The organism is Halalkalibacter hemicellulosilyticusJCM 9152 (assembly GCF_000513115.1).
Classification (GTDB): Bacteria; Bacillota; Bacilli; order Bacillales; family Bacillaceae_D; genus Halalkalibacter; species Halalkalibacter hemicellulosilyticus.
In genome coordinates, this window is the sequence record NZ_BAUU01000008.1 from 57672 (window position 1) to 115342 (window position 57671).

Below are 57671 nucleotides of genomic sequence, written 5' to 3' on the forward strand. Positions count from 1 at the left end.
GATTGGCAACAGGCGAAGAAAGACTCAGAGCGTGCTTATCAACAAAAGCATCAGTCGCAGTCTCAAACGAATAAATCAAAAGCAAGCTATGCGCAAAGTAAAACACATAAAATTATTTTATCCTTTACATATGCAATTACAGTGCCATTTCTCGGTCTAATTATCGGCAGTATGTTTAGTGAGATTGGTGCAACAATCGGTTGGTTTATTGGAGGGTTAATTGGCTTTACAGGTTTAATTTCTGTTTGGAAACGTTCAAAATGAGATAAAGGAGTTGATGTAGTAAATGAAAATATTTGCGAATATCATTATTATCGTTGGACTTGCTCTCGTCATTTATAGTGGCTATAACATTTATGATAATCATGCGAAGCAAAATGAATCGATTGCCCAAGCAAATGAACTTATAACGAAAACACAGTCTGATAGTGAAGGAGATAAGCCCAATTCAGCTGAAGATATGGATATTGATCAAGGGGATGTGATTGGAATTTTATATATCCCACGATTCGATAAGGAACTTCCGATTGTTTCAGGTACAGATGAGGATGAACTTGACCGAGGAGTAGGTCACTATACAACAACCGTTCTTCCAGGGCAAGGAGACCAAATCCTCCTTTCTGGTCACCGTGATACGGTTTTTCGCGGATTTGGTGATTTAGAAATGGGCGATGAGTTCATTGTGAAGATGCCATATGGTGAATTTACGTATGTGATGTATGAGGATGAAATCGTTGATGCGGATGATCGAACAGTGATTCGTTCAACAGCACCTGATGAAATTTTAACATTATCGACTTGCTATCCATTTAGCTTTGTAGGATCGGCACCAGATCGATATATCGTTTATGCTAAACCGGTTGAAGCGGAATAAACCAATTCGTAACCTAGCTAGTAGACTTAATGAGTCTGTAGCTAGGTTTTTTGTATGCTATACATAATCTATCATCCTTATGGGTAAATTGAAAAGGACTTTTAAAGGAGGTAGATTATGGTGAATGAAGAAAATGTTATCGGAAATGAACGTGAAGATGAGTTAACGAATCGCCAAGGTCATCCAGTCACAAATAACCAGCATGTTCGAACAGTTGGAAATCGTGGGCCGACAACGTTAGAAAATTATGATTTTCTTGAGAAGATTAGTCATTTCGATCGTGAGAGAATTCCTGAGCGAGTTGTTCATGCAAGAGGTGCGGGTGCTCACGGTTATTTTGAAGCATATGGTACTTTTGGTGAAGAGCCGATTTCAAATTATACGAGAGCTAAGCTGTTCCAAGAAAAGGGTAAACGGACACCGGTATTTGTTCGTTTCTCTACTGTAATTCATGGTGGGCATTCTCCGGAAACGCTACGTGACCCTCGTGGATTTGCGACAAAATTTTATACAGAGGATGGTAATTGGGATTTAGTCGGGAATAATTTGAAGATTTTCTTTATTCGTGATCCCCTTAAATTTCCTGATCTAGTTCATGCCTTTAAGCCTGATCCAGTTACAAATGTACAGGATATTGAGCGGATTTTCGACTTTGTCAGTCATTCACCTGAAGCGACACATATGGTGACATTTCTCTTTTCTCCTTGGGGCATTCCGGCTAATTATCGTATGATGCAAGGATCAGGTGTGAATACATATAAATGGGTGAACAGCGAGGGAGAAGGATTTTTAGTGAAATATCATTGGGAACCTAAGCAAGGTATTCGTAATTTAACCCAGGAAGAGGCGGAGGTACTCCAAGCGAAAAACTTCAATCATGCTACATTAGACTTGTATGATTCAATTGAAAATGGTGATTATCCTGAATGGGAGCTGTTTGTGCAAGTGCTACCTGATGGTGAGAACCCTCAGCTTGATTACGATCCACTTGACCCAACAAAGTTGTGGTATAAGGAGGATGTCCCTTGGCAACCAGTAGGAAGAATGGTGTTAGATCGTAACCCAGAGGATTATTATAATGAAGTAGAGCAAGTTGCATTTGGAACAGGCGTACTTGTAGATGGTCTAGACTTTTCTGATGACAAGCTTTTACAAGGGAGAACGTTTTCATACTCTGACACTCAACGGTATCGTGTAGGTGCGAATTATTTACAGCTACCAATCAATGCCCCGAAGAAGCGTGTGGCGACGAATCAACGCGGTGGCCAAATGGAATACCATGTTGATCGCGGAGAACATCAGAACCCTCATGTGAACTATGAGCCGTCTACGTTAGGAGGCTTAGATGAAGCGGAAAATCCAGGTGTTGAACATACGCCATATGTTGAAGGGAACGTAAAGCGAGAGTCGATTGATCGGACAAATGATTTTGCTCAGGCTGGTGAAACGTATCGACGATTTACCGATTTTGAAAGAGATGAATTAATAAAAAATTTAGTCAATAATTTATCGACCTGTGATGAACGAATTCAGCAGCAAATGATTGAAAACTTTACGAAAGCAGATCCTGAGTATGGACGTCGAGTAAAGGAAGGGATTGCTCAAATGAATAATGATATGAATTCGAGTGGTCCAATTGGAACGACGAAAACAGATGAAGCCGTTCAGCAAGCTGAAGAGATGAGTCATCCATCTGATCCGTATTAAAACAATGGCAGCAATCACTTCTTAATGAGTTCACTTTTTTGTGGACCCTGAAAAAGGTTGGTTTTTACCTTTTTCGGGGTCTATCCTTGTGGTGATTATCACATTAACAAGCTATATGTGTTAGAATAGCATATAATATGATATAAAGGATTGACCTTAAGGAGGAAGCTCAATGACATTCGAACATGTATACGATCAATATGAGCGTCCATTACAGGATTTACGAATCTCGATCATTGATAAATGCAACTTTCGTTGTTCTTATTGTATGCCTGCCGAAATTTTTGGAGATGACTATGCCTTTCTACCAGAAGACAAGTTACTATCTTTTTCAGAGATTGAAAGAGTCGTCCGATTATTTACGAAGCTAGGAGTGAAAAAGCTACGTCTAACAGGTGGAGAACCTTTAATGAGGAAGGATGCACACTTACTCATTCGCCGCTTAGCAGCAATAGAGGGAATAGAGGATATTGCTTTAACGACAAATGGAGTATTTCTTGTTAAGGAAGCGAAAAGGCTAAAGGAAGCTGGGTTGCAACGAGTGAATGTAAGTTTAGATGCGATAACGGAACCAATTTTCCAAAAGATGAATGGAAGAAATGTCAAACCGAAGGCTGTATTAAGGGGGATTGATGCAGCAGTTAAGGCAGGTTTAGATGTGAAAGTTAATATGGTCGTTAAAAAGGGTGTCAATGATTGTGAAGTACTAAACATGGCTTCCTACTTTAAGGATCAACATATTACGCTTCGTTTCATTGAGTTTATGGATGTCGGTCAGACTAATGGCTGGAACTTTGCTGAGGTAGTCACGAAACAGGAATTAATGGAACAAGTATCGATTTTAGGTGAATTAGAGCCTGTAGATAAGGACTATTTAGGGGAGGTTGCCTCAAAATATCGTTACAAAGGGACGAATGTGGAAGTAGGCTTTATTTCTTCCGTGAGTGATACATTTTGTGGAAATTGTACAAGAGCGAGAATCTCAGCAGATGGGAAATTGTATACGTGTCTATTTGCGGAGGAGGGGCATTCATTAGTAGAATCACTTCGCTCTAATGCTACTGATCAAGAGATTTTGACAACTGTGCAAGGGATTTGGAATAAGCGATTCGACCGTTATTCTGAACTAAGAACAGAGGAATCAATGAAAAAGCGTAAGAAAATTGAAATGTCTTATATAGGTGGATGAATGGAAAAAGGAGTGGAAAGTCAAAACGCATATTTAGTTGTCTCATAGTAAGCACGAAATGATTCCAAAAAGACAACGAAAAACCGCTCTCCCTCCTGCGATTCTTTTCTACAAAGATGCCGTCTTTTTCCTACGTCCATTATAAAAAATTTCAGATCACCATTCATCATGAATTCTTTCCAGATGAATGGTGATTTTCATTTGACTAGCAATGGCTTCATTCGTTGTTCGCCTGATACGAGACACCGACTCGTATTAGAGAGTAAAATTTCGATCATTTAATCATACGTTCTGGATGTGAATATACATTAAATGATTTCTCACGTATAAATCCGATGGTTGTCATATTTAAATCTCTCGCTAGCTCAATCGCCAGTGTTGTCGGTGCGGATTTTGATAAGAGGATGCTAATCCGCATTTTGGCAGCTTTTAATAGAATTTCAGATGAAATTCTGCCGCTGAAAATGAGAACTCGGTTCGTAAGAGATTGCTGTTGAATGAGCGCATGACCATAGAGCTTATCAAGTGCATTGTGTCGGCCGATATCACTTCTTTGCAAAAATATGTGATCAGGTGTCGCTAAAGCTGCATTATGGACACCACCTGTTTTCTGGAAAATGTCACTCTGCTGCTGAAGTGCTTCCATTAATGCTATACATTGATTCGGTGTAATGCGTAGTGTGGACATCGCTGTCTTGGCCGTCTTCATATCGTTTTGAAAGTAAAATTGGCGACTCTTCCCACAGCATGAGCCAAATACTCGTTTCGTTGATTGCGTCACGTTTCTTTTTTTGTTTTCTAATGTGACATAGGCAGCGCTTTATAGTCGTCAATATGCACGGATTCTATTTCCTTCCTAGCAATGATGACGCCTTCCGAAGCTAAAAAACCGATAATTAATTCTTCCAAATAGGTTGGACTACACATTAACGTAGCGAATTCTTCTTGATTGATATAAATGGTTAAAGGAGTTTCCTCGACAATCGCATCAGTAGTCGATTTAAAAGCTCCATGCTGATATTTGATAACGGCATGTTGATGATTAAAATCATTATTCAACGTAGTAACCCTCACTTTTATAATGAAAATGCATACAAGGCTCATACGTTATTTTATAATGAATATAGTAGTTTGTGAAAGAGAGAGTTTGTAACGAGAAAAAGAGGAGTTGCTCTTAATGGGAAAAACAAAACATACAGGACCAATGAAACTAAATAAAAAACCTCAGCCTTCGTTATGGGCGGGAATGACTCCGATGGGGATTGGAAAGGTGAAGCCGAAGCATATTCGCGATACGATGAAGGTTGCTTGGGAGAATCGCGATAATGCCCGTTATGCTTATCGTATTTTAACAGAGGGTGTATGTGATGGTTGCGCTCTTGGTGTTTCGGGACTCTATGATCAGACGTTAAAAGGCCCTCACCTTTGTACGACGCGGTTGAATGTGCTGAGATTAAATACAGCACCAGCTATTGATGATAAATGGTTTGAGGATGTAGAGCAATTACGTAAGATGGATAGTACGCAATTGAGAAAATTAGGGCGTATTCCATATCCGCTTTCACGTAAGCCAGGGGAGAAGAGGTTTACAAGATTAACATGGGATGAAGCATTGAATCGCATTGCAGCCAAAATGCAGGCAATTGACCCGAAACAGCTGGCATTTTACTTAACGGCACGTGGTATTACAAATGAAGTCTATTATACTGCGGCGAAGGTTGCTAGATTTCTTGGAACGAACAATATTGATAATGCTTCAAGAATTTGTCATTCACCAAGTAAAACCGCTTTAAAGCGTTCATTAGGAATTGGAGCAGCTAGCTGCTCGTATAAAGATTGGATCGGGACGGATGTCCTTATATTCTGGGGGAGCGTCGCTGCAAATAATCAACCAGTTTCAACGAAATATATGTATGCTGCAAAGAAAGCAGGAACGAAAATCATTATGATTAACCCTTATCGTGAGCCGTCAATGGAGAAATATTGGATTCCATCGATTGCGGAAAGTGCGTTATTTGGAACGAAAATCGTTGATGATGTGTATCAGGTAAATATTGGTGGCGATATTGCGTTTATAAATGGTGTCATGAAGCATTGGTTTGAAATGGAGGAACAAGAAAAGGGATCAGCGATCGATCATTCGTTTGTTAAGCAGCATACGAAAGGGGTTGAACAAGTAGAAGTCCATGTCGGTGCACTCACTTGGGCCGAAATCGAACGTTCATCAGGTCTTTCCAGAGAGCGAATCGAAGAGTTTGCTCAACTATTAGCCAACTCGAAGTCAGGAGTATTTATTTGGAGTATGGGGCTGACACAGCATCGCTTTGCGACCGATAATATATCCCAAGTTGCTAATTTGGCAATGTTACGTGGCTTTTTAGGGAGAGAGCATTGTGGTGTTATGCCAATTCGTGGTCATAGTGGTGTCCAAGGCTCTGGTGAAATGGGGGCTGACCCATTCGTTTTATCAGGTGGTGATTTTGAACCGAGAAATAGGGAGAGAATGGAGAAGCTTTGGGGATTTCCAATTATGGATTGGCAAGGAGATACGGTCGGTCAATCTTTAGAAAATGCTCATTTACATGAAGAACATGAACGTAAGCTGAAGCTGTTTTATACGAGTGGTGGAAATTTTCTTGAAACGATGCCAGATCCGGATTTTATGCAACAAACATTAGAAAAGATAGAGCTACGCGTTCATCAAGATATTATTTTGAATACATCGACATTAGTTGATGCAAAAGAAGAAGTCATTATTTTACCAGCAATGACACGATATGAGCAGCCAGGTGGTGGCACGTCAACTAGTACGGAGCGAATGGTCTATTTTAGCCCAGAGATAAAAGGCCCTCGAATAGAGGAAGCTCGATCAGAGTGGGAAATTTATATTGATTTAGCCGGACGCGTGAAGCCAGATAAAAAAGAATGGATTCAGTTTAAAACCGTGGCTGACATACGTGCCGAGATTGCACAAGCGAATCCAAACTATGATGGAATTCAACACCTAACTGAAAAAGGCGATTTGTTTCAGTGGGGAGGAGCATGGCTCTGTGAGGATGGTGTTTGTCCGACTGAAGATGGGAAGGGGCAGCTTTTTGCCATTGATTTACCGGAAAACCGCCGAACAGAAGGTCAGTTCTTCGTAACAACTCGTCGAGGGAAGCAATTTAACTCGATGATTTATAGTGAGGTTGATCCCTTTAATGATGGAGATCGCTACGATATATTCATAAATGAAGAGGATGCTCGCAAGCTGTCAATTGATGAAGGCGTGTCAGTTATCGCATATAATCAATATGGACAGCTTCAAGGTAGAGCGAAATTTGAAGACGTAGCAAATGGAAATATTGCTGTCTATTGGCCTGAAGGAAATAGCCTTCTTCCAAAAGGGGTATATGAGAGTCATGCGAAGATTCCAGAATATAATTCAACGGTTATTGTTGAAAGGGCGGATGTGTTTCATGCAAAAAAAGATCAGAAATACGTTGAAAATCGAATTGCTGATTTAGAAATGTCAGCTGATTAAATGCTTAAGGTTTTTCCACACTTATCCAAGGGTATAGTATAATGGAGTAGATAACAGAAAGAGAGGATGATTAATCATGTTGGATGACCAATTGACAAAAGCTTTAAATGATCAAATGAATTATGAATTTTATTCAGCACATGCTTATATGGCAATGGCTGCTTATTGCTCAAGTGAAAGCCTTGATGGGTTTGCAAATTTTTTCTTAGTACAAGCTGAGGAAGAACGTTTCCATGCCATGAAGTTTTATAATTTTATTAATGCATTAGGAGAACGAGCAACGATTCAATCATTACCAGAACCTAAAAATACGTTTTCGTCTGTAAAAGATGCATTTGAACATGCCTTAGCACAAGAAAAGGATGTCACAAAAAAGATTTATCATCTTTCTGATTTGGCATTAGATCGAAGAGAGCATGCGACAATCTCCTTTTTAAAATGGTTTATTGAGGAGCAAGTAGAAGAAGAGGATATGTTCGATAGTATTATTCAGAAGCTTAAGCGAATTGATAATGATAGTAATGCCTTCTTCATGTTAGATGATGAATTTTCGAAGCGGTCGTTTAGTCCTGAGGATCAATAAGAAAGCTTTGCGACGATAAAAGCCTGTCGATTGTCTCGCTATTGTGAGACTCTGCCGACGGGTTTTTTAGAGGATAAGCATTTATAATATTCGAGGAAGAAAAGGGAACATGATAGAGGGGTTGGCAGACTCAAAGAAGAGCGTTGGCTTCGCTATTTACGCGTTTTGATGAAAGTACTCCACTTCCATCTTGTCCCGTAACGAATCCACACATCGCAATTAAGAAAAGACGAAAGAGCGTAAAAAAGCCATTGAGTAATCACTCTCAATGGCTTTGGGCTTGATTAGACTGATTTGCCAAGGAATGCTTGAAGCATCCAAGCGTGTTTCTCAAGACTTGAATGAATGGCAAGAAGCATATCTCCTGTTGTCTCATCATCCGCTTCTTCAGAGATAGCCATCCCCTCTCGTAGTTCACCGATCATCGTTGTGAAGTCCTGAGATACCGACTGAACCATATCTTCAGCAGTCTCTGTTGATGTTGCTTCTTCAATGGAGGATTCCGCTAAATATTCTTTCATTGTCGCAATCGGCTCTCCGCCTATAGCTAATAGTCGTTCAGCTAATTCATCGATATGAGTCGCAGATTCATTGTACAGCTCTTCAAACTTATCATGTAGGGTAAAGAACTGGTGCCCTTTTACGTACCAATGGTAATTGTGTAGTTTAACGAATAAAACGCTCCAATTGGCAATTTGCCTATTCAATACATCATGCAATTTCGCTTCCATCTTATAACCACTCCTACTGTTTAAATGTTCATTTGCTATATATTACTATTACCCATATTTGACTAAGCCTAAACATTAATTATAAAAATTAGTTAAGTATACGTACAGTTTAAGAGTGGCTTACCAGAGGCCACTGGAAAAGTAAAAATTAACTTTTTCAGTGCCTTTGATTTGATTAGCAATGGCGTCACTCGTTGCTCGCCTGATACGAAAAACCCACTCGTATCAGGCTTTTCAAAATAGGCAACGGTTACGCACATTGCTTAAAGGACACCGGAAAAGTTAAAAACCAAACTTTTTCAGTGCCTTTGCTTACCAACTTTTCTTTGTTCCATCTACATGGTGAATAAGGTGAGAGCTTTCACCTCCATGAATATGTGTAAACATTTTTGCAGCAGCCTGTATAAGCTGCTGAGCTTCAGCCATATCCATTGACGGTCGAAGATAAAAAATATGTAAAGCATCGGTCGTATGTTCAGTTACCTTTGTCCGATCAGAGTCAACAACTGGTCCTCCAAACGGACCAATGGTGTCAGCACTAATTAATTTTCCTTTGAGTTGATTTTCTCGTCCGTTAATTCCAAGATATGCTTCTCCACTTTGGCCGAGTCGTATGCTAAGATTGGTGTCAATTGTAGTAAGGTCATAAATCCCAATCGGAATTTCATATTGCAAGGAGAAAAATGTATTTAAATCGACGGCTGAGTGAATAAATGGAAGTGTGCTCCCTTTTTTTATGCGACGAAGAAGTGCTTCATTCGATGGACGATAGCGATTAGGGTCGATATGAAGGGATTTAAACGTTCTTCTCCATTCAGCGATGCCAGCAACTTCGGTTACAGGTTTCGTTGCTAATTCGACTTGTATCGTTTCTTGAAAAAAACGTAATCGCCCTTTTAACATTTGAGGAGACTCTTGAATTTCGATATGATGATATTGAATAATCCCTATTTTAAAGTTTGGTACAATTGACTGAAGAGATGGATCGATGTTAGTATGGATCATTTCATGTCCTCCTTCAATAATAGATTATAAGCTTATGTACGAGCTTTTTTAAAGCTATAAAATCACGTGACGGATTTGACTGTTCTCTAAAGGAAAGCCGATATGTGTTTGTTCTATTGTAGCATAAATGTAAAAAAGTAAGAGAAAGGTGGGTAGACCGTGACACTCGCCCAACTAAAAGATGAAATCATTGCATATAGTAAATCAATAGGTATTGATAAAATTGGCTTCGCTTCTGCAGATCCGTTTTTGCAATTAAAGGATCGTTTACTGACACAGAAGCAATTAGGCTATCAGTCTGGCTTTGAAGAACCAGATATTGATAAGCGCGTGACACCTGAGCGGCTCTTGCCTCATGCAAAAACGATTATTTCCATTGCGTTGGCGTATCCCTCAAAAATGAAAAACCCACCTAAGAATACGAGGGAAGAACGCCGAGGAATTTTTTGTCGGGCATCATGGGGAAAAGATTACCATCACATTCTTCGAGAACGATTGCAGAAACTAGAGCAATTTATTAGAGAAAGAGCTCCTGAAGCTAGGACTGTTTCCATGGTTGATACGGGAGAATTATCTGACCGGGCTGTGGCAGAGCGTGCTGGTATTGGTTGGAGTGGGAAGAACTGTGCAATCATTACACCAGAATTCGGCAGCTATGTGTACTTAGGTGATTTAATTACAACATTGTCTATAGAGCCAGATGTTCCTTTAACAGACCAATGTGGATCGTGTACAAAATGTATAGACGCATGTCCGACTGGCGCGCTTGTACAAGGTGGTCAATTGAATTCACAGAAATGCATTGCGTATTTGACGCAAACAAAAGATTTCTTGACTGATCAATACCGAAAAAAATTAGGGAATCGATTATATGGATGTGATACGTGTCAGCAAGTTTGTCCAGTGAATAAAGGAAAAGATGCTCATATTCATTCTGAGATGGAGCCAGACCCTGAAATAGCAAAGCCAAAGCTCATTCCACTATTGACAATGAGTAATCGAAGCTTTAAGGAGAAATTTGGTCATGTGTCTGGGTCATGGCGAGGAAAGAAACCTATTCAGCGTAATGCAATTATTGCATTAGCTCATTTTAAAGACGAAAGGTCGTTACCGGTATTGACGGATTTAGTTAAAAATGATCCTCGTCCTGTTATTCGCGGAACGGCTGCTTGGGCAATCGGAGTTATTGGGAGTTATCAGGAGAAAAAGCTTTTAACTGAGTTGAAAAAGTCCGAATGCGAGGAAAAAGTACTAGAAGAGATAGAAAAAGGCCTTAATATCATTGAAAATAAGAGTTTCTAATCATGCATTTTAGCAATGATTAAGATAATATTAGGTAAAGATGGACAATAGGAAGGAAGGGTTAATACATGTCAAGTCTATTCACGCATTATGTTGATGAGTTGGATAGCCCGCTAGGACCACTGACAATCGTAGCAACAGAAAAAGGTCTCTGTCATTTGTATTTTGGAGAAATGTCGACATGTCAAGCTAGTTTAAAGGCATGGCTGAAAAAACAAAGTCGTTGTGGAGATATCGTTCATTGTTCTGAAACTCTTCGTCCGTATTGTGCACAATTAGAAGAATACTTTGCTGGTGAAAGAGATCACTTTGATGTTCCACTTGATTTATGTGGTACACCATTTCAGAAAAAGGTTTGGAGTGCATTAACTCAAATTAGATATGGAGAAACGGTTTCTTATAAGGAAATTGCCGAAAGAATAGGAGCGCCTAGAGCTGTGCGCGCAATTGGTGGTGCTAACAATCAAAATCCTATACCAATCGTTATACCTTGTCATCGAGTCATTGGCAGTAATGGGAATATGGTTGGATATGGTGGAGGGTTAGACAAAAAGGAACGATTGCTATCTTTAGAAGGAGCAATCCAAAAGATATCCTCTTAATCAGAGAATATGAAGCTTAAAAGTAAGACTAGAAGTCGCAGAGGTATTGGCCTTTGTGGCTTCATTTTGTTTCTATTCAATAAGGAGTATTCATTCTACAGTTGTTCTGATTAATGGATTTTGATTTTCACGCATAGTGTAAAAGGAAAGGGGTGTAATCAGATGGATGAAAGGGTTATATTGAAATTGCATCAGCGTATTAAGGATCGGAGTCATGCATATGTTTCAAATAGTGAGAATACGGATCAACAAGTTGAAAGTGTACTAAGTATGCAGCGACAACGTGGAGCGACTATTGTCCGTACTCTTATTGAAGGTGATGTGCTTCGTTCTACTCAACTAGATGATCAGCGAATTGTTGATTATGTTCAACATGAAGAATTTCTTATTAAATTGAATGATGAATTTTATGTAGAAGAAAGAGAGTGTGTGAGGAGGGCCACATTTTTAGGGGAAACTTGTCAATCGGATCACCCAATTGGTTTGGAAGGGGATTTATCGGATAAAGGTGAGATAGCGCAAGTTGAATTTAGTCATGAAGAAAGTGGAGAGAATACTCAAAGGTCTACTTATGATCGGCGAAAAGCAGTGCAGTATGCCGAAAGATGGTGGAATGATTACAATCCTCAATATGAGAAATTTGAAAATAATTGCACAAACTTTATTTCACAATGCTTACGAGCAGGTGGTGCTGAAATGAGAGGCTTTTCAAATCGTTCCAAGGGGTGGTGGTATAATGGACGTACTTGGAGCTACAGCTGGTCGGTAGCAAATGCGATGCGTTGGTATTTAAGCGGGGCGAAATCAGGGCTTAGAGGGGAAGAACGAGCACGTGCTGAGCTGTTAGAGCCAGGGGATGTCATTTGCTATGATTTTAATGGGAATGGAAGCTGGCAGCATACAACGATCGTTGTAGCAAAAGATGCTAATGGAGAACCGCTCGTCAATGCGCAAACGACCAATAGTCGAATGCGTTATTGGAAATATGAAGATTCAACAGCTTGGACACCACAAATACAATATAAGTTCTTTCATATAAAAATATGACGATCGTGGGGGTATTCTAACCGGGAATCTTGAATGGTTTGAATACCCTTTAAGTGTAGCATCATTAAAATAAAATTCGGCGGTTCAAGGCGTCTTATGATATAATAAAATTCGTTTAAGAGACCATGATATAGAAAGATTGGGGTGGAGCGCGTGGGGCTTCATATTGTATTGTATCAGCCAGAAATACCAGCAAACACTGGCAATATTGCTCGAACGTGTGCAGGAACGAACACAATGCTACACTTAATTCGTCCGCTGGGATTTTCAACGGATGATAAAATGTTAAAGCGTGCAGGCTGTGATTATTGGCCGAGCGTGACAATTCGTTACTACGATTCTTTGGACGAGCTTTTCGCTAAGTATGAAGATGGTGAGTTTTATTTTATTGAAACAGTTGGTGAGAAGAACTATAGTGAATTTGATTATTCAAATGTAGATAAGGATCACTTTTTTGTATTTGGACGTGAAACAACAGGAATTCCTGATGAAATCATTAATCAAAATGTTGAACGCTGTCTTCGGATTCCTCAGACGGATCATATCCGATCGTTAAATTTATCCAATACTGCGGCAATTGTTATCTATGAAGCCATTCGTCAACAAGGTTTTCCTCATTTAACATAGAGAAACAAAAAATCGACCAGCTCTTATATGCGAGTCTGATCGATTTTTTCATTCATTAGTTCTTGTGAGGATTATCTTCATAGCCAGCTGTAAAGATGGCAACAAAGAATACCAAACATACTCCAAGGATAAGAATAGTTCCCATAAATCATAGCCTCCTTGCGACATGATCCTTTTTATTATAAATCAACTTGACGAAGAATGAAATATTAGAAATCTAAATTCACAATCAAGACACACTTAACGAATATGAAGAAATGGAGAAACGTTCATGACCAATCGTTATATTACTAGTCATTTCCCATTAATATCAATTGTACTCTTTAGCTTAGCGTTAGCCATCTATGTTCAAGGACTTATTTTGACTGAGCTTGTAAATATGGGAGTCTATAGCGGTATGCTAGAGTTCATTTCAGAAAATGGAATTAAACTGACTTTATTATTTTTATTAATGTTATTTTTCTTTATGGTATTCTCTGCCCTGAAGCTGATAACAGATACGACTATTGAGCTATCAATGCTCTTTTTCTCAAAAGACGAAGAAGGAACAGAATTGTCAAAGGCGAGGGGAGGTTCATGGATTTATTTAATAGGAAGTGTCGTCTCATTATTTGTTGCCAACCAACTTATTTTCATTCTTGCCCTCTTTTTACTCGCTAGCTTTATTTATTTTGTTTTTCTTATTTATAAAGTAAGCGATGTTCTATCCTTTGGTGGTCTTGTCGGATTTATTTTCTTTCAGGTTTTCTTTTGGGGGGCATTTGTTATTTCGGTCGTGTACGCTTTAGTACGCTTGTATAATAGCTTTATGGCAAGTTTGCCGATTTAATCTGGCAGAGTGAAACTTGCACCTATTATAAGTAGCTACTCATACAAATTCAAAAGAGAGTTTCCGCCTTTTCCTAAAGGAGGGAACTCTCTTTCATTTCCTAAAATGCAGTATGAGCATTTGAAGATACAAGTTGCTTCAAGTGTGATAGTTATTCTTGAGGAGTTAAAGCCTGCAACGTTCTTGTTCTTTTCACTATTTTGGTCTTATTTTATACTTTCCCTCCAAATGTCTAGTTGAGGTGAACGGTTGTTGACTCTTTCTATGGATTGGTTATCATCGTTACCAATCCATACTCCTGCTGTGTATTGGTCGGTTAAACCAACAAACCATAGATTGCGGTATTCATCAGTTGTCCCTGTCTTCCCACCACGGTAGGATGCTGTCATATTGGCCTGTCTTCCAGTACCACTTGTAATGACTTCATCTAGTAGCGAGCGCATTTTTTGATTGGTTGAAGAGCTCCATACTTGTTCAGACTCTTGTTCCCAACTATATAAAATCGTACCTGCTTGATCTTTTACAGCCCGAATGCCGTATGACCGTGTAAATGCTCCATCGGTTGCAAAGGTCGTGTAGGCCTGTGTGAGCTCAAGTGGAGATACTCCATATGTTAATCCTCCTAAAGCGGCGCCTGGAACATAGTCATCTGATACGACTCTTGAAAATGAAAAAGGCTCTAAATACGTAAACGCATGTTGAATACCAATTTGGTGTAGCAGACGGACAGCTGGTGTATTATAGGAATGTTTAAATGCTGTCGATATAGGGACATGACCATATTCTTGATCTCCATAGTTTGTTGGACAATAGTCGTTAATACATATGTTCGATGCATCAATTTGAGTTGAAATAGATGCACCTGTTTCTTCAATATAAGGTCCATAGACAAGAATGGGCTTTATCGCAGAGCCTGGCTGACGGAAATCTTGATATCCGCGGTGAAAATCAAACTTGTTATAGCCTTTGCCCCCGCTTATCGCGACGATCTCATGATTATGGTGGTCGATCATTGCGACGGCAGCTTGTATATCATCTTCAGGTAAATATCGTTGTACAGCTTTTGTAATGCTGTTCTGTCTATACGGTTCGAGAGCCGTTTCGATATGAATGCCGCTTTCAAGTAGCTGTTGAACATGGTTTTGCAGCTCACGCTCAATTTCTTGACGAGTTTCATCTGATTCTGCTTGCTCTATTCTCCATGAGTACCCTTCTGATTGTGCAATAAGTTCCGTCAGTTCGTGATGAATATAAGTGACGTAATCAGGAAACTCATCAATTCGTTGTCTCTGATTTAGTGTTAGGTGCTCATTGCGTGCATGTTCGTACTCTTCCGTTGAAATATAGTGAGCCTCAAGCATTTTTTGCAAAATCCATTCTTGGCGAAGTAATGTCCGATCCATGTGCTGTAGTGGATCATAATGACTTGGATTGTTCGGGATCGCACTTAAGAAGCTGCTTCGCTAATGTTAATTGCTCGCTCGGCTTATTAAAATAAAAATAGCTAGCCGCTTCAATTCCGTATACGCCATTACTGAAATAGATTGAGTTTACATAAAGCTCAATAATTTCTTCTTTTGTAAAATGTTTTTCTAATTCGTGTGAATAGAGGATTTCCGTCATTTTACGGTTATACGTTTGTTCATGCGTTAGAAAAAGGTTACGAGCAAGCTGTTGAGTCATGGTACTCGCACCTTCTTCAATACCTTCCTGCGAACGTTAGCCAAAAGAGCTCTAACCATTGCAATTGCATCATAGCCTTTATGCTCAAAGAAGCGTTGGTCTTCTGTAGCAATAAAGGCATCGATCACTTGAACAGGTATTTCGTCATAATGTAGGTATCGTCGATTTTGATCGTTGTAAAGCTCGGAAATTAAATCTCCATGTTGGTCATACATATAACTGTTAGAAGATAAATGTATGTCCTGCAAGTCGACTTGCTCATCTATAAGCTCAGATAAGGTTTTAACCTCTTTCACTTCAGCAGTCACTTCTATTAAGACAAATGCGAATACGATACTTGATATACTAGTGAAAATCCAACCGATTGTCATCTTTAGCATTATGTGTACACTCTTTTCTTATATGATCAAAATTTCAAAAAGATTTAAGGAGTCCAATCAAGGAGATGAAGTGGGATAATGGACGGGACATCGGTTATCTCATTACATGGGTTATTTGGATCAGACAACCATAATCCGAAGTAATGGCTACACGACATATTTAAGAAAAGAATGCTACGCATTTTTTCTTAATCTTTTCATTTTATATTTTACCACCAATTTAAAGAAAAAGGGTCATAATCATAAAAGATTGCATGTTCATTTCTTTTGCTGCATATGGTTAACTAATCTTGCTCTGACCATGAGGATGGAGGTTACGCTACATGTCAATCTTACGTAAAATTGAACATTTCAGAGAAGAAGAGGAGCGTCTAAAGTGGGAAGGTACATTTGCTGATTACTTAAACCTATTGAAGGAGAAGCCGTGGATTGCTCAAACCGCTCACTCCCGCGTTTACAATATGATTAAGGATGCTGGAGTAGAGGAAGCCAACGGGAAGAAAGAATATCAATTTTTTAAAGATCAGTTGTTTGGAGTAAATGAAGCCCTTGAAAAGCTTGTTGAGGAATACTTCCATTCGGCTGCTAAACGTTTAGATGTACGCAAACGTATCTTGTTATTAATGGGGCCTGTTAGTGGAGGGAAATCGACGCTTGTAACGATGCTAAAGCGTGGATTAGAACAATATTCACGAACGGATAAAGGGGCGGTTTATGCCATTAAAGGATGTCCAATGCATGAGGATCCTCTTCACCTTATTCCGAATCACTTGCGAAATGAATTCTACGAGGAATATGGGATTAAAGTGGAAGGGAATTTATCCCCATTAAATATGATGCGTTTGGAAGAAGAATATAGTGGCCGAATTGAAGATGTAATCGTGGAACGTATCTTTTTTTCTGAAGATAAGCGGACTGGAATTGGTACTTTTAGTCCTTCAGATCCGAAATCACAGGATATTGCTGATTTAACAGGAAGTATTGACTTTTCAACGATTGCTGAATATGGATCTGAGTCTGATCCACGAGCATATCGATTTGATGGTGAATTGAATAAAGCCAATCGTGGGATGATGGAGTTTCAGGAAATGCTTAAGTGTGATGAGAAATTTCTTTGGCATTTGCTTTCTCTCACTCAGGAAGGAAACTTTAAGGCGGGGCGGTTTGCTCTCATTAGTGCAGATGAATTAATTGTCGCTCATACGAACGAATCTGAATATCGCTCATTTATTGCGAATAAGAAAAATGAAGCGTTACATTCTCGAATTATTGTTATGAAGGTTCCTTACAACTTAAAAGTATCTGAAGAGGAACGGATTTATCAAAAAATGATTCAAGAAAGTGATCTATCACATGTGCATATTGCTCCACATGCATTAAAGGTTGCGGCCATTTTTACAATTTTAACGAGATTACAGCAGCCGAAAAAACAAGGCATTGATTTGTTGAAGAAAATGAGACTTTATGATGGAGAAAATGTAGAAGGCTTTAATTCACAGGATGTTGAAGAGTTGAAGCAAGAATACCCTGATGAGGGGATGAGTGGCATTGATCCACGTTATGTTATTAATCGAATTTCATCGGCCATTATTCGTAAGCAATTAACATCGATTAATGCACTAGATGTTTTGCGTTCGATTAAAGAAGGCTTAAATGAACATGCTTCCATTACAAAAGAAGACCGTGAGCGATACATGGATTTTATAGCTGTTGCAAGAAAGGAATATGATACGATTGCCAAGAAAGAAGTACAAAAAGCATTCGTTTATTCTTATGATGAGTCTGCGAAAACGCTAATGGATAACTACTTAGACAATGTTGAAGCCTATTGTAATCAAAATAAATTACGTGATCCGTTAACAGGTGAAGAAATGACACCAGATGAGAAATTAATGCGATCCATTGAAGAACAAATTGGCATTTCGGAAAATGCAAAGAAGGCATTTCGTGAAGAAATTTTAATTCGAATTTCTGCATATGCGAGAAAAGGGAAGAAATTTGATTACAATTCTCACGAACGTTTACGAGAAGCGATCCAGAAAAAGCTCTTTGCTGACCTAAAGGATATCGTTAAAATTACGACATCAACGAAAACTCCAGATGAATCACAACTGAAGAAAATTAATGAAGTGATTGCAAGGTTAGTTGATGAGCATGGATACAATTCAGTGTCAGCTAATGAATTATTACGTTATGTAGGAAGCTTATTAAACCGTTAATATCGCATGTGTGATGCGCCTAATGTGGTGATACTCTCCGCATTAGGCGCATCATATGATAGAGCTAAATGTAACTTGCTGCTTTCGGACAAGGTAAGATTGGAAGAAATGATCGATAATGAGGTAAAATAGGTGTTATTGCTCCTTGTGATGTCGAGATAACAGTGGTAAATTAAAGGAAACGGTGTAGATGGGTCGGGATACGATGATAGAGACAACGAAAAATGAATGGATGGAATGGGTCAAGGCTATTGTAGTTGCACTTCTTTTAGCATTTTTAATCCGGACATTCCTTTTCACAAGCTATGAAGTTCAAGGGGAATCGATGGAGCCTAGTGTGTTTGATGGGGAACGATTTATTGTGAATAAGGTAGGGTATGGCTTTTCAGATCCACAACGTTTTGATCTTGTCGTTTTTCATGCGAGTGAGACAGAGGATTATATTAAACGAGTAATCGGATTACCAGGAGATCAAATATCATATACCAATGATACGTTATACATTAACGGTGAAGAAATAGAAGAGCCTTTTTTAGAAGCAATGAAAAAGGACGGGCGTGATCGATACACACGAGACTTTGCTATGGAGGAGATCGTACCAGAGGATCATGTGTTTGTTTTAGGAGATAATCGTCCTAATAGTTTAGATAGTAGAAGACTTGGGTTTATTCCGATGGATCATATAGTCGGCAAAGTTGATTTACGATTTTGGCCAATTACAGATGTTGGAATTGTCAAGTAAATGGAATGGAGGATAGGCTAATGAGGCCTGTCCTTTTTTCATGCAGTGATTTGTCAGAATTTATTAGCAACTCTTTTTCTTGTCTGCATATGATAGAGTAAGTTATTTTTGAGCCCTAATGAATTTCGATGTTAGCCAAAAAGTAACGTCGTAATGGCTCTAGACGTCATCATTGTATGCAAGGCAAAGTGATTGTGTGCATCGAAAACACGTAAGGTAGCTTAAAGCGATATAAAAAAAGGAGGGAATCACATGGCGAACAGTAATCAACGTCAATTTGTTATCTCACAAGAAAATTGGTCCTTACATCAGAAGGGTCATCAAGATCAGCGACGACACCAGGAGAAAGTACAGGAAGCAATTAAGAAAAACCTTCCTGATCTCGTGAGTGAGGAGAATATCGTCATGTCAAATGGTCGAGATGTGATTCGCATTCCAATTCGGTCATTAGATGAGTATAAGATTCGCTATAATTATGATAAAAATAAGCATGTAGGTCAAGGGAAAGGAGATAGTAAGGTTGGAGATGTAGTCGCACGCGATCCCAATGGCGACAAACAAAAAGGACCTGGAAAAGGGAAAGGTGCAGGAGATCAACCAGGAGAAGATTACTCAGAGGCAGAAGTGTCGATTATGGAATTGGAAGAATTATTATTTCGCGAGCTAGAGCTACCAAACCTTCAGCAAAAAGAGGAAAATGAAATTGTCCTTGAAGACATTAGCTTTAACGACATTCGAAAGAAAGGGTTAATGGGGAACATTGACAAAAGAAGAACAATTTTATCAGCGATTAAACGTAATGCACTGGAAGGTCGACCTGGGATTGTCCCCATTTATAATGATGATTTACGGTTTAAAACGTGGAATGAAATTGTGAAGCCTGAATCGAAGGCCGTTGTAATTGCGATGATGGATACAAGCGGCTCGATGGGACGATGGGAGAAGTATATGGCAAGAAGCTTCTTCTTTTGGATGACCCGTTTCTTGCGTACGAAATACGAAACGGTTGATATTGAATTTATTGCGCATCATACGGAAGCAAAGGTTGTATCAGAGGATGATTTCTTTAACAAAGGAGAAAGTGGTGGAACGATTTGTTCATCCGCCTACCGCAAGGCGCTAGAAATTATTAGTAACAAATATGATCCGATTCGCTATAATATTTACCCATTTCATTTTTCAGATGGCGATAATTTAACATCAGATAACGCCCGCTGCTTGAAGCTTGTTCAGCAGCTAATGGAAGTGTCGAGTATGTTTGGATATGGGGAGGTGAATCAATACAGTCGCCACTCCACGCTTATGAGTGCCTATAAGAACATCGATGATATGCGTTTTCGTCACTTTATTTTGAAGGAGAAGGGTGACGTATATCATGCAATGAAAGCCTTTTTTAAAAAAGAGGAGGAAGCATTAGCATAGGATAAATGTAGCGCCTGAAAGGGAACGTTTCGAGGACACCAAATAGTAAAAAACGATACCTTTTATTGCCCTCGAGCTTTCCCTTTTTAAGGCGCTCCTTTGTTAATCGAAATGCTAAAAGGTTGATTTGTCCTTTTTAAGAGGTCTCAAAATTCAACGGTAAAGTCAATTTTGTCACCGACATCTTCCCATTCTTCGTTATGGGGAGCGTTTATGATAATTCGAACCGTTTCGATTTCATCAGCAGTAGAATTTTCGAGAATGAAAAACTGCGAGCCTGACTTTCGGACGGCTCCAATAAATTCTCCATCGATATGATCAGAAAGCCACATATCAGATTCAAGCTGCTCTCCCGTATTTGTTGTTATCGTTGCTTGTCCAGGATAGAAGAAGATCGTGTCGTCTGATGTGTTTTCAACTTCCATATCAATTTGAATGTATTCAATTTCAGTTGTTTCCATAAAATCAGCTAGATCTCCCTGGAGTTGACCTGAGCTTGCATTGACTTGGGTGATGTCGACAATCATTGGTCCTGTCTCCTGGGACTCAATCTCATCCTGCTTGGAAATGAGTGTAAAGGTACCTCCTTCGTTTTCAACTACATCTCCTTCTTCATGATCAGATACGTCGTCCAATGCTTGCTCTTTCTCATTTTCTCCTGTTTCCTCTAGCTCTTGCTGATCTGCGTCTTCCTCAATTTGCTCTTCCTGTTGTTCAGTGCCACATGAAATGAGCAGAAGAACAGTCAGAATTGTAAGAAATAGATAGAGCCATTTTTTCTTCAAAATAACAAACCTCCATTCTTTTTTGCTGACCTTTAAGCAATGGGTGAAAGCGTTGCTTATTTTGATTCCTCGTATCAAGCGAACAACGAATGAAGCCATTGCTAGTCAAATCAAAGGTATTGAAAAAGTTGTTTTGTCCTTTTCAATGGCCGCTCATTCTCTGATTTTTTCAGTTTATTTTGTTCATCATTCAAGAAAAACATACAAGCATTTGATCAAAAGAAGTCAAAATGTGTTACTTAAACTCTAAAAATGCTGTCTATTATAAGCGTCTATTGACAAATCTCATCTTTTTATCAATATTTTCCGCCAATGTCTTTTTTATGTTGAAAAATAGCGTATAATTCTTATTAGAGAACAAATAGGACTTGGAGGAAGATGAATGGATCATACAAACTTATATCGAGATGCCTTTGAAAACGCTTCTTCTGGAAAAGCAATTATGACATTAGATGGCCAGTGGTTTAAGGTAAATAAAGCATTGAGCATAATTACGGGCTATAGCAAAGAGGAACTTGAGCATTCAGCATTTGATATTGTTTCACATCCTGATGATTTAAATAAGACGGCATCATTGTTTAACACCCCCTCCGACATTACGGATAAATTAGTTATTGATCAACGATTTGTGCATAAAGACGGGAAAGTTCTGTGGGTTTCGTTGCATATTATCATGTTAGAAATGGGACAAACCTCTTATTACCATGTCGATATTTTTGATATTAGCTTGAAATTAAAAAAGGAAAAAGAGTTAAATGAATTAAATCATATGCATCAACTTATTCTAGATTCAATTAACGAAGGTATATTTGGGCTAAACCCGGATGGTACAATTGTCTTTTGGAATCGTGCTTCTGAAAATATGCTTGGTTGTAAGCAAGAGGATATGATTGGTCGAAGAATTCAAGAAGTCATTTTGAAATTAAAAGGAGACAAAGATGTTGTTACAAGTCCATTTCTTCAGGCTGTTGAAAATGGTGGGACTCTGCAAGTAAGAGAAGATCAATTTTCTAGAAAAGATGGACAACAATTTGATGTCGAATATACGATTAATCCGATTTATGAAAATGCTCAATATAAAGGAACGGTTGTGATATTTAGAGATGTTACTGAGCTTAAGAAATCTCAAGAGTATATGCAAAATTCAGAGAAGCTGTCACTTGTAGGCAGATGGCTGCAGGAATTGCCCATGAAATTCGGAACCCACTAACTTCATTAAAAGGGTTTCTTCAGCTAATTCAATCAGGAGAATCGGCAAAGCAAATCTATTATTCAATTATGTCGGAGGAGTTTTCAAGAATTGAAATTATTTTGAATGAGCTGCTCCTGCTGGCAAAGCCACAAGTGAAGCATTTAGAAAAGCATGATCTTAATCAAATTTTGACTCAAGTTAAGAGTATATTGGAGCCTCAATGCATTATTGAAAATGTGCAAATTATAACAGACCTTACTAATGGGCCCGTATTTGTTAAGTGCGATGAAAATGAATTGAAACAAGTATTTATTAACCTAATAAAAAACGGAATTGATGCGATGCCTAACGGAGGTGAAATTACGATTCGTTCTAAAATGGAAGATGGTGATGCAATTGTTGAAGTCATCGATCAAGGGACAGGGATCTCTGAGGATAAGCTTGCGAAATTAGGACAGCCATTTTACACAACTAAAGAAAAGGGGACGGGGCTTGGTCTAATGGTAACGTATGGAATTATTGAGAACTTAGGTGGGCATGTTCAAGTTCGTAGTGAATTGAACAGTGGAACAACCTTTCAAATTACATTACCAATTCCCTCATAGTGGGATAGGAAAGATGAGAGAAGGAGAGCTTATGGGTATTTCACTTTTAAAACTCCAGCACCCGTTTAGTCAAATTGTTGTCATCATACTTGTACTATATGTAGTGATTAGCTTCATTGTTCTGAATCCTTCTCTCGGGTTAGGAGAGATAATGGAACAGGCCGTTATTGAATATGTTTTTGCTTGCACGGTGCTAGTCATTTATTTTCTGTTGTTTATTTATTGCCTAAAAAGAATTTTAAACTCACAGACTTTTCGTTCATTGCTCTACCTTTTTTTATTTTTATTGCTTATCTTAGCGTATTCATCTCATATTTTGGCCGTTTTTTTAGGAGATCCTTTGTATTTAAGTGGAACGGTGATCTCCATATTATTATTAGAGTGGATGATTTTAGTCACAGTTGTCGCTACGTTAAAGCCAGATAAAAAATATGGAGGACCTATTAGCATTGTTTTTTTTATATTTATTTCTTTTATGCTATTTCAGTCATATATGGATTATGAACGATTAGCTCTTGCATTATGTAGCTTCATGTTTTTTATCTATCTTCCACTTCTTTATTTCATGGTTAGATGGTACAAGCAGAAGAATATTAAACTTATGAATCCATTAATTATGTCACTTACTTTTATGATGTTGAGTTTTTTATTCGTTGTATTGAGCCTGTTTTTTGAAGAATTAGCCATTTCATTCGCCGGTGCGCTTAAAGTGATTGCTGTTTTATTTTTAGGCTATGTCGTTCTTTCATTTTTTAAAAGGTTAGAAGAAGAAACTGATACACGTTCAATCGATAATGAGCTAGAGCTGTTATTTGAACATTCTGGTGATGCAATTGTTGTGTACCGCAAGGATTTATCCATTGTTAGAAGCAACTATGGATTCAAACAAATGTTTGGTTATACAGATGAGGATGACTTAACTGTGGCATCGTTAATTCCAGCTGATTTAATGATTGAATATAGGGGGTTGTTACAGCAACTTGATAAAGGTGTTCCTGTTATTAACTTTCAAACAAAGCGTAAACGAAAGGATCTTGCTATTATTGATATAAGTATATCAACTTCAATGATTAAAAGAGGGGGAGAAACGTTATATGCAGCAATATTAAGGGACATTACAGAACAAAAGCAAGCAGAAGCAGAAGTGATTAAGGCACGAAAAGAGCTGCAAGAGGCAGTCGAGCTGCACAATGGAATTATATTTCGAGTTCGCAGAGAGCATGGTCGTTTTATTCATCCGTTAATTGATGGCAAGTTACTACGAATGCAAAACATTTCAACTCAGTCACTTATCGGAAAAGAATTGATTGATTTTCTACCTATTAAGTATACAACAGAATTGGAATCATATTATGAAAAGGCATGGGGTGGTAAGGAGCAAGTCTTTCAAATGAAATTTATGGACTATACATTTCTATTGAGCTTGTTCCCAAAATACGAAAGCGGTCAAGTGATTGAGATAGTCGGTACGTGCTCAGATATTACGACCGCTATTAAAACGGAAGAGCTTTTGCGAAAATCGGAGAAGCTTTCCGTTGTTGGAGAATTAGCAGCTGGATTTGCTCATGAAATTCGAAATCCATTAACGACTATAAAGGGGTTTCTTCAATTAATTCAACAAAGCTCAAAAAGCGTAAATCAAGAATATATGTCAATTATTTCAAATGAGATTGATCGTCTTGAGATGATTACAAATGAATTTATGGCCGTTTCAAAGCCTGAAGCTATCCAATATCAGAAAGAGAATGTACATGAACTTATTCTAAAAGTTAATCGTTTCTTAAAGCCACAGGCAATATTAAACAATGTTGAATTATGTGTTGAACAGGAAGTAGAGACTCCTTACATTTATGCAGATAAAAATCAAATGAGACAAGTGTTTATTAATTTATATAAAAACGCTATTGAAGCCATGACTGATGGTGGAAAAATCATTACGAATATTCGGATATCTAATGATGGAATGGTTTCCATCATTATTAAAGACCAAGGTTGTGGGATTCCAGCGCATTTAATTGATAAGTTAGGGGAACCATTTTATACGTTAAAGGAGAAAGGAACTGGACTTGGCTTGATGGTCACGAAAAAAATCATTGACAGTCACTATGGATTCATGGACATTTATAGTATGGAACAAGTTGGTACAACGGTGACAGTTACTTTACCTTTGTACAAGGAGCAACTAGATTAGAATTAGGAGGATATTATGGTACGTTTTGCAGTGATAGGGACAAATTGGATTACCGATCGTTTTATTTCAGCTGCTACTAAAGTTGAAGGATTTCAATTAACAGCTATCTATCGAGAACGAAAGAACGAGCAGAGGAATTTGCAGGCAAGCATCAAGTTCATCTTATATTTACTAGCCTAGAAGAATTAGCTCAATGTGAGGAAATAGATGCTGTCTATATCGCAAGCCCTAATGCATTTCATAAAGAGCAAGCGATTTTGATGATGAAGAATAAGAAGCACGTTCTATGTGAAAAGCCGATGGCTTCTAACAGCTCTGAGGTTAAAGAAATGATTAATGTTGCAAATGCAGAGGACGTTTTACTAATGGAGGGCTTAAAAACGACAGCATTGCCAAACTTTATAGTACTAAAAGAACATTTACACAAAATAGGAACGATCCGCCAATTTGTAACGAGCTATTGCCAATATTCGTCTCGGTATGATGCGTATAAAGCGGGGACAGTTTTAAATGCATTTAAGCCTGAATTTTCAAATGGTGCATTAATGGACATTGGTATCTATTGTGTATTTCCTACCGTGGCTATGTTCGGTCGTCCTAACAAGGTGAAGGCAATCGGGCATTTACTAAAATCAGGTGTAGATGGACAAGGTAGTTTGTTGTTACAATATGACAGTATGGAAGCGGTTATTATGTATTCAAAAATTACTGATTCAGCACTTCCGACCGAAATACAAGGTGAAGATGGTTCAATTATCATTGATAAAATTCATACGCCTGAAAAGGTTTATATTCATTATCGTGATGGTCGTGTAGAGGATATAAGTGTGTCACAAGACGAGGAAGCGATGTTCGATGAAGCACGAGTTTTTATTGAAGCGATTCAAAACGGAGAAAAGGAAGTAGCGTGTAATAAATTAGAATATTCAATCGAAACCGCTCTCATTTTAGAAGAAGCTAGAAGGCAAATAGGTGTAACATATCCTGCTGATTTGTCAGAATAAAAGGGGTGCTAGTTGATGAAGATTGGTTTATTGTTAGTTGAAGAATCACCTGCTGGAGTGCAGCAATTAATTCAAACAGTTGCATTTCAGTTCATTCAGGACCATGAGCTATTTAGTATCGAAATCAATGATCAAAGTGAAGTGAAGGTTCAACGATATCAAAAGGAACAAATTCTATTCTCTCAAGAGTTTGAAGCGCCAATGATTAGACCTTCCCATTTAAGAAATGAAGTGGATCCTGCTATATTCGATCAGTTCGATCAAGTTGTCGTGCTCGGTGAGAAATCTAATATAGGAAATGATTTATTAGAGAAGTTGACGATTTCCCACTTACATATTCCATTAATCGATGGAGACACGGGGCAAAATTTAGGCTATGATACGGCTTTGGATAGTATTGTTGATCAAATTTTAAAAGTTAAAGATACCATTAACTCAATGAAATATGATCATCCACGTATTTTTGGGATTCAGCTTCCTGAAGGGCTATCTGAGAATTTGATACAAGATGTCGTCGTTGCTGTGAATGAGCATCGAATTCAAGATATGTTAGAGCTAGAGGGAATTGCTACATTGCTTAAGCAATCAATTGCAAATGGAAAAACATACGGCTTTATTATATTTGATGAGCATTTAAACCCGAATGAAGTCGTTAAACAATTAGAACAGTACGTAGCGGTTGACTGGAAGTATGTTCAAATTGATCAATCTCTTATTCTTGGTCCATATCCAAGTGGTGCTGATCGACTCATTGCGAATAAGTTAGCGCAGAAAATCATACAGTGGTGTCTCAGTCATAAATGATTCAAAGAGCACTAGTAGAAGGAATCTAAATCCTTTTTTAATGCTCTTTAGACCTTAACAAAACGCCTTTGAGAAATGACTCTCAATGGCGTTTTTAGGTTATATAAAGGACAGTTGAAGAGTAACATAGCCAGTCAGGTTGAAACAAAAGTAAAATGTCCTACTCTAAGACGTCAACGCTGAATAAGAAAATACATCTGGATTTGTTTTGCGAGTTCATGTATTCGACAACGCCACTAATCGACTTTTTTCATTATTCATTTTTACATTTTCACAAATGGATAATGGTTTTTCTTTAATGGATATTGACAATCAATCTCAATTGTCTGTATGATAGTTCTCAGAGATAATCATTATCAATAAGATACATAATAAGCTTAGTTGAAGGCAGTATAGAAAGTGTAGGGGATCATGAAGTTACGGTATTTAGTTATTCTATTAATCTTACTTTCTGTAAGTTCTCTCTTTGTCGGCGTGCAAAGTATTTCGCCACTAGAAATATTTCATTTGACAGAGGAGCAAAAGCAAACATTATGGCTCGTTCGTATTCCGCGCTTAGTGAGTATTATTCTAGCTGGTGTTGGAATGAGTATATGTGGATTAATTATGCAGCAGTTAACAAGAAATAAGTTTGTTTCACCGACAACGGCTGGAACATTGGATTCAGCAAGGTTTGGCATCATGGTTTCTTTATTGCTTTTTACGAGTGCGAGTCCATTTGTCAAGATGCTAGTTGCTTTTTCATTCGCTCTCTTAGGAACATTTATTTTTATGAAAATATTAGATCGTATTAAGTTTAAGAATACGATTTTTATTCCATTAGTCGGTCTTATGTTTGGAAACATTATTAGTTCGATTACGACTTTTTTTGCTTACCGTTATGATTTGATTCAAAATATGTCGGCATGGCTACAAGGAAATTTCGCATTAATGATAAGAGGGCGTTATGAGCTACTATATATTAGTATTCCCGTTTTAATTATTGCTTATATATTTGCTAACAGATTTACAGTTGCAGGTATGGGAGAAGAATTCTCAACTAACCTCGGCTTAAATTATAAAAGAGTTGTGAATATTGGTTTAATTATTGTTGCTTTAGTTACGTCAGTTGTTGTTTTGACAGTTGGAATGATTCCATTTCTAGGGTTAATTATTCCTAACATTGTTTCCATTTATCGTGGTGATAATTTGAGAGATAACTTACCTTATACAGCGGCATTAGGGGCTATCTTTGTTCTTGTTTGTGACATTTTAGGGAGAATTATTATTTACCCATATGAAATTGCAATTGGCTTAACAGTTGGAGTTGTTGGTAGTGGTATATTCCTCTTCCTACTTTTAAGGAGGAGATCATATGGGCTCTAAGTTAAAGATACTCATTTTAGCTACAATTGCATTGATGTGTATTGTCCTGTACATGACGATAGGCTCTAACGGTAATTGGGAATATGTCATACCACGACGGGGAGTTAAGGTGTTATCTATTGTACTGACAGGCTCAGCAATCGCATTTTCAACGGTTATCTTTCAAACGATTACGAATAACCGAATTTTAACACCAAGTATTATTGGCTTAGACTCGTTGTATGTTCTTATTCAAACGTTTATGATTTTTACGTTTGGTTCGTTAAGCTTTGTCATGCTTAATCAGCATGTTAATTTCCTTATATCGATAAGCTGTATGGTTTTGTTTTCCTTTTTCTTATTTAAATTGCTATTTAATAAAGAGGATCGAAACATTTATTTATTGTTATTGATTGGAATTGTATTCGGAACATTTTTTTCAAGCTTTACAACATTCATGCAAGTATTAATTGATCCAAATGAGTTCCTAAATGTTCAGAATAGAATGTTTGCTAGCTTTAACAATGTGAACACAGATTTACTTGGTATTTCAATTGTTCTGATTATTTTGATTTTGCTATATGCGTATCGATTTTATAAATATTTAGATGTTCTATCATTAGGAAGGGAGCATGCGATTAACTTAGGAGTCAATTATGATCACGTCATAAAGAACTATTTAATTATTATTGCTATTTTAGTGTCAATTGCAACGGCGTTAGTTGGGCCTATTACATTCTTAGGCTTATTAGTTGTTAATGTTGCTCATGAATATATGAAAGTTCATCAACACAAGTATTTAATAACAAGTTCCATTTTAATAAGTATTATCGCTTTAATTGGAGGTCAGCTCATTGTCGAACGTGTCTTTACGTTCTCAACAACGCTAAGTGTCATCATTAATTTTATCGGTGGGGTTTACTTTTTATATTTGTTGTTAAAGGAGAGTAAAAAATGGTAGAAGTTCAAAATGTAACGAAAAGATATGCTTCGAAAAATGTGGTTGATAATGTTTCAGTGAACATTCAAAAAGGAAAAATCACATCATTTATTGGACCAAACGGCGCTGGAAAAAGTACTCTCTTATCCATTGTTAGTCGGCTGATCGCTAAGGACGAAGGACTCGTTTTAATTGATGATATGGACATTACGAAACAAAAAAGTAATGATTTAGCAAAGAAAATTTCTATTTTAAAGCAATCCAATCATATTAACATTCGTTTGAAAATTAGAGACTTAGTTTCCTTTGGACGCTTTCCTTATTCGCAAGGGAATTTAACAAAAGAGGATATTCGTTATATTGATGAAGCGATTCGATATATGGAATTAAAAGATATTCAAGATAAATATTTAGACCAATTAAGTGGTGGACAGCGTCAACGGGCTTATATAGCGATGGTAATCGCTCAAGATACTGAATATATTCTACTTGATGAGCCGTTAAATAATCTTGATATGAAGCATTCCGTTCAAATTATGAAAGTGTTACAAAACATGGTGGATGAACTCGGCAAAACGATTGTTGTCGTTCTTCATGATATTAATTTTGCTTCCTGCTATTCGGATTTCATTGTTGCGCTAAAGAACGGGCGAATTATTAAAGAAGGTCCAGCTCATGAAGTGATTGATGAGGATGCTTTACGAGAAATTTACGATATGGATATTCCGATTAACAATATTGATAACCGTAAAATTGCTGTTTATTTTTAATTATCACAGTTGACTGCTTAGCATGAGGTTTACTAGTATAAAGCAATTGCTCTTCGGTTAATCAGAACGCTGTGTAATTATATAAAAAAAGATATAGAGGTGAGTGGGGAATGAAAAAATCATTATTACTATTATTATTTAGTATGTTGCTAGCACTCATTATGGTTGCTTGCGGAGGATCTGAGGATACGTCTTCAGAACCAGAAGAAGATACAGAAGAAACGGCTCAACAAGATTCAAATGACGATGAACAAGCTGAAGAAGCTGCTGATGAGCCAAAGGAAATAACGGTCGATCATGAACTTGGTCAGACGGTTATTGAAGAGACTCCTGAAACAGTCGTTGTGTTTGACTTAGGTGTTTTAGATACACTTGATGCTTTAGGTGTAGAAATTGCAGGGGTTCCAGTAGATAGTGTGCCTGATTATTTATCTCAATATGCAGAAGATGGATATGAAAATGTAGGTTCTCTTTTTGAGCCTGATTTTGAGAAGATCTTTGACATGCAACCTGATTTAATTATTATTTCTGGTCGTGCGTCTGAAGCATATGATGAATTAGCAGACATTGCTCCTACATTATTTATGTCAACAGATCCGGATCATTATTTAGAGTCGTTTGCTTCTAATGTAACGCTTTTAGGAGATATCTTTGATAAAGAAGAATTAGCTGCACAGAAAGTTGCTGATGTTGAAGCTTCAGTAGCCGATTTAGTTGAAAAGACAAGTGATATCAGTGGATTAATTGTTTTAGCTAATGATGGTTCATTAAGTGCATTTGGTCCAGGTTCACGTTTTGGATTCCTTCATGGAGAGTTTGGTGTAGAGCCGGCAGATGAAAATATTGAAGTGTCTAATCACGGACAAAGTATTTCATTTGAATATATTGTTCAAACGAATCCAGAATATTTATTTGTTGTTGATCGCGGAGCTATTGTTGGCGGTGAATCTTCCGCACAACAAACGATCGAGAATGAAGTGACAGAAAATATAACTGCCTACCAAGAAGATAAGATTGTTTATTTAGATCCAGTATTCTGGTATATCACAACGGGTGGTATTACAGCGACTGAAGGAATGATTGCTGAGGTAGATGCAGCGATTCAATAAGTACTAGATAATGAAGAAAAAAGCGGCAAGCACCGCTTTTTTCTTTTGCACATTATAGCTTAGGAATGGGTTTCATTTTTAAAGCGTGGCCTTCTCCAGTACGTTCCTAATCTCCAAAGCCATTCAATTGGTCCTATTTTAAATCGCTTAAGCCACCATTTGCTTAGTAAGATTTGAATAAAGAAAAATACAAAGGAAATGAGGATCCCAATAAAGAAGCCAATTTTCCCAAACAGACCGATACCATACCCATAGAAGAGAGTAGTAAAGACGATTGATTGTAATAAATAGTTTGTAAGAGAGAGGCGGCCTACAAACGTTAGTGGCTTAAGCCATGTATATGCTTTCTTGTTAGTAGCAAGCAAGGCGATACTACTCGCATAAAACATCGCAACCATTGGTCCTCCAACAAATGTATGCAGTGCCTCGGTTTGAACAGTTTCATTTAAGACATAGGCAAGCTTACTAGGGAAGCCGATGCATAAAGTAATCCACCAAACACGTTTAAAGAGACGCTGATATTTCTCTGGTTGTTCTAGCCACTTTTTACGAGCAACAAAAGCCCCTAATAGAAACATTCCTAAAACGCTAAAAATAGCGGAGCCTTGTATAATGACGTCACTCATCCAACCGAAGCCAAGAGGGTCTGCTTCTTGACGGAATGTGACAACATCTGAATAACTTGCTGATGATAAGACTTCGCGTTCCTCCAATGAATATTGATATAGCTGCTCATTAAAGGTTGCCATTGATTCATCTTCTTCTGGCATTGTAATTGATAAAGCCATTAAGGATAATAGAATGATTGACCATATCAATAATCCACGTACTTTCAATTTTAAAAAGAAAAATAAAATAAACCCTGTTAGGGCATAAACAAAAAGGATATCACCATCCCAAATATAAACACCGTGTAAGTAACCGACGAGGAGTAAAATAAGCATTCTTCGCCAATAAACACGAGCAAAAGGCTGTTCGCGTGTAAGTAGACGTTCTTTCAAGAAGGCCATTCCATAACCAAATAAAAAGGAAAAAAGAGTGTAAAAGCTCGATTGCACAAATAGTAAAATGAACCCTTCTGCGATGCGATCGATTATCCCATTTGGGTAATAGTTATGGATATCGGGGATGAGAAATAATCCATATTGGAAATGCATGCTATTTGCTAGTAAAATACCAAGTAAAGCAAGCCCGCGCATCATATCGAGAGATTCGATACGGTCGTTGGTTAATAAGGGTGATGTTGTTGTTTTATCCATTGTCGTTCTCCTTTATATGTAGTCTGTCATTATTGTAAGTTATTGCTAAAGAGTTAACAAGAATAAAAGAAAGAAAAGGAGTTTTTGCATGATTAAATTGATAAAAAGTCATCGATCAATTCGGAAGTTTACAAAACAGAGTGTATCAGATGAAATGGTTACAGACATCATTGAAGCTGGGCAATGGGCTCCAACCTCCCATCATATTCAAGCATATAGTATTATCGTTGTAAAAGATTTGAACAAGAAGAAGCAGTTAGCACAATTAGCTGGGGGGCAAGCTTATGTTGAAAGCTGTCCGGTTTTCTTTGTTATTTGTGCTGATTTCTCTAGGCTATATGAATCTAGTAGGAAGCATGGACTACCTTTTGAAATAGGAGAGGCAGAGCAAATCATTGTTGGTGCTGTTGATGCTGCGTTAGTTGCAGAAAATATGCTTCTAGCAGCTAGGAGCTATCAGCTCGGTGGTGTGATGATCGGGGGTATTCGCAATGACCTTGAATCGGTATCGACATTGCTCAACCTCCCTCAATATGCATTTCCAGTTATGGGGTTATGTATTGGTTATCCAGATCAACAGCCTGAACAAAAGCCAAGACTTCCGCAAAGTGTTGTTGTTCATTATGATGAATATGATCAAACGAATAGCTCGAAGGAGATAAATGAATACGATCAAGTGATGTCACATTATTATATGTCTCGTACACAAGGGATGCGAAAGGATATGTGGACAGAGTTAATGGCTAAACATTTTTCCACTAAATCCCGTGAAGAGGTTGGAGATTTTTTGAAAAAGCAAGGATTTTTGCAAAAGTGATCATACCTTGACAGTTGAACAAGGATCAACTAATCTAATGAAAATAAACAAGACAGCAGTGTCTTTTTGAGGTTACAGTAAAGAAACGGACTTACACTATGCTGATGAATGATTGTCGTATACGCATAACGAGTGGACTACTGCAAATGCATCTTCAAAAAGGCATTTATTAATTGGAGTGAGAGAAATGAAATCTTTTCGTTATTCAAATGCTTTGGAGCGACTTCCAGAGCAATTTTTTGCCAAGCTTGTTAATAAAGTTGTTGAGGTAAAGAAGCATCATGATGATGTCATTAATTTAGGGCAAGGGAACCCGGATCAACCAACCCCAAAAGCAATAGTGGAAAGAATGCAAGTGGCTACTGAAAATCCTGTCTATCATAAATACCCTCCTTTTAAGGGTTTTCCTTTTTTAAAGGATGCCGTAAAAGAATATTATCAAAAACAGTTTGATGTTGAGTTAGATGCTGAAACAGAAATTGCTATATTGGCTGGAACTAAGACTGGCCTTGTTGAGATTAGTCAATGTTTGTTAAATGAAGGAGATGTGGCGCTTGTTCCTGATCCGGGATATCCGGATTATTGGTCAGGATTAGCATTAGTAGGGGCGAAAATGCATCCAATGCCTTTAATAGAAGAACGTGATTTTCATCCGAATTTGGAGGATATTCCACATGAGATAAAAGAACAAGCGAAGTTAATGTTCTTAAATTATCCGAATAATCCTACTGGAGCTGTTGCAACGAAAGAGCTGTTTAATGACGTTATTTCTTTTGCAAATACATATGAAACGTGTATCGTTCACGATTTTGCATATGGTGCAATTGGATATGATGGTCAAAAGCCATTAAGCTTTATGCAGATGCCCGGTGCAAAAGAAATCGGTATCGAAATGCTGACAATGTCAAAAACGTATAATATGGCTGGCTGGCGTATTGGTTTTGCAGTCGGTAATCGAAGTGTTATCCAAGCATTAGAGCTAATTCAAGATCACTATTATTGCAGTTTATTCGGAGGTATGCAAGAGGCAGCAGCTTATGCTCTAACTTCTGATCAATCTGAAGTAGAGAATTTAGTGAAAGTATATGAGAAGAGACGTCAAGTGCTAGTTGAGGCTGCACATCAAATTGGTTGGAAGGCTCAAGCACCCAAAGGCTCTTTCTTTGCGTGGTTTCCGGTTCCAAAAGGGTATACATCAGAATCTTTTGCCAATATATTATTAGAGAAAGCAAGAGTAGTTGTGGCTCCTGGTATCGGATTTGGTGAGCACGGTGAAGGGTATGTAAGGATTGGTTTATTATGTGATGAGGAGCAACTAGAAGAAGCAATGCAACGTATTGGTGAGATGAATTTATTTTCTTAATAACTAAGAGCCTGGGGCATAACTAGCTTCTAATAGTGAAAAAGGTGAATTTGAGTACACTCAATTCACCTTTTTCTATTTTAAGTGTAAATTCTTCTGCCATTAACGTAAATTAGCCTTCAAAAAAAACTGGTTCCGCATCGATTTTGCGTTTGGATTTGGTGTGGTAACAACTTAATTTTATTAGAAGTTGTCCTTATTTTATTGTAAAAAAAGCTAATTCTCATAAAGGTTGTCGCTGTGCACATTGGGTTATTTTCGCAATGGAACGAACTTATGGCGGCTACATTCCGTAAAAATATGCGGAAGCCGAAAAATAATTTCACAGGAATCTATTGTCCAAGTATTATTATTTTGTTCTTTATAAAAAACAGAGAATGTAAGAGTATAGAAGAAAAAAGAAAAGGATTTAAGGTTAAATCCTTCCTTTTTTCGAATATAAATTAGTTTTCATTTCACACATTCCATATTATACTAACAATGTAGTTCTCTAAAAAGAACAGTTGTATGAACAAGCTTTAGGAGCATATACATAGGAAGTAAGTGAATGAAACCGAATTTTCTATGTTTATCCTGGCACTATTGGTTATAATAAGGAGGAAAAGAAATGTCTAAAAAGCAGGAATTCATTGATCTAGAATGGTTAGAGCTACTTTTGGAAGCAAAACAAAATGGACTAACAGTTGAAGAAATCCAGCTCTTTTTAAAAGGTGATGAAGAAGAGGGGACGTAGTAAAGTTTTTTTATATTAGGAATTCGGTTCTATTTACAGAACGATGGGATTCTTGCTATAATGACGTTAATATGTCAGAGAGGATAAGGTATAGACATGATAGGAGAGCGAGTGAAAAAATACAGACTTGAGAAAGGTTTATCGCTATCCGAGTTAGCGGAAAGAGCAGGTGTGGCCAAATCTTACTTAAGTTCAATAGAACGCAACATACAGTCAAACCCATCAATTCAATTCTTGGAGAAGGTTTCAACCGTATTAGATGTATCAGTTGAAACGTTACTAAATGAAAGAAACGATAGTAAAGATGAGCAATTAGACGATGCATGGATCGGTCTTGTACGAGAAGCTATGGATTCTGGCGTTAGCAAAGACCAATTTCGTGAGTTTCTCGAATTTAATAAATGGCGAAAAAACAATACTGATTCATAACATTTAAAGGAGGTGTCAATCGTGACACCTCCTTTATTAATGGGGACATTGAGAAAAAATCTATTTTTGAGTGTCTTTCCTACAAGGTGCACCCGATAAATCAATTATGAGCTTCTGTACTTATTCTCTTCTGTTTGATTCATTTTTTCTATTAATGTCATAAACTCGACATCAAGTGCATCCGAAATTTTTTTTAGGACAATGATACTCGGGTTTTTTTGTAGTCCACGTTCAATATAGCTAATATATGATTTTGAAACACCTGATACGTCAGCTAATTCATTTAATGACATTCCTTTACTTTTACGAAGGTCTCTTATATTCCCCCCATTCATGTGTCTAGCTCCTTTACAGTATGATTCATTTCTAAACTTAATTGATATTTTTCTAAGTACATTTGACGGTAGGCTAGTAAATGACTATTGCTTGGATGCTTTGATTTATTTACGATATACGTGTATTCATATAGATTCGAAGATCCATAGTCTGACTGAATAATAGCTGTGATGTAGCCAAATAATTCAAGCTTTGTTTGATTGATTTGTAGACAAATTCGATAGACGACTGATTCAGTAATGGGAAATTTTAAATCGCTGGTGAAAATCAAGGAGCTACTCGAAAATGTTAATACTTGTACGTTTGATTTCTTGGATTCAATAAGTTGCTCGTTTACTTGATGAATGTCTAATTGACCGTATAACGGATCTTCATAAAAATCTGCTATGTGCATGCAATCCACCTTTCTTTTTCGTTCTCTTTAAAGAACATTTTACATCTAATGTTCGTTATAGTAAACAACATTTTAAGATTAATTCTTAATAATGAATGATATGGACTATATGATGAAAATTTTAATAAGGATAAATGTCCTACTTTTTAGTACTTTAAAACTAGATTTTGAAAAAAAATTTTTTATTGTTGACATGTTCTTTATAAAGAACTAAAATGTAACTAATCGATCATTAAGAGCGAGTTTATAAGTAAATAGTGTGAAAAAAGATTAAAGGTTTTTTTATGCACCATTTGTTCTTTATAAAGAATAAGTATTTAATAGTAGGTGATCTACTTGGAAAATGAAGGTAAAGAAATTGAATTGAAGAGAATGATTGCAGTATTAAAAAAAAGATTGTGGGTGATTGTTCTATTCACTGTAATGACAACGACAATTGGTACTTTGTATCACCATTTGGTTAAGCCAGTACCAGTTTATGAAGCATCTGCTCGCATGATTATCCATGAAGATTCTGATTTTCGAATTACATTATTAGCTGTTTTAAGAGAACCACCAGTTTTAGAAGCTGTAATAGATGAATTGCAGCTACCATATACAATCGAGTGGTTAAGTAGTCAAATAACCGCACAGAGTATTGACAATTCTCGAATTGTAAAGGTTTCGGTTGTTCATTCTGATCCAGCAAGTGCAGTTGAAATTGTTAATACATTAACAGAAGTTTATCAACGTGAAGTTGCAAACATTTTAGATTTTAACGAGATTGATTTATTATCTGAGGCCGTACTCGATGCTCAACCTCAGCCAATCAATCCCCCTAACAATAATTTGACGCGTATAGGGTTAGTAGCTGGACTCGTACTTGGTGTTGGGTTAGCATTTCTGATGGAAAGCTTAGATAACAAAGTGCGTACTGAGAAAGAAGTTGAACAATTATTAGGTGTTCCGGTATTTGGAACAGTTTCAAAGATGAATAAACGAAAATTAATGAAACGAAAGTCCAGAAGGAAAAAAGAAACATTTGTTGTGAAAGGATGAACAGAGATGGGAATTCGTAAAAAGAAACGAACAATTTTTCGCCATGCACAATCGATCATAGCTGAGGAATATGATGTGATTCGTACGAATATCGAGTTCTCTTCATATGAGCATAATACACGGTCTGTTGTCATTAGTTCTCCTCAAAAAGGAGAAGGTAAATCTGTGACTGCAGCTAATATAGCTGTTTCATTTGCAAAGCAAGGAAAAAAAATATTGTTAATCGACGGCCATATGAGAAATCCAACTGTTCATTTATTTTTTCAATTTAGAAATTGTGTGGGGTTAAGCCATATCTTAACTGGTCAACGTACAGCTGGGGAAACGACTAACCGTACAAGCATCGAGGGATTACATGTCATCACTGCTGGCGCGATTCCTTATAATACTGAAGAATTATTTAGGTCAGTAGAGATGGACCGATTTATGGAGCAGGCTTACAAGCTTTATGACTTTGTCATCGTGGATGGTCCACCAGTGCTAGAGAGCCCTGATGCAAAAATGTTAGCAATGAAATGCGATGGAGTTATTCTTGTTTTAAAAAATAATCAAACAGAAGATAGGGCTGCTATTGAAGCTAAAAATACATTGACTATAGTCAAAGCCAACATATTAGGTGCGATATTAAATGGAAAAAACTCTACAGCATCTTAATAGAACTCTGTTTTTTTCGTTCGATTGTTCTTTATTGAGAACTTCATTGTTCTCATAATAGAATTAAAATTGACATTCAACTACTTCTATATAAAAAATCATTGCTCGTTGTTTGATAGGTGATATCTCCTAACCTCTATCAATTGGAGATACTCGACCATGCTGTGGGTGAAAACCTTAGATGCTTGTCATCAGTGGTGTGGTGTGAGGGAGGGTTCAATGCCCATTACAATGTTAAAACATTCTTTTTTCAGTAATGATTTAATGGAAGTCATTAATGAAAAGAGAAGGTCAATTAAATGGAAAAGTAACCGAAAGAGGTGAATAAGTTTGAATAACAAAAAAGTGTTATTTTGTGCAACAGTCGATTATCATTTTAAAGCTTTTCATTTGCCTTATTTGAAATGGTTTCAAGACCAAGGCTGGGAAGTTCATGTTGCAGCAGAAGGTTCAATGTCATTACCGTATACGAATAAGAAGTTTTCAATACCGATTCAACGTTCACCCTTCCGTCTATCTAATTTCAGGGCGTGTAAACAGTTAAAGGACATCATTGAACAAGAACAGTACAGAATCATTCATTGCCATACTCCATTAGGTGGGGTTCTTTCTCGTATAGCTGCAAAGGGGATTCGAAAATCTGGAGCAAAAGTTCTTTATACCGCTCATGGCTTTCATTTTTTTAAAGGGGCGCCATTAGTTAACTGGTTGTACTACCCAATTGAAAGAATTTTGTCTTCACAAACGGATTGTTTAATTACGATTAATCAAGAGGACTACGAATTTGCATCGAAACACCTTACACAGGCAAGAACATTAAAGCATGTACGAGGAGTAGGTGTGAATATGAAAAAATACCGCCCTCTCGATGAAAAAGAGAAATGGTTGAGGCGTTCACATTTTCATTACACTGAAGATCAATTCTTAATGATTTATGTAGCTGAATTTAACCGAAATAAGAATCATCAGTTTTTGATTCAAGCATTTGCACATGCAAAAGATGAGCTTAGTGGAGCTCGCCTTTTGTTTGCTGGGGAAGGACCGTTGTTAGAGAAGTGTATAAAGTTAGCAGAACAGCTAAAGGTCAAGGATCGAATCGACTTTTTAGGTTTTCGAAATGATATAGATCAACTCCTTCCGATATGTGATATCGCTTTATCTGCAAGCTTACGTGAAGGGCTTCCGGTCAATATTTTAGAAGCGATGGCTTGTGGTTTGCCTATAATAGCTACAAATAACAGAGGGCATCGTGAACTTATAACTGCGAATCAAAATGGTTTTTTAATAGGTGTTTCACAAGTTAAATTGTTTGCAAAGAAACTCATTACTCTTTACGGCTCAGTGGAGTTGAGAGAACGATTTTCTGAGCACAGTTTAGAGTTTGTTCAACCCTTTTCACTTGAACACGTGCGGCGAGAAATGGATGAGGTTTATTTACATTTTATGATGGAGGATACACATGCAACCGAAAATCAGTATTATCGTGCCTATTTATAATCGTGAAAAAGAGTTAGCTCGTTGCTTACAATCATTACTGAAACAAACGTTTAAAGAGATTGAGATTATTCTTATCAATGACGGATCAACAGATGATAGCGTAGAGCTGATCCATCATTATGCTGAGAAAGATGAGCGGATTGTCGTCATTAATCAAAATAATAAGGGTGTTTCAATTGCTCGAAATCAAGGTCTATTAATGGCAAAAGGAAAATATGTAGGTTTTGTTGATTCAGACGATTGGGTAGAGCTTACGATGTATGAACGTTTATTTCAAATAGCTGAGGAAAGGGAAGCGGACGTTGTCATGTGTTCATATGTGCGAGAGTTTCTAGGTGGTTCAAAAGAGAAGCAGCTCTCTGAACAGAAAATCATTCATTTACAAGGAAAGCAAGTTCAAACTAATTTACTGAGGCGCTTAATTGGCCCTATTCGTCATGAATTAGGACAACCTGAAATGCTTGATGCATGGGGGACGGTTTGGTCAAAGCTTTATCGAAGAGATGTCCTACGCATCAGTCAAGCGACCTTTGTTAATTTAGACGAAATTGGAACGAATGAGGATACTTTATTTAATATGCAAGTTCTCACTTGCGCACAAAGCTTTGTTTTCTATAACCAACCTTTTTACCACTATTGGAGAGGAAATGATAAATCCGTTACAGCCATTCATAAATCAAATTTATTAGTAAAATGGAGATGTTTATTTCAACATATAGAACGTATCGTCAATGATAGATGTAGGCAGGAGGTCGTCTATCAATATGCGCTGCAAAATCGAATTAGTATGAGTGTATTAGGATTAGGGTTGAATGAAATTTATGCGAAGAATCGTACACATGATAAAAAAATAAAAAAAATAAAGCGTATATTACATGACGAGCAAATACAACGAGCCTTGAAAACGTTAGATTTTCGCCATTTCACATGTATATGGAAGCTCTTTTTTTTCTGTGCGAAATACAAGTTCAGCACCTTTTTTTATATTATGTTACATGGTGTGGAAATGATGAGAAAAAGAAAAGGAGGGAGGGACGAGCTTGGAGCCAATACGAGTTCTACAAGTCGTTACGATTATGAATCGCGGTGGACTTGAAACAATGCTTATGAATTACTATCGCCGAATTAATCGTGAACGTATTCAATTCGATTTTATTGTTCATCGTGAGGAAGAAGGTCATTATGATCAAGAAATTTTAGATTTAGGTGGCCGTATATATCGAATGCCATCAATACGGCCTGGTCAGTATCGTACGTATTTCACTAAGCTAGAGTCATTTTTTCATGAACATCAATATGTTATTGTACATTCACACATTAATGAAAATAGTGCATTTATTTTGAAAATAGCAAAAGAAGCAGGAGTACCTTGCCGTATTGCCCATAGTCATTTAAGTGATTTAGCCATTGATTATAAGTTTCCGTTTCGAATATATGCACGAAGGGTGTTAAAAAATCAACCTACAACGTATTTTGCCTGTTCGAAAAGAGCTGGAGAATGGCTTTTCGGTAAGGAGATAGCCACGAAGGATATAAAGGTTCTTCACAATGCTGTCGATGTAAATAAATTTGCTTATGATCCTCTAAAGAGAAAAAACAAAAGAGAGGAGCTAGGGGTTCAAGGGAAATATGTCATTGGTCATATTGGTCGTTTTAATAGACAAAAAAATCACAAATTTTTAATCGAGGTTTTTAAAAAGGTTTATCAATGCAATCAACATGCAGTACTTGTTCTTGTCGGTGACGGTTCATTAAAAAACAATATTGTTGAAAAAGTAAGGAGAGCTGGAATAGAAGAAGCTGTCTTTTTTTTAGGCGTCAGAGACGATATTCCAGATCTAATGTTGGCTTTTGACCTTTTTTTGTTCCCTTCTCTATTTGAGGGGTTACCGGTTGTGTTAATTGAAGCACAGGCAGCTGGATTGCGTTGTGTTGTTTCTGATGCGATTACAAAGCAAGTGAATGTGACGAATCGAATTGATTTCTTTCCATTATCTCGCTCTCCGTCTCAATGGAGTGAGCACTTACTTTCGGTAACAGGCGGTCATAAGGATATGAGCGAGCAATTAAGAGAGAACCAATATGATACGTATTCAATGGTTGATTGGTTAACGGGATATTATTTAGCCGAGGCCAATCGGCAGTCAGTGTAGCAATGAAGGAAGGAAGTTTATATGGATGCTATATTAACGATTTTCACTCCAACATACAATCGTGCTTATATCCTGCACGAATGTTATGAAAGCTTAAAAAGACAGACCTCACATGAGTTTGTTTGGTTGATTATTGATGATGGCTCCACTGATGGAACGGCTGAGTTAGTGAGGAAGTGGATTCAAGAAGAAGCTATGATCATTCGCTATCATTATCAGGAGAATCAAGGTATGCATGGAGCCCATAATACAGCATATAAGCTTATTCAAACGGAGTTAAATGTTTGCTTAGATTCTGATGATTATTTTGCTGATGATGCTGTAGAAAAAATCGTTTCCTTTTGGCATAAATTTGGAAGCGAACATTATGCAGGAATCGTTGCATTAGATGCTTATCCATCAGGAGAAATTGTCGGCACATCACTTCCGCGTTCGATGAAAGCAGCGACGCTATCAGATTTATACATGAAGCACAAAGTGAAAGGTGATAAGAAGCTTATTTATCGTACAGAACAGACGAGTAAAACACCACCATATCCAATTTATGAAGGGGAAAAATATTGCCCGCTTAGTTACAAATATATTTTAATTGATCAAATTTGCCCATTACTCATTATGGATGAAGTCGTTTGTTACGTTGAATATTTGAATGATGGTTCTAGCTTAAATATGGTACAGCAATACCGAAAGAATCCTAGAGGGTTTTCTTTTTTTCGGAAAGTAGCGATGAAATATGCACCAACATGGGATGAACGCTTAAGGGAAGCTATTCACTATGTGTCTAGTAATCTCTTTATTCGAAATCATCGCTTTTTAATTGAATCGCCATGCAAATGGACGACGTTGTTAGCGATACCATTTGGTTTTATTCTTCATCTATACATTCGGTTAACTCGGAGGCAAACTGTAATGAAGTAATTAGACTTGAAAGGAAATGATGATGTGACGGTTCTATATGCGAATGTATTTTTCGTTTTTGTATTCTCCTTATTGGCACGTTTTTTAGCTGAGCCTGATTCATTGTCACCTGCAACTGTAAAGCCCAATAAATACTTTGCTGGATTAGCGGCATCCTCACTTGTGCTCGTTGCTGGGTTAAGAAGCAATATTGGAGATACATATTACTATATTCATTCGTATGTCACAAATGAATACACATGGGAAGAAATTGACTTTACTGGTGATTTCGGTTTTAACCTTTTGCAAATGGTGTTGCAGCAAATTTCTCGAGATCCACAGCTGCTCCTATTCATTACAGCTTTCTTGACGAATGTTCTTATTACAATGACTTTATATCACTATTCACGTTTATTTGAAATTAGTATGTATGTCTATATTACATTAGGCTTTTTCCTTGTTTCAATGAATGGGATTAGACAATACCTTGCAGCTGCCATTTTGTTTGCTGCGACAACCTATATCATTCAAGGAGCATGGAAGAGATATTTTGTGATTGTACTAGTTGCTTCTACTATTCATCAAACAGCACTTATTATGATACCTGTTTATTTTATTGTACGAAGTCCAGCATGGTCAAAAATGACAATTGTTTTGATTCTTGGTTCTGTTGCGTTAGTCATTGGTTTTAATCATTTTATGGATATTCTTTTTCGTGTAATTGAGGATACGCAATATGGTGGATATGAGGATTTCCAGGAAGGGGGAGCGAATAGTTTACGAGTCCTCGTTGCAGCTGCCCCCATATTATTAGCGTATATTGGACGTGAACGACTACAAGAACTGTTTCCGAAAAGCGATGTGATCGTCAATATGGCGCTCATTAGTTTATTATTTATGCTGATTTCGACACAAAATTGGATTTTTGCTCGATTTTCAATTTATTTTGGCTTATATCAGCTGATTCTTGTTTCGTGGGTCGTCAAAGTATTCGCTCAAAAGGATCAGCGCTTGATCTATTTTGGGATAGTAATTTGTTATTTTATTTACTTTATTTATGAGCATGTTGTTACGTTAGACATTATTTACCACAGTCCATATTTACCATTTAAATGAAATTAGGAGAATATATGAATAGTAAACAATTAGAAGAATTATTATTGAAGATTTACGATATGGGTGAACAACAAAATGTGAAAGTAAAGGAAGTGATGACTCAGATCGCTCAGGAGCTGAATCACGTTAGGTTGATCTCTGGAAAGGAGAAGGAAGAATGATTAAGAGAATGTTAGATATTGTAGTAGCGATTACATTATTAATCGTGCTTTTTCCAATTGGTGCGATCATAACTTGCCTTATTAAATGGCAATTAGGTAACCCTATTTTTTTTGTTCAGAAGCGTCCTGGTTTAAAAGGAGAGCCTTTTTATTTGTATAAATTTCGTACGATGAGTCACATAACCGATGCAGATGGTGAACTGCTAGAGGATGCAAAGCGGTTAACGACATTTGGAAGATTATTAAGAAACACGAGCTTAGATGAACTACCTCAGCTTTGGAATGTAGTAAGAGGCGAATTGAGCATTGTTGGACCGAGACCGTTATTAATGGAATATTTGCCATTGTATTCGACTGAACAAATGAGAAGCATGATGTAAAGCCAGGAATTACAGGATGGGCACAAGTGAATGGACGTAATCAACTAACCTGGGAGGAAAAGTTTGATTTCGATCTTTGGTATGTAGATCACGCTTCTTTCTGGTTAGACTTGAAAATAATAGGCATGACTTTACTGAAAGTAATCAAGCGTGATGGGATTAATCAATCTTCGAATCTGCCGATGGAGCGATTTCAAGGAATGAAATCGTCAAGTGGTGATGTTGGATGAAATTGTTCATTGTCGGACATGGTGGACATAGTAAAGTTATTGCTGATGTGGCTATTCAAAATGGTTATGAGATCGCAGGTTACGTAGATGATAAGTACGAAATAGAAACAATAGAAAATGAGCTTATACTCGGTCCAATTTCTGCTCTACATAAATATCTTAAGACTGAAAAGGAGACAAAGGTTGTTATTGCGATTGGCCATAATGCGCTGAGACAAGCAATGATGGAAACATTAGCGTTGGATAAAAATCGATATGCTACATTAATACATTCGAATTCTTGGATTAGTCCACAAAGTGAATTGGGGCATGGAAGTGTGGTCATGGCGAATGCAGTTATTCAAGCGGGATCTATTATTGGTGATCATGTCATTATTAACACGAATGCGATTGTAGAACATGATAGCGCAATAGGTAATTTTGTTCATATTGCTCCTAGTGCAACATTAACAGGAATGACTACGATACAAACAGGAGTACAAATAGGTGCAAGTGCAACTGTACTACCTGGAAAGACGGTCGGAGAGTGGGCCATCGTTGGAGCTGGTGCAACTGTTATACACGATATTCCGATGTACTGTACAGCTATAGGGGTTCCTGCGAAAATTAAGCAAAAGGAAGGCGATTCGATTGTCAAAAGATCATAGAATTTATCTATCTCCTCCTCATATGTCTGGTGAGGAATTAGCATATATTCAAGATGCTCTGCAGTCCAACTGGATTGCTCCATTAGGCCCTCATGTTAATCATTTCGAGAAGGAAATTGCCGAATATGTAGGTGTAAAGGGAGCAGTTGCGGTTAGTTCAGGGACGGCAGCCATCCATTTAGCACTACACGTCATAAATGTAACGAAAGGAGACCTCGTATTTTGTTCAAGCTTAACGTTTGTGGCGAGTGCTAATCCTATTTTGTATCGTGGAGCGGAGCCAGTCTTTATTGATGCAGATCCCGAGACATGGAATATGTCAACGAGTGCACTGGCAGATGCATTGGCCGAAGCGGCTCATGTAGGACGTTTACCAAAAGCAGTTATTGTTGTTCATTTATATGGACAAGTGGCGAACATGAGTGAAATTTGTTCTCTATGTGACCAGTATGGAGTTCCAGTTATAGAGGATGCAGCAGAGTCATTAGGGTCAACTTATGAACAAAGGCATAGTGGCTCGATGGGGTTATTTGGTGTTTACTCATTTAACGGGAATAAAATTATTACAACATCTGGCGGTGGGATGCTCGTTTCTCATGATCAACAGGCACTAGAAAAAGCTCTATATCTAGCAACACAAGCAAAAGATCCAACAGAGTATTATCAGCATCGAGAGCTTGGTTACAATTATAGAATGAGTAATTTATTAGCGGCGGTCGGAAGGTCACAGCTTAAAGTGTTAAAAGAACGTGTTCATGCACGAAGAGCTGTTTTTCAGAGATATGTTGAACAGCTCGGTGATATAGCAGGGTTCATTTTTACGAAAGAGCTGGAAAATACTCGCTCGAATAGATGGTTAACGACGTTACGAGTGGATCATTCGAAGACTGCTTTTCGGGTTGATGTCATTAGACGAACGCTAGTAGCACATAATATCGAAGCACGTCCAGTATGGAAGCCACTTCATTTACAGCCAATGTTTAGCGGTGTGAAGTATTATCCTCATGAGAAAGGGATGGATGTTTCACAGCATTTGTTTCAAACAGGTATTTGTTTACCATCTGGATCGAACTTAAGTCTTAGGGATCAAATGCGAATCGTTCAATGTATTAAAGAGACGATTTCGTTCGAAAAAATAGCTTTCTAAATGAAAAGGAGAAGATAATGGGACAGTCAGATAAGCTTTCCGTTCTGCATGTGGTTGGAGCGATGAACCATGGTGGTACGGAAAAGATGCTCATTGATATATATCGAAACATGGACCTTCAACATATTCAGTTTGATTTTATTACATTTAGTGGTGATAAAGCATACTATGATGATGAAATTAGACAGCTAGGAGGTCGTGTCATTCGTGTTGTCAATCATCTGTCAATTATAGAAATGAAGTATATTATGGAAATGTATGGACCGTATGACATCGTTCATGCCCATACGTTATTTCATTGTGGCTTAGTGCAAATAGCTGCTCGACTCGCAGGGATTAAGGTGAGAATCTCACATGCTCATACAACTGATGATGATCAGGAGTCATTAATGCGAAGACTGTATACAGCTGTTATGAAACCGACGATTCAATTGTTTTCCACATATACGCTCGCTTGTAGTCAGCAAGCAGGGCGTTTTTTATTTGGCGAACGCATGATAGAAATAAGGAACAACTATCAGCTTTTTCCAAACGTGATTCATTATCAAGATTTTATGGAAGAACCGGCGGAGGAAGTACAAGCATTTAAAAAGCAACTTGGTATTGAACATCGATTTGTTATTGGACATGTAGGCCGGTTTATTGAACCGAAAAATCATTCTTTTTTGCTTGATATATTAGCCATTTTACGAAAGCGAAATATGGATGTGGTGTTGTTACTAGTTGGTGATGGAGTATTAAAAGAGGAAATAGAGCATAAGGCACAAAAGACCGGATTGGAAGAGTATGTTCATTTCACGGGCATTCGTGAAGATATTCCAACGATGCTTCATAGTATGGATTTATTTGTGTTTCCATCCATGTATGAAGGGCTAGGAATGGTGCTATTAGAGGCACAAGCAGCAGGAAAGAAGTGTCTTGTTTCAGAAGCTATACAACCGGAGGCCGATCTACAAATTGGCCAAATGGTAACGTGTTCATTGGAATCAGGAGCCGAAGAATGGGCTGAAACGATCATGGAAATGAGAGAGCCGGAAACGATTGATTTAAGTAGGATTGAACAAGCCTTTATTGAAAAAGAGTATACGTTAGATGCAGGTGTTAACCGGTTGAGGAAGCTTTATATACAGGAAAACCAAAAGAAGGTGACCGTGTGAAGAAAGTTCTTATTTCTTCTTTTGATCTAGAAATTGGTGGTGTTGAGAGAAGTTTAATTAATTTACTACATGAATTTAATTATGAAGAGCTCCAAATCGATCTAATGCTGTACCGTCATCATGGAGATTTCTTTCATTTATTACCTGCTTCTCCTCGTTTATTACCAGAACGATTTGAGTATTGTTCCTTTCGAAAATCGATAGGAGAATTGATGAAAAGTGGTCATTGGTTGTTCGCTTTAACGAGAATATTAGCAAAGGTAGAGGCGTCTGCTTATCGATCTGCTGAAAGTGGATATAAACAAATGCAATATATGTGGCGCAATGCGCGAGTATTGTTGCCAAAATGCAAGGAGTCTTATGATGTTGCGGTTAGTTATTTATGGCCGCATGATTTTGTTGCATTCAAAGTGAAGGCAACTAAGAAAGTCGCTTGGATCCATACCGATTTTGAAACCGTTGATACTGATGTTCCATGTGATTTAAATGTGTGGAAAAGATTTGATTTCATTATAGCGGTTTCTGAAGGTTGCCGCGCTGCATTTATATCAAAATATGCAACTTTGGCTAAAAAGGTTCATGTATGTGAAAACATCGTATCAAAAAAGATGATTACCGAATTAGCGAAGGAAGTTATAAGCGGTGAGATGATAAGTGACCCTCGTTTTAAAATGGTCACAGTAGCAAGGTTGTCATATGCCAAGGGAATTGACCGGGCTATTAAGGTATTAAGTGAGCTACGTCATAAAGGGTATGATTTTGCCTGGTATGTTGTTGGCTATGGTGGTGATGAAGAGCAGTTAAATAAGTTAATCCAACAATATCGTATGGAAGATTCCTTCTTTCTCATTGGAAAGAAACTAAATCCGTATCCTTATATAAAGGCAGCTGATCTGTATGTACAGCCATCTCGATACGAAGGAAAAGCGGTTACGGTAACGGAAGCGCAGATTCTCGGCAAGCCTGTTCTTATTACAAATTATCGTACAGCTAGAAGTCAAGTAAATGAAGGGGTGGATGGTATCATCTGTGACCAATCGGTTGAAGGAATAACGTCTGAAATTATTAAATTATATGAAAATAGACAATTGAGGCATTCGCTATCAGAAGCTTGTTTGCAAAATGGTTATGATTATTCAGATGAAATGGATAAATTGTACAAATTGCTTGGTGTGGAGGTGTAGATTTTGCAGCAAACGGAAGTAAGTATCATTATACCAATTTATCAATCAGAGCGTTATTTGCATAGGTGTTTGACTAGTGTTGCGAATCAAACCTTTTCCAACTTCGAGCTTCTGCTCGTTAACGATGGATCGACGGATGGCAGTAGTAGAATCATGAACGAATGGGCGAACAAAGATGATCGAATTGTCGTTATAGAACAAGACAATACTGGTGCATATGCTGCGAGAAATAAAGCGTTGCAGGTGGTGCGCTCTCCTTTCGTTATGTTTATTGATAGTGACGATTGGATTGAAAAAACGATGATTGAGGTACTTATTAGTCTGATGAAGGAGCATCAAGCTGATATCGTCCAATCCCATTTTTATTATGCAGATGATGAGAGGCTTACTCTTGATCAACGCTATATAAAGAAGCAAGAGATCATGATCCTATCTAATCAAGAAGCGATGAAAGAGCTTGTTGTAAATGAACGGGTCAAAAATTTCACATGGGGGAAATTATTAAAGACATCACTCGCTAAAAAGGTTCCTTTTAAAGAAGGTGTGAAGTTTGAAGATGTCTTTTGGGCACATAAGCTCATGAAACATGTTAATCGCTTTGTCTTAAGTTCTAAGCCACTTTATTATTATTATCAACGTGAAGATAGTTTAGTCCATGACTATACGTTGGAAAATCTGAATATCATTAATGGTTTAAAGGAAAGACAAGCGTTGTTAGAAAGATATTACCCCACTCTTTTACCTGATTCATATAAGTTGATGCTCACAACGATATTTAGTCAATACAGGTTGTTGTATATTCATCGAAGAAATCTCGATCCGAATGGGGAAGAGCGAAAAAAGCTCTATACGTTTGTTAAACAATCAAAACGGGAGATGAAGAAAGCAGTGGAGGAAAACCGGGATTTACTCATTTCTTTCCATTTTTTTTGTGTTCACCCATTTTTACTGTTTGCATATTTGTTATGGAAAAAAGGCCTTCGAACTTTACGTATTATTCGAGTTCCGAAAAGTTTAAAAGTCTTTAATTCTGTAAAGTAAAAAAAGTATATTCCTAATGAAGATAGGTAATGGAAAGCTGTTGCTAGTCAAATCAAAGGTACTGAAAAATTGATTTGTTCTATTTCAGTTGCCTCAAGAGAAGTGAGGATGAGAAATGTGAAGGTTCATTTAAAGTTTAAACAACAAATAAAGCAAGGAGAAATAAGAAGGGCTTTGCGATGAGAACGACACATTCAATAAGGAATATAACGATCATGCTTGTTTCACAAATCATCCTTGCTCTACTGGGTTTCTTTTCTAGGAAAGTATTTCTTGATACATTAGGAATTGAGTATTTAGGATTGAGTAGCCTGTTAACGAATGTTCTTGCGATGCTTGCTTTAGCTGAAAGTGGAATTGGAATGAGCATTATCTATCAGTTATATAAGCCATTAGCTGTTGGGAATCATCGTAAAGTGATTGCGTTAATTCAATTATACAAAAGGGCTTATCTTCTTCTAGCTGTTCTCGTCCTACTTTTAAGTTTGTCTTTACTTCCGTTTTTACCGATGTTGATGAATGATACCGAGCCGATTCCTTATTTAACTGTCATCTTCCTTTTATTTGTGGCTAGAAATATGGTGTCTTATTTAAATGCCCATAAATGGTCGCTCATTCAAGCAGATCAGCGTGGGTATGTGTTATTGAGAATTGACCTAATCTTTCAAATGATCACAACCTTTATAAAGGTATTTATTCTCATATGGACGGCAAATTTCATCTTGTATTTAGTTGTTGAGCTTATTATGCTGATCATCCAGCAACTTGTAAATGGTTCAATTGTTAGAAAAAGGTATCCGTACATCCATACAAAGAAAAAGTATTCGCTAGATTCTGAAACAAAAACAAGCCTTATTCGAAACGTTAAAGCATTGCTGCTTCATAATATCGGAGGATTTCTCATATTTGGAACCGATCATATTTTGATTTCTTCCTTTATTAGTGTGGCAACAGTTGGGTTGTATTCGATCTATACATTAATCCTTCAGCAAGTAACTGGACTTGCTAATAATATCATTCATAGTGTGAGTGCGAGTATTGGGAATTTGATCGCGACAGAGGATTCAGAAAAAAATTATGCTATTTTTAAAACGATATTTCTTATTATTTTCTTTATCTATTCGATTTCGGTTGTTTTGTTATTTAATGTTATCGAGCCTTTTATTAGTTGGTGGGTAGGAGCAGAATATTTATTGGAAACGACCGTTTTAATTGTGATTTTACTTAACTTTTATTTAACAGGAATGAAAGCTGCGATCGCGATATTCAAAAAAACAGCGGGGTTATTTGTTCAAGACCAATATGCTCCAATTATAGAAGGAGGGATAAATTTAATCATCTCACTCATATTAGTGCAATACATTGGGCTGATGGGCGTTTTTATTGGAACGACATTTGCAACCCTTTTAACTGTATTTTGGACACAACCAGTTATTGTTTATAAACATGTATTTAAACGTTCAGTGTTTTCTTATTTTATATCGTATAGCCGGTTTGGTCTATTGACGATATTTATGTGTAGTCTAACCAACTTCGTCTGTCAATTTTTCATTGAAGGATATGATCTTATGTCCCTTATAAGTAGGGCATTGATCTGCCTTACACTTTCTGTTCTCATATATGGTCTAGTATTTTTACGAACACCAGAAATGGTTATGCTGATACAACTTGTGAAAAAAATAAGAGGGGGAAAAGCCTTATTCATACAATCCAATTCAATGTAACGCCCGTTCGTGTCATCGTGATGTTCGTAATGATACTGATTTGTTGTGGCTGTATGAAAGAAGAGACACTTGAAGAGCAGCATGAAGATGTATATGTACTTGAATTAGATGTTTGGAATATTTATGATGATGGTTCAAATCCTGAAGAAACGACTAGTGGGATAAATGAAGCTCTTAAGTGGGCTCAAGAACAAGGCTATTCAACAGTGAAAGTACCAAACGGTGTTTATACAATTCAGGCAAAAGAGCCATATGATCCAGCCGGCAGAATTAATATGGTCAGTCATATGACACTGTTGTTGGAAGATGAAGTTATTATTCAAAAAGAGGAAAATGGATATGAACGTTATGAACTGTTATATATTGGCCCATTAGTTGAAAATGTCACCATTCAAGGTGGCACCTTTGTCGGTGATCGTAATAATCATGATTATTCAAACAAAGATCACGAGCATTCGCCAGGCACACATGAAAGTGGATACGGTATTTTAATGGAAGGTGCAAAAAATGTCACAGTTGCTAATGTGAAGGCGGAGCAATTTACGGGAGATGGTCTTGCTGTTGGCGGTAAAGCCACTATAATTGGACAGTTTCAAGAAAGTGATTTTGAATTTGGGGCGTTCAATGAGCAAGGAGAAAAGGTAGAAGATGAGACTCAAATTAGAACGAAGAATTGGCTTAATCTAGACCACGAAGTTCTCGATACCGAACGAACCATCCAGCTCGCACGTCCCAAAGGTTTATTAAATGACAAGTTTGCACACCTTTATTTTTACGATCACGAAGGTGTGTTTCTACACAGGGAACGCAACCATGAACTTAATTGGAGCTTAACAGAAGTTCCAGAGGAAGCGAATTATGTTCATATTGTCTTCGAACAAGAGGAGTTGACTACATTTAGTGTAGAGCTGTATGTGAAAACTATCTCAGAAAATATTCGGATATATGATTCTGAATTTGCTTATAATCGTCGGCAAGGAATTACTGTTGGAGGTGTTGACGGGATCGAGATTTACCAAAACATTCTTCACAATATGAACGGAATAGCTCCACAATCTGGTATTGATGTGGAAGCGGGCTTTTTTCCGAATCATGATGTCGTTATAAGGGAGAATGATTTTCATAGTAATGCTGCCTACGATTTAATTTTGTTTGATGGTCGCAACGCTGTCGTTGAACAAAATTATTTTGGTTCGATTGGGGCAGTTGGGTTGGCTATTTCACCGCCTTTTTCAGAGGCAGTGATACAAAGGAATGTGTTTGATGGCTCGAGTATTCATGCCAGTCATTATGCTGATTTTTATCAAAATCGAATGTACAATTCAATGGCTCTTTTCACGGGGCCAGAGATATTGATTGATGGTTTTGAATTAGAGAATTCTCAGCTAGTGTTTAATAGTTATACTCCATATGGGATTACGGGAAAGAATATTAAAATGACACATGAGCAAGAAGGGCAAGGGCTAGTCATAAACGGAGAACCGATCCTTTTGCAAGATGTGACAATCATAGGTGAAGGTGAATTAAGGAATGTGAGTGGAAATGTTCGTGATGGAAGTATATTCGAACGATTATCGGTTCTTGGTTATAACGGGTATTATGGGATTGATTTACCACGTGGGAAGTATGTAGACTGTCAATTTGAAGCTGGGACTAGTGGAGATGGTGAAATTTATTTTAACCTCGATGGTCGCTATCAATTTGAACATTGCTCCATAACGACGAATGGTAGAGCGATTGTAATTGACCACCCTCAGTCTGAGTTGATGATACGCAATTCTGACCTAGTTATTAAAGGGGATGGTGAAGCCATTAAGGTACACTCTGCTAATAAAATAGCAGTAGAAAGTAATCGGATAGAGGCTAAAGCGTTAACGAGAGAGGTCAGTTTAATTGAAATTCTTCCAACAAGTGAAGTGAGCGAAACAGATGTTTTTTTACTAGGAAATCATCTTATTTCGAATATGAAAACACCGGGAATTGATATAAGTAGGGAAGCGTTTGAAAGTCAATCGGTTGATATTTCTAATAATCAATATACAAATACGTATATATATATGAGAGAGAGTGATGAATAAGAAAATGTGTCATTTGACATTTTTATTAACAAGGATATAGAAAGATAATCGGACATAGAAAAAAAGTAAGAAATAATAGAAAGACTATTGACAGGTACTAGAAAGAATGATAAATTCTTTATAAAGAACAAAGAAAACAAATTTATACCTTGAAAAAGAACAGACGGGTATAAATTTTTTAGGGGGATTCGTTCTTTATTTAGAACGATAGGGTGAAAGGTTAGGGGGTAGTATGAGTGCTATTGCAGCGATATTTGATTGTTATCAAGATCCTATAAGTGATGAAGAACAGCGCGAGTTGCTTCATAAAATACCCTATCATGCGGATACCGTTCATGTTTGGTCAAAGCAAGGTGTTTTCTTTAGCTGTCATAATCAATGGATCACTCCAGAATCAATGGATAGCGTAATTCCTTACTTTGATACTGTTCGCCAATTAGCAATTACGGCAGATGTGATCGTTGATAATCGTGATGAATTGTGTGATAAGTTAGCCATAGCTATTAAAGATCGAGATCGCCTAAGTGATCCTATCTTAATTCTATTAGCTTATGAGAAATGGCAAGAAAAGGTTGTGTCGCAGGTTGTTGGTGATTTTGCTTTCCTTATATGGGATGGTCGAAAGAACGAGTTGTTTGGTGCAAGGGATTTCTCCGGGGCACGAACGCTTTATTATTACCGTGAAGGAAGTAAAATTACCTTTTGTTCAGCATTAAAGCCTCTCGTTACACAACGATCTACTAAGAAAAGCTTAAATGATAAGTGGTTAGCAGAATTTCTTGCTCTATCTACGACACTTGATTCAACTGATCTACATGAAACGGTTTATAACGGAATTATGCAAGTGCCACCATCGCATACGATTACTGTGAATGAAGCAGGAGTTTCATTTACTCGCTTCTCTGTATTACCAAACGAGGGAAAGTTGAAGCTACGATCAAATGAAGAGTATATAGAAGCGTTTCAAGATGTGTTTAGTCAAGCGGTTAAGTCACGCATTAGAACAACCAAACAAGTAGGTGCACATTTAAGTGGGGGATTAGATTCAAGTGCGGTTGCTAGCTTTGCTGCTAGAAATTTAAAGAATAGAAATCAACTGCTACATACTTATAGTTATGCACCTGCTCCTAACTACCAATCTGACCTTCCTGAAAGCTTAATAGCTGATGAAACACAAATGGTTCATGACATTATCCGGTTTTCTGGAAATATGAAGCCGAATTTTTTAAGAGATGAATGGACGAATTCGTACACTGAATTAGATGACTGTCTTAAGACATTAGAAATGCCTTACAAATATCATTTAAATGCCCATTGGTTACACGGTATTTATAAAATGGCAAGCTCGCAAAATGTTAATGTTATGTTAAATGGATTACGTGGGAATTGGACGATTTCTTTTGGGGATGCATTAGAATATCAAATGGCTCTTTTCAAAAGCTTAAAATGGCTCCTGCTGATGAAGGAAATACACCAATATAGTCGAATGATAGGTATTCGTCGCTTAGCCACATTAGGAGAGTTAAAGCACAAATGGCAATTTAGAGGGCGAGCCACGTCATTAATAGATGAAAATCTTGTACATCCACAGTTGGCTAGAGAGACAAATGTGATTGAAAAGTTAACGCATTTCCAAAAGCAATTTAATAGAAATCATACAGCAGAACAGCTTCGACAATTTCATTTTGATCAGCTTTCATTTTGGAATCGAACGAATACATTTTCAGCTAAAGTATCGCTACGATATCAATTGGCTGACCGTGATCCTACAAATGATTTAAGAGTTGTACGCTTTTGTCTTTCTCTTCCATATGATCAGTTTGTTCAGAAGGGGTTAGATAGAGCATTAGTAAGAAGAGCAACAAAAGGATATTTACCTGAATCAATTCGTTTAAATCAAACGGTTAGAGGTGTTCAAGGGAATGATAGCGTCTTTCGTTTAAGACGGCATTGGCAAGCATTCATAGCTGAATTAAAAGCAATGGTCGCTGATTCTATTTCACAATCTATCTTTCATATTCCTGCTTTAAAGATAGCGATTCAAAAGCTTGAAAATAATGACAATGGCATCATTACAGCTGAATACGACTTACTAATGAAAGCATTGATTGTTTATCGATTTATATCTAAATCGACTTGAAAGGGGGTGAGAATATGAAAAAGGTATGGCAAGAGCTACATTAGAAGTGCTAGAAGTAGCAATGACAATGAGTGGGAAAGGGAAAAGACCAGGTAAGAAAAATGATGGTGTAGAGGACTGCTCATAATTTTATACTTAAAGGAGGTCAGCGACTCGTTGACCTCCTCCATCAAAATATAGGAGGTATTATGTGCAATCTACAAAAAGAGAACTATTTTGCATTTGGTTTACAAATTGAAAGTGAGTGGCCGTTGCCTGAGCTCGTTCATGGCGAGGAGGCCAAAAAGGCTGATGTAACGATTAAGGTCGGTGATTTAACAAATGAGTGGGAGCGTCATGAGAAAGAAAGTAATCTCGTTATTACAGAAGGACATGTTATGTTTAAGATTGATCATACAGCCACGTATGTAGTTAAAGGAGGTCATACAATTATCGTGTCTCCAGAAGTTGTGGCTGATGAACGTAAAGTGCGTTTGTTTCTATTGGGGACATGTATGGGAATTATCTTGATGCAAAGAAATATCCTCCCACTACATGGTAGTGCTGTTTTGATAAATGATCAGGTTTACGCAATTGTGGGTGATTCGGGAGCTGGCAAGTCGACTTTGGCATCGGCACTCATTAAACAAGGCTACCGGTTATTAAGTGATGATGTCATAGCTGTTTCTTTGGATGAAGACAATATCCCAATTGTCTCACCAGCATACCCACAACAGAAGCTTTGGCAGAAAAGCCTAGATTACTTTGGTGAAAAATCAGACTGCTATTCTGCCATTTTTGCAAGAGAGACAAAATATGCAGTCCCTGTACATGAATCTTTTCATACAGAGCCACAAAGGCTTGCAGGTGTATTTGAATTAACAATGAAAAAGACTGGTGAAGTGAGGCTTTCTGAAGTAGAAAGCTTAGATCGACTACGCTTATTGGGGGAACATACGTACCGTCAATATTTACTTGAACCATTAGGGCTACTAGAGTGGCATTTTATGATGACAAGTAGACTTCTAAGAGATGTTCGTATATTTCGAATAGAGAGACCAGAGAATGTGTTCACTGCACATATCATAACGAAAGAAATGGAACGAATGATAGGGAAGGAGGATTATTATGAAAGCGAAAAGCATTTTGTCAATTGAAGATCAGATTGTGCAAGCAAAAGGAAACGTCGTAAGTGATATGGATGGAGAAAAGGTGATGTTAAATATAACGAAGGGGAAGTATTACAATTTAGGATCAGTTGGTGGAGATATATGGGAACTACTTCAATCACCAACGACTATTGGACAGGTCGTTATGAAGCTACATGAACAATATGATGTAACAGAAGAACAATGTGAAAGACACGTTATTCAGTTTATCGAAAAACTATTGAAAGAGGATTTAATTATCCTTAATTCCAAAGAAGTGTAAGAAAGAAAGGGGAGAGTAGTTTGTTCCAGGCAATAAAGACCTTTATGAAACTGGACTTTCATAGGAAGTTGCTATTCATTGAAGCTTTCATCTTCTTAGCTATTGCACGTACTTTGAAACTCTTTCCCTTTGCAACGGTTTCTAAATGGTTAGGAGAACAACATGTTGAGTCTGCTTTTTGTCATTCTAAAAAGACGAATCAATTAGTTGATGATATCGCATTAGCTATTGAAGTGATGAGTCGTTATACATTTTGGGAAAGTAAATGTCTCGTTCAAGCAATAGCAGCGATGAAAATGTTAGAGCGGCGTCGTGTTTCGAGTACTCTGTATTTAGGAGTTATGAGAGAGAAACAAGGGAAGATGGCTGCACATGCATGGCTTCGGAGTGGCTCTTACTATGTATCTGGAGCTGATGAAATGGAGAGATATACAGTTGTTCAAACTTTTTCTAAGCAAATAATAGTAAAAGAGA

General features: G+C 37.4%; 52 protein-coding genes and 4 pseudogenes (2 of these 56 cut by a window edge). 47 read left to right on the forward strand and 9 right to left on the reverse strand.

The annotated features are described in order from the left end of the window. From JCM9152_RS06175 to moaA, 4 genes are all read left to right on the forward strand, one after another. Positions 1-264 carry the 3' portion of a hypothetical protein gene (locus tag JCM9152_RS06175; RefSeq protein WP_035342132.1) on the forward strand. It extends 33 nt beyond the left edge of the window, so the window shows 264 of its 297 coding nt (coding positions 34-297); its start codon lies off the left edge, out of view; the stop codon is at positions 262-264. Between the two features lie 22 nt (positions 265-286). Further along, positions 287-874, forward strand: coding sequence for a class D sortase, LPxTATN-specific (srtD, locus tag JCM9152_RS06180; RefSeq protein ID WP_035342136.1), 588 nt, complete (start codon positions 287-289; stop codon positions 872-874). Between the two features lie 117 nt (positions 875-991). Continuing rightward, positions 992-2581 carry a catalase KatX gene (gene katX / locus JCM9152_RS06185; protein ID WP_035342140.1) on the forward strand — a complete coding sequence of 530 codons (1590 nt, stop codon included), beginning with the start codon at positions 992-994 and terminating at the stop codon, positions 2579-2581. A 172-nt stretch (positions 2582-2753) separates the two neighbouring features. Beyond that, entirely contained in the window at positions 2754-3770 is a 1017-nt protein-coding gene (gene moaA, locus JCM9152_RS06190; RefSeq protein ID WP_035342144.1) for a GTP 3',8-cyclase MoaA, read from the forward strand. Positions 3771-4044: 274 nt separating this feature from the next. Here the strand turns inward: moaA and fdhD are convergent. Continuing rightward, positions 4045-4829, reverse strand: a pseudogene (gene fdhD / locus JCM9152_RS06195) (formate dehydrogenase accessory sulfurtransferase FdhD). Between the two features lie 118 nt (positions 4830-4947). Here fdhD and JCM9152_RS06200 point away from each other — a divergent pair. Further along, positions 4948-7296 (forward strand): FdhF/YdeP family oxidoreductase, encoded by a 2349-nt coding sequence (locus JCM9152_RS06200; protein ID WP_035342147.1) that lies wholly within the window; start codon positions 4948-4950, stop codon positions 7294-7296. Positions 7297-7372: 76 nt separating this feature from the next. Further along, complete coding sequence (locus JCM9152_RS06205) at positions 7373-7879, forward strand: ferritin (protein ID WP_035342153.1); 507 nt, start codon at positions 7373-7375, stop codon at positions 7877-7879. Positions 7880-8163: 284 nt separating this feature from the next. On the opposite strand, the gene JCM9152_RS06210 is transcribed toward JCM9152_RS06205, so the two are convergent. Then, positions 8164-8610, reverse strand: coding sequence for a Dps family protein (locus JCM9152_RS06210; RefSeq protein WP_035342156.1), 447 nt, complete (start codon positions 8608-8610; stop codon positions 8164-8166). Between the two features lie 312 nt (positions 8611-8922). After that, entirely contained in the window at positions 8923-9615 is a 693-nt protein-coding gene (locus tag JCM9152_RS06215; RefSeq protein WP_035342159.1) for a B3/B4 domain-containing protein, read from the reverse strand. 159 nt (positions 9616-9774) lie between these two features. On the opposite strand from JCM9152_RS06215, the gene queG reads away from it, so the two are divergent. The 5 genes from queG to JCM9152_RS06240 all read left to right on the forward strand — a co-directional run bounded on the left by queG (position 9775) and on the right by JCM9152_RS06240 (position 14022). Beyond that, positions 9775-10917, forward strand: coding sequence for a tRNA epoxyqueuosine(34) reductase QueG (gene queG / locus JCM9152_RS06220; protein ID WP_035342162.1), 1143 nt, complete (start codon positions 9775-9777; stop codon positions 10915-10917). Between the two features lie 68 nt (positions 10918-10985). Continuing rightward, positions 10986-11519: a methylated-DNA--[protein]-cysteine S-methyltransferase gene (locus JCM9152_RS06225; protein ID WP_035342165.1), complete on the forward strand. Its 534-nt coding sequence runs from the start codon at positions 10986-10988 to the stop codon at positions 11517-11519. A 162-nt stretch (positions 11520-11681) separates the two neighbouring features. Continuing rightward, the gene (locus JCM9152_RS06230; RefSeq protein ID WP_035342168.1) at positions 11682-12566 is read left to right on the forward strand and encodes an amidase domain-containing protein; all 885 of its coding nucleotides are present in this window, start codon (positions 11682-11684) and stop codon (positions 12564-12566) included. Positions 12567-12719: 153 nt separating this feature from the next. Next, the gene (gene trmL / locus JCM9152_RS06235; protein ID WP_035342171.1) at positions 12720-13193 is read left to right on the forward strand and encodes a tRNA (uridine(34)/cytosine(34)/5-carboxymethylaminomethyluridine(34)-2'-O)-methyltransferase TrmL; all 474 of its coding nucleotides are present in this window, start codon (positions 12720-12722) and stop codon (positions 13191-13193) included. Between the two features lie 271 nt (positions 13194-13464). Continuing rightward, positions 13465-14022 (forward strand): DUF5366 family protein, encoded by a 558-nt coding sequence (locus JCM9152_RS06240; protein ID WP_035342173.1) that lies wholly within the window; start codon positions 13465-13467, stop codon positions 14020-14022. 206 nt (positions 14023-14228) lie between these two features. Here the strand turns inward: JCM9152_RS06240 and JCM9152_RS23185 are convergent, their stop codons facing one another. Both JCM9152_RS23185 and JCM9152_RS23990 read right to left on the reverse strand, forming a co-directional pair. Then, entirely contained in the window at positions 14229-15425 is a 1197-nt protein-coding gene (locus JCM9152_RS23185) for a transglycosylase domain-containing protein (RefSeq protein WP_235715639.1), read from the reverse strand. A 13-nt stretch (positions 15426-15438) separates the two neighbouring features. Then, positions 15439-16085, reverse strand: a pseudogene (locus tag JCM9152_RS23990) (transglycosylase domain-containing protein). A 323-nt stretch (positions 16086-16408) separates the two neighbouring features. On the opposite strand from JCM9152_RS23990, the gene JCM9152_RS06250 reads away from it, so the two are divergent. The 3 genes from JCM9152_RS06250 (at position 16409) to yhbH (ending at position 20468) form a co-directional block, all read left to right on the forward strand. After that, on the forward strand, positions 16409-18304 hold the full coding sequence (locus JCM9152_RS06250) for a PrkA family serine protein kinase (protein WP_035342175.1): 1896 nt from the start codon (positions 16409-16411) through the stop codon (positions 18302-18304). Positions 18305-18512: 208 nt separating this feature from the next. Beyond that, positions 18513-19046: a signal peptidase I gene (gene lepB, locus JCM9152_RS06255; protein WP_035342368.1), complete on the forward strand. Its 534-nt coding sequence runs from the start codon at positions 18513-18515 to the stop codon at positions 19044-19046. 252 nt (positions 19047-19298) lie between these two features. Beyond that, on the forward strand, positions 19299-20468 hold the full coding sequence (gene yhbH, locus JCM9152_RS06260; protein ID WP_035342179.1) for a sporulation protein YhbH: 1170 nt from the start codon (positions 19299-19301) through the stop codon (positions 20466-20468). Positions 20469-20614: 146 nt separating this feature from the next. Here yhbH and JCM9152_RS06265 read toward each other — a convergent pair whose 3' ends face one another. After that, entirely contained in the window at positions 20615-21253 is a 639-nt protein-coding gene (locus JCM9152_RS06265; RefSeq protein ID WP_035342183.1) for a hypothetical protein, read from the reverse strand. Between the two features lie 382 nt (positions 21254-21635). Between JCM9152_RS06265 and JCM9152_RS21325 the strand changes: the two genes are divergently transcribed. The 9 genes and pseudogenes from JCM9152_RS21325 to JCM9152_RS06310 all read left to right on the forward strand — a co-directional run bounded on the left by JCM9152_RS21325 (position 21636) and on the right by JCM9152_RS06310 (position 31212). Next, positions 21636-22463, forward strand: coding sequence for a PAS domain-containing protein (locus JCM9152_RS21325; RefSeq protein ID WP_052015669.1), 828 nt, complete (start codon positions 21636-21638; stop codon positions 22461-22463). Then, on the forward strand, positions 22424-23050 hold the full coding sequence (locus JCM9152_RS06275) for an ATP-binding protein (protein WP_052015671.1): 627 nt from the start codon (positions 22424-22426) through the stop codon (positions 23048-23050). The genes JCM9152_RS21325 and JCM9152_RS06275 overlap by 40 nt, the downstream gene beginning before the upstream one ends. A 31-nt stretch (positions 23051-23081) precedes the next feature. Further along, a complete protein-coding gene (locus JCM9152_RS06280) occupies positions 23082-25241 on the forward strand; it encodes an ATP-binding protein (protein ID WP_158318427.1) in 2160 nt (719 codons plus the stop codon). A 15-nt stretch (positions 25242-25256) separates the two neighbouring features. Beyond that, positions 25257-26245 (forward strand): annotated as a pseudogene (locus JCM9152_RS06285) (Gfo/Idh/MocA family protein). Positions 26246-26260: 15 nt separating this feature from the next. After that, positions 26261-27049: a 6-phosphofructokinase gene (locus JCM9152_RS06290; RefSeq protein WP_035342193.1), complete on the forward strand. Its 789-nt coding sequence runs from the start codon at positions 26261-26263 to the stop codon at positions 27047-27049. 411 nt (positions 27050-27460) lie between these two features. Then, positions 27461-28414 (forward strand): ABC transporter permease, encoded by a 954-nt coding sequence (locus tag JCM9152_RS06295; RefSeq protein ID WP_035342195.1) that lies wholly within the window; start codon positions 27461-27463, stop codon positions 28412-28414. Continuing rightward, entirely contained in the window at positions 28404-29354 is a 951-nt protein-coding gene (locus JCM9152_RS06300) for an iron chelate uptake ABC transporter family permease subunit (RefSeq protein WP_035342196.1), read from the forward strand. The genes JCM9152_RS06295 and JCM9152_RS06300 overlap by 11 nt, the downstream gene beginning before the upstream one ends. Next, on the forward strand, positions 29348-30103 hold the full coding sequence (locus JCM9152_RS06305; RefSeq protein WP_035342198.1) for an iron ABC transporter ATP-binding protein: 756 nt from the start codon (positions 29348-29350) through the stop codon (positions 30101-30103). Before JCM9152_RS06300 ends, JCM9152_RS06305 begins: the two co-directional genes overlap by 7 nt. A gap of 110 nt (positions 30104-30213) precedes the next feature. Continuing rightward, positions 30214-31212: a siderophore ABC transporter substrate-binding protein gene (locus JCM9152_RS06310; protein ID WP_035342201.1), complete on the forward strand. Its 999-nt coding sequence runs from the start codon at positions 30214-30216 to the stop codon at positions 31210-31212. Between the two features lie 59 nt (positions 31213-31271). Here JCM9152_RS06310 and JCM9152_RS06315 read toward each other — a convergent pair whose 3' ends face one another. Beyond that, positions 31272-32471, reverse strand: coding sequence for a DUF418 domain-containing protein (locus JCM9152_RS06315; RefSeq protein WP_035342204.1), 1200 nt, complete (start codon positions 32469-32471; stop codon positions 31272-31274). A gap of 88 nt (positions 32472-32559) precedes the next feature. Here JCM9152_RS06315 and nfsA point away from each other — a divergent pair, with 88 nt between their 5' ends. From nfsA to JCM9152_RS06330, 4 genes are all read left to right on the forward strand, one after another. Further along, complete coding sequence (gene nfsA, locus JCM9152_RS06320; protein WP_035342206.1) at positions 32560-33288, forward strand: oxygen-insensitive NADPH nitroreductase; 729 nt, start codon at positions 32560-32562, stop codon at positions 33286-33288. 187 nt (positions 33289-33475) lie between these two features. Further along, positions 33476-34651, forward strand: a complete 1176-nt coding sequence (locus JCM9152_RS06325) for a pyridoxal phosphate-dependent aminotransferase (protein ID WP_035342208.1) — start codon at positions 33476-33478, stop codon at positions 34649-34651. A gap of 607 nt (positions 34652-35258) precedes the next feature. Next, positions 35259-35384, forward strand: a complete 126-nt coding sequence (gene sinI / locus JCM9152_RS22295) for a DNA-binding anti-repressor SinI (RefSeq protein ID WP_148296447.1) — start codon at positions 35259-35261, stop codon at positions 35382-35384. Between the two features lie 96 nt (positions 35385-35480). After that, a complete protein-coding gene (locus tag JCM9152_RS06330) occupies positions 35481-35813 on the forward strand; it encodes a helix-turn-helix domain-containing protein (protein ID WP_035342212.1) in 333 nt (110 codons plus the stop codon). 104 nt (positions 35814-35917) lie between these two features. Here JCM9152_RS06330 and JCM9152_RS06335 read toward each other — a convergent pair whose 3' ends face one another. Both JCM9152_RS06335 and JCM9152_RS06340 read right to left on the reverse strand, forming a co-directional pair. After that, positions 35918-36148, reverse strand: coding sequence for a helix-turn-helix domain-containing protein (locus JCM9152_RS06335; protein WP_052015673.1), 231 nt, complete (start codon positions 36146-36148; stop codon positions 35918-35920). Further along, positions 36145-36543, reverse strand: a complete 399-nt coding sequence (locus JCM9152_RS06340) for a hypothetical protein (RefSeq protein WP_035342217.1) — start codon at positions 36541-36543, stop codon at positions 36145-36147. Before JCM9152_RS06340 ends, JCM9152_RS06335 begins: the two co-directional genes overlap by 4 nt. Before the next feature lie 336 nt (positions 36544-36879). On the opposite strand from JCM9152_RS06340, the gene JCM9152_RS06345 reads away from it, so the two are divergent. From JCM9152_RS06345 to JCM9152_RS06435, 20 genes and pseudogenes are all read left to right on the forward strand, one after another. Beyond that, positions 36880-37581, forward strand: a complete 702-nt coding sequence (locus tag JCM9152_RS06345) for a YveK family protein (RefSeq protein WP_081727922.1) — start codon at positions 36880-36882, stop codon at positions 37579-37581. A 6-nt stretch (positions 37582-37587) separates the two neighbouring features. After that, entirely contained in the window at positions 37588-38235 is a 648-nt protein-coding gene (locus JCM9152_RS06350) for a CpsD/CapB family tyrosine-protein kinase (protein WP_035342221.1), read from the forward strand. 330 nt (positions 38236-38565) lie between these two features. Continuing rightward, positions 38566-39732 carry a glycosyltransferase family 4 protein gene (locus tag JCM9152_RS06355; RefSeq protein WP_035342227.1) on the forward strand — a complete coding sequence of 389 codons (1167 nt, stop codon included), beginning with the start codon at positions 38566-38568 and terminating at the stop codon, positions 39730-39732. After that, entirely contained in the window at positions 39695-40828 is a 1134-nt protein-coding gene (locus JCM9152_RS06360; protein ID WP_081727927.1) for a glycosyltransferase, read from the forward strand. The genes JCM9152_RS06355 and JCM9152_RS06360 overlap by 38 nt, the downstream gene beginning before the upstream one ends. Then, on the forward strand, positions 40773-41885 hold the full coding sequence (locus JCM9152_RS06365; RefSeq protein WP_035342228.1) for a glycosyltransferase family 1 protein: 1113 nt from the start codon (positions 40773-40775) through the stop codon (positions 41883-41885). The genes JCM9152_RS06360 and JCM9152_RS06365 overlap by 56 nt, the downstream gene beginning before the upstream one ends. Positions 41886-41906: 21 nt before the next feature. Further along, positions 41907-42803 carry a glycosyltransferase family A protein gene (locus tag JCM9152_RS06370; RefSeq protein WP_035342233.1) on the forward strand — a complete coding sequence of 299 codons (897 nt, stop codon included), beginning with the start codon at positions 41907-41909 and terminating at the stop codon, positions 42801-42803. 24 nt (positions 42804-42827) lie between these two features. Then, entirely contained in the window at positions 42828-43898 is a 1071-nt protein-coding gene (locus JCM9152_RS06375) for an EpsG family protein (RefSeq protein WP_035342377.1), read from the forward strand. Between the two features lie 14 nt (positions 43899-43912). Beyond that, positions 43913-44059, forward strand: coding sequence for a hypothetical protein (locus JCM9152_RS22575; protein ID WP_156314981.1), 147 nt, complete (start codon positions 43913-43915; stop codon positions 44057-44059). Beyond that, positions 44056-44669: pseudogene (locus JCM9152_RS06380) on the forward strand (sugar transferase). Before JCM9152_RS22575 ends, JCM9152_RS06380 begins: the two are co-directional and overlap by 4 nt. Beyond that, positions 44666-45316: an acetyltransferase gene (locus JCM9152_RS06385; protein ID WP_035342235.1), complete on the forward strand. Its 651-nt coding sequence runs from the start codon at positions 44666-44668 to the stop codon at positions 45314-45316. Before JCM9152_RS06380 ends, JCM9152_RS06385 begins: the two are co-directional and overlap by 4 nt. 22 nt (positions 45317-45338) lie before the next feature. Next, complete coding sequence (locus JCM9152_RS06390; protein WP_052015677.1) at positions 45339-46463, forward strand: DegT/DnrJ/EryC1/StrS family aminotransferase; 1125 nt, start codon at positions 45339-45341, stop codon at positions 46461-46463. Positions 46464-46480: 17 nt separating this feature from the next. Further along, positions 46481-47620 carry a glycosyltransferase family 1 protein gene (locus JCM9152_RS06395; RefSeq protein ID WP_035342238.1) on the forward strand — a complete coding sequence of 380 codons (1140 nt, stop codon included), beginning with the start codon at positions 46481-46483 and terminating at the stop codon, positions 47618-47620. Beyond that, positions 47617-48804, forward strand: coding sequence for a glycosyltransferase (locus tag JCM9152_RS06400; protein WP_035342242.1), 1188 nt, complete (start codon positions 47617-47619; stop codon positions 48802-48804). Before JCM9152_RS06395 ends, JCM9152_RS06400 begins: the two co-directional genes overlap by 4 nt. A gap of 3 nt (positions 48805-48807) precedes the next feature. Next, positions 48808-49845, forward strand: coding sequence for a glycosyltransferase family 2 protein (locus JCM9152_RS06405; protein WP_035342244.1), 1038 nt, complete (start codon positions 48808-48810; stop codon positions 49843-49845). 179 nt (positions 49846-50024) lie between these two features. Beyond that, positions 50025-51569, forward strand: coding sequence for a lipopolysaccharide biosynthesis protein (locus JCM9152_RS06410; RefSeq protein ID WP_035342247.1), 1545 nt, complete (start codon positions 50025-50027; stop codon positions 51567-51569). A 53-nt stretch (positions 51570-51622) separates the two neighbouring features. Further along, positions 51623-53647 (forward strand): right-handed parallel beta-helix repeat-containing protein, encoded by a 2025-nt coding sequence (locus JCM9152_RS06415; RefSeq protein ID WP_035342250.1) that lies wholly within the window; start codon positions 51623-51625, stop codon positions 53645-53647. Positions 53648-53879: 232 nt separating this feature from the next. After that, the gene (locus tag JCM9152_RS06420) at positions 53880-55787 is read left to right on the forward strand and encodes an asparagine synthase-related protein (RefSeq protein WP_035342256.1); all 1908 of its coding nucleotides are present in this window, start codon (positions 53880-53882) and stop codon (positions 55785-55787) included. A gap of 188 nt (positions 55788-55975) precedes the next feature. Continuing rightward, positions 55976-56923, forward strand: coding sequence for an HPr kinase/phosphorylase (locus tag JCM9152_RS06425; RefSeq protein ID WP_235715643.1), 948 nt, complete (start codon positions 55976-55978; stop codon positions 56921-56923). Then, positions 56889-57197, forward strand: coding sequence for a lasso peptide biosynthesis PqqD family chaperone (locus JCM9152_RS06430; RefSeq protein ID WP_035342261.1), 309 nt, complete (start codon positions 56889-56891; stop codon positions 57195-57197). Before JCM9152_RS06425 ends, JCM9152_RS06430 begins: the two co-directional genes overlap by 35 nt. A gap of 20 nt (positions 57198-57217) precedes the next feature. Continuing rightward, positions 57218-57671: the 5' portion of a lasso peptide biosynthesis B2 protein gene (locus JCM9152_RS06435; RefSeq protein ID WP_369384533.1), read on the forward strand. Its footprint extends 17 nt past the window's final position; the window shows 454 of its 471 coding nt (coding positions 1-454); it begins with the start codon at positions 57218-57220; the stop codon falls past the right edge of the window.

Bases quoted from the DNA above. Each gene is read 5' to 3' on its own strand.
- srtD (WP_035342136.1), top strand. From the start codon at position 287: ATGAAAATATTTGCGAATATCATTATTATCGTTGGACTTGCTCTCGTC.
- katX (WP_035342140.1), top strand. From the start codon at position 992: ATGGTGAATGAAGAAAATGTTATCGGAAATGAACGTGAAGATGAGTTA.
- moaA (WP_035342144.1), top strand. From the start codon at position 2,754: ATGACATTCGAACATGTATACGATCAATATGAGCGTCCATTACAGGAT.
- JCM9152_RS06200 (WP_035342147.1), top strand. From the start codon at position 4,948: ATGGGAAAAACAAAACATACAGGACCAATGAAACTAAATAAAAAACCT.
- JCM9152_RS06205 (WP_035342153.1), top strand. From the start codon at position 7,373: ATGTTGGATGACCAATTGACAAAAGCTTTAAATGATCAAATGAATTAT.
- JCM9152_RS06210 (WP_035342156.1), bottom strand. From the start codon at position 8,610: ATGGAAGCGAAATTGCATGATGTATTGAATAGGCAAATTGCCAATTGG.
- JCM9152_RS06215 (WP_035342159.1), bottom strand. From the start codon at position 9,615: ATGATCCATACTAACATCGATCCATCTCTTCAGTCAATTGTACCAAAC.
- JCM9152_RS06225 (WP_035342165.1), top strand. From the start codon at position 10,986: ATGTCAAGTCTATTCACGCATTATGTTGATGAGTTGGATAGCCCGCTA.
- JCM9152_RS06230 (WP_035342168.1), top strand. From the start codon at position 11,682: ATGGATGAAAGGGTTATATTGAAATTGCATCAGCGTATTAAGGATCGG.
- JCM9152_RS06240 (WP_035342173.1), top strand. From the start codon at position 13,465: ATGACCAATCGTTATATTACTAGTCATTTCCCATTAATATCAATTGTA.
- JCM9152_RS23185 (WP_235715639.1), bottom strand. From the start codon at position 15,425: ATGGATCGGACATTACTTCGCCAAGAATGGATTTTGCAAAAAATGCTT.
- JCM9152_RS06250 (WP_035342175.1), top strand. From the start codon at position 16,409: ATGTCAATCTTACGTAAAATTGAACATTTCAGAGAAGAAGAGGAGCGT.
- yhbH (WP_035342179.1), top strand. From the start codon at position 19,299: ATGGCGAACAGTAATCAACGTCAATTTGTTATCTCACAAGAAAATTGG.
- JCM9152_RS21325 (WP_052015669.1), top strand. From the start codon at position 21,636: ATGGATCATACAAACTTATATCGAGATGCCTTTGAAAACGCTTCTTCT.
- JCM9152_RS06275 (WP_052015671.1), top strand. From the start codon at position 22,424: ATGGCTGCAGGAATTGCCCATGAAATTCGGAACCCACTAACTTCATTA.
- JCM9152_RS06280 (WP_158318427.1), top strand. From the start codon at position 23,082: ATGGGTATTTCACTTTTAAAACTCCAGCACCCGTTTAGTCAAATTGTT.
- JCM9152_RS06290 (WP_035342193.1), top strand. From the start codon at position 26,261: ATGAAGATTGGTTTATTGTTAGTTGAAGAATCACCTGCTGGAGTGCAG.
- JCM9152_RS06295 (WP_035342195.1), top strand. From the start codon at position 27,461: ATGAAGTTACGGTATTTAGTTATTCTATTAATCTTACTTTCTGTAAGT.
- JCM9152_RS06300 (WP_035342196.1), top strand. From the start codon at position 28,404: ATGGGCTCTAAGTTAAAGATACTCATTTTAGCTACAATTGCATTGATG.
- JCM9152_RS06305 (WP_035342198.1), top strand. From the start codon at position 29,348: ATGGTAGAAGTTCAAAATGTAACGAAAAGATATGCTTCGAAAAATGTG.
- JCM9152_RS06310 (WP_035342201.1), top strand. From the start codon at position 30,214: ATGAAAAAATCATTATTACTATTATTATTTAGTATGTTGCTAGCACTC.
- JCM9152_RS06315 (WP_035342204.1), bottom strand. From the start codon at position 32,471: ATGGATAAAACAACAACATCACCCTTATTAACCAACGACCGTATCGAA.
- nfsA (WP_035342206.1), top strand. From the start codon at position 32,560: ATGATTAAATTGATAAAAAGTCATCGATCAATTCGGAAGTTTACAAAA.
- JCM9152_RS06325 (WP_035342208.1), top strand. From the start codon at position 33,476: ATGAAATCTTTTCGTTATTCAAATGCTTTGGAGCGACTTCCAGAGCAA.
- sinI (WP_148296447.1), top strand. From the start codon at position 35,259: ATGTCTAAAAAGCAGGAATTCATTGATCTAGAATGGTTAGAGCTACTT.
- JCM9152_RS06330 (WP_035342212.1), top strand. From the start codon at position 35,481: ATGATAGGAGAGCGAGTGAAAAAATACAGACTTGAGAAAGGTTTATCG.
- JCM9152_RS06335 (WP_052015673.1), bottom strand. From the start codon at position 36,148: ATGAATGGGGGGAATATAAGAGACCTTCGTAAAAGTAAAGGAATGTCA.
- JCM9152_RS06340 (WP_035342217.1), bottom strand. From the start codon at position 36,543: ATGCACATAGCAGATTTTTATGAAGATCCGTTATACGGTCAATTAGAC.
- JCM9152_RS06350 (WP_035342221.1), top strand. From the start codon at position 37,588: ATGGGAATTCGTAAAAAGAAACGAACAATTTTTCGCCATGCACAATCG.
- JCM9152_RS06360 (WP_081727927.1), top strand. From the start codon at position 39,695: ATGCAACCGAAAATCAGTATTATCGTGCCTATTTATAATCGTGAAAAA.
- JCM9152_RS06370 (WP_035342233.1), top strand. From the start codon at position 41,907: ATGGATGCTATATTAACGATTTTCACTCCAACATACAATCGTGCTTAT.
- JCM9152_RS22575 (WP_156314981.1), top strand. From the start codon at position 43,913: ATGAATAGTAAACAATTAGAAGAATTATTATTGAAGATTTACGATATG.
- JCM9152_RS06385 (WP_035342235.1), top strand. From the start codon at position 44,666: ATGAAATTGTTCATTGTCGGACATGGTGGACATAGTAAAGTTATTGCT.
- JCM9152_RS06390 (WP_052015677.1), top strand. From the start codon at position 45,339: ATGTCTGGTGAGGAATTAGCATATATTCAAGATGCTCTGCAGTCCAAC.
- JCM9152_RS06395 (WP_035342238.1), top strand. From the start codon at position 46,481: ATGGGACAGTCAGATAAGCTTTCCGTTCTGCATGTGGTTGGAGCGATG.
- JCM9152_RS06410 (WP_035342247.1), top strand. From the start codon at position 50,025: ATGAGAACGACACATTCAATAAGGAATATAACGATCATGCTTGTTTCA.
- JCM9152_RS06415 (WP_035342250.1), top strand. From the start codon at position 51,623: ATGAAAGAAGAGACACTTGAAGAGCAGCATGAAGATGTATATGTACTT.
- JCM9152_RS06420 (WP_035342256.1), top strand. From the start codon at position 53,880: ATGAGTGCTATTGCAGCGATATTTGATTGTTATCAAGATCCTATAAGT.
- JCM9152_RS06425 (WP_235715643.1), top strand. From the start codon at position 55,976: ATGTGCAATCTACAAAAAGAGAACTATTTTGCATTTGGTTTACAAATT.